The sequence below is a fragment of the Streptomyces sp. SD31 genome (assembly GCF_052068475.1).
GTDB lineage: Bacteria > Actinomycetota > Actinomycetes > Streptomycetales > Streptomycetaceae > Streptomyces.
The window spans coordinates 57672-114886 of sequence record NZ_JBQHCX010000003.1 but is presented as its reverse complement, the minus strand read 5'-3'; the positions used below and the strand labels follow the sequence as shown (position 1 = coordinate 114886).

At 71.2% G+C, this 57215-nt stretch carries 51 protein-coding genes, 1 pseudogene and 1 riboswitch (2 of these 53 cut by a window edge); of the genes and pseudogenes, 39 read left to right on the top strand and 13 right to left on the bottom strand.

What is annotated here, in order from left to right:
• Positions 1–747: the 3' portion of a primosomal protein N' gene (locus ACTMVF_RS07880; RefSeq protein WP_441270225.1), read on the top strand. The gene continues 1410 nt to the left of window position 1, outside the view; only the last 747 of its 2157 coding nucleotides appear in the window; its start codon lies beyond the left edge, outside the window; the stop codon is at positions 745–747.
• Positions 748–946: 199 nt separating this feature from the next.
• Here ACTMVF_RS07880 and ACTMVF_RS07875 read toward each other — a convergent pair whose 3' ends face one another.
• On the bottom strand, positions 947–1489 hold the full coding sequence (locus tag ACTMVF_RS07875; RefSeq protein WP_403337173.1) for a hypothetical protein: 543 nt from the start codon (positions 1487–1489) through the stop codon (positions 947–949).
• A 352-nt stretch (positions 1490–1841) separates the two neighbouring features.
• Between ACTMVF_RS07875 and fmt the strand changes: the two genes are divergently transcribed.
• Entirely contained in the window at positions 1842–2774 is a 933-nt protein-coding gene (fmt, locus tag ACTMVF_RS07870; protein WP_441270224.1) for a methionyl-tRNA formyltransferase, read from the top strand.
• A 124-nt stretch (positions 2775–2898) separates the two neighbouring features.
• Complete coding sequence (locus ACTMVF_RS07865; RefSeq protein WP_441270223.1) at positions 2899–4326, top strand: RsmB/NOP family class I SAM-dependent RNA methyltransferase; 1428 nt, start codon at positions 2899–2901, stop codon at positions 4324–4326.
• A 352-nt stretch (positions 4327–4678) separates the two neighbouring features.
• Here the strand turns inward: ACTMVF_RS07865 and ACTMVF_RS07860 are convergent, their stop codons facing one another.
• Positions 4679–6856, bottom strand: a complete 2178-nt coding sequence (locus ACTMVF_RS07860) for an MMPL family transporter (protein ID WP_441270222.1) — start codon at positions 6854–6856, stop codon at positions 4679–4681.
• A gap of 134 nt (positions 6857–6990) precedes the next feature.
• On the opposite strand from ACTMVF_RS07860, the gene rpe reads away from it, so the two are divergent.
• The 7 genes from rpe to ACTMVF_RS07825 all read left to right on the top strand — a co-directional run bounded on the left by rpe (position 6991) and on the right by ACTMVF_RS07825 (position 13688).
• Positions 6991–7677, top strand: a complete 687-nt coding sequence (rpe, locus tag ACTMVF_RS07855) for a ribulose-phosphate 3-epimerase (protein WP_441270221.1) — start codon at positions 6991–6993, stop codon at positions 7675–7677.
• Between the two features lie 78 nt (positions 7678–7755).
• On the top strand, positions 7756–8799 hold the full coding sequence (locus ACTMVF_RS07850; protein WP_441270220.1) for a sugar-binding transcriptional regulator: 1044 nt from the start codon (positions 7756–7758) through the stop codon (positions 8797–8799).
• 137 nt (positions 8800–8936) lie between these two features.
• Positions 8937–9251 (top strand): barstar family protein, encoded by a 315-nt coding sequence (locus ACTMVF_RS07845; protein WP_441270559.1) that lies wholly within the window; start codon positions 8937–8939, stop codon positions 9249–9251.
• Between the two features lie 131 nt (positions 9252–9382).
• A complete protein-coding gene (locus ACTMVF_RS07840; RefSeq protein WP_441270219.1) occupies positions 9383–10825 on the top strand; it encodes a GuaB1 family IMP dehydrogenase-related protein in 1443 nt (480 codons plus the stop codon).
• Between the two features lie 545 nt (positions 10826–11370).
• Positions 11371–11523: a hypothetical protein gene (locus ACTMVF_RS07835; RefSeq protein WP_441270218.1), complete on the top strand. Its 153-nt coding sequence runs from the start codon at positions 11371–11373 to the stop codon at positions 11521–11523.
• A 232-nt stretch (positions 11524–11755) separates the two neighbouring features.
• Complete coding sequence (locus ACTMVF_RS07830; protein WP_441270217.1) at positions 11756–13225, top strand: amino acid permease; 1470 nt, start codon at positions 11756–11758, stop codon at positions 13223–13225.
• A gap of 10 nt (positions 13226–13235) precedes the next feature.
• The gene (locus tag ACTMVF_RS07825) at positions 13236–13688 is read left to right on the top strand and encodes an Lrp/AsnC family transcriptional regulator (RefSeq protein WP_048581051.1); all 453 of its coding nucleotides are present in this window, start codon (positions 13236–13238) and stop codon (positions 13686–13688) included.
• A gap of 69 nt (positions 13689–13757) precedes the next feature.
• On the opposite strand, the gene ACTMVF_RS07820 is transcribed toward ACTMVF_RS07825, so the two are convergent.
• Positions 13758–14135, bottom strand: coding sequence for a hypothetical protein (locus ACTMVF_RS07820; protein WP_441270216.1), 378 nt, complete (start codon positions 14133–14135; stop codon positions 13758–13760).
• 257 nt (positions 14136–14392) lie between these two features.
• Between ACTMVF_RS07820 and ACTMVF_RS07815 the strand changes: the two genes are divergently transcribed.
• Positions 14393–15589 (top strand): MFS transporter, encoded by a 1197-nt coding sequence (locus ACTMVF_RS07815; RefSeq protein WP_441270215.1) that lies wholly within the window; start codon positions 14393–14395, stop codon positions 15587–15589.
• Here the strand turns inward: ACTMVF_RS07815 and ACTMVF_RS07810 are convergent.
• A complete protein-coding gene (locus ACTMVF_RS07810) occupies positions 15558–16094 on the bottom strand; it encodes a Repetin (protein ID WP_441270214.1) in 537 nt (178 codons plus the stop codon). The genes ACTMVF_RS07815 and ACTMVF_RS07810 overlap by 32 nt on opposite strands.
• A gap of 308 nt (positions 16095–16402) precedes the next feature.
• Here ACTMVF_RS07810 and ACTMVF_RS07805 point away from each other — a divergent pair, with 308 nt between their 5' ends.
• Together ACTMVF_RS07805 and ACTMVF_RS07800 are read left to right on the top strand one after the other, a co-directional pair.
• Positions 16403–17191, top strand: coding sequence for a carbon-nitrogen hydrolase family protein (locus ACTMVF_RS07805; protein ID WP_441270213.1), 789 nt, complete (start codon positions 16403–16405; stop codon positions 17189–17191).
• Positions 17192–17243: 52 nt separating this feature from the next.
• Positions 17244–18944, top strand: coding sequence for a flavin monoamine oxidase family protein (locus tag ACTMVF_RS07800; protein WP_441270212.1), 1701 nt, complete (start codon positions 17244–17246; stop codon positions 18942–18944).
• 12 nt (positions 18945–18956) lie between these two features.
• On the opposite strand, the gene ACTMVF_RS07795 is transcribed toward ACTMVF_RS07800, so the two are convergent.
• Together ACTMVF_RS07795 and ACTMVF_RS07790 are read right to left on the bottom strand one after the other, a co-directional pair.
• A complete protein-coding gene (locus ACTMVF_RS07795) occupies positions 18957–19886 on the bottom strand; it encodes an LLM class F420-dependent oxidoreductase (protein WP_441270211.1) in 930 nt (309 codons plus the stop codon).
• Between the two features lie 98 nt (positions 19887–19984).
• On the bottom strand, positions 19985–20671 hold the full coding sequence (locus ACTMVF_RS07790) for a DUF5995 family protein (protein WP_441270210.1): 687 nt from the start codon (positions 20669–20671) through the stop codon (positions 19985–19987).
• Between the two features lie 174 nt (positions 20672–20845).
• Here ACTMVF_RS07790 and ACTMVF_RS07785 point away from each other — a divergent pair, with 174 nt between their 5' ends.
• A complete protein-coding gene (locus tag ACTMVF_RS07785; protein ID WP_441270558.1) occupies positions 20846–21994 on the top strand; it encodes a glycoside hydrolase family 6 protein in 1149 nt (382 codons plus the stop codon).
• A gap of 11 nt (positions 21995–22005) precedes the next feature.
• On the opposite strand, the gene ACTMVF_RS07780 is transcribed toward ACTMVF_RS07785, so the two are convergent.
• The gene (locus ACTMVF_RS07780; RefSeq protein WP_441270209.1) at positions 22006–23013 is read right to left on the bottom strand and encodes a GlxA family transcriptional regulator; all 1008 of its coding nucleotides are present in this window, start codon (positions 23011–23013) and stop codon (positions 22006–22008) included.
• 170 nt (positions 23014–23183) lie between these two features.
• Here ACTMVF_RS07780 and ACTMVF_RS07775 point away from each other — a divergent pair, with 170 nt between their 5' ends.
• The 5 genes from ACTMVF_RS07775 (at position 23184) to ACTMVF_RS07755 (ending at position 28727) form a co-directional block, all read left to right on the top strand.
• Positions 23184–23762, top strand: a complete 579-nt coding sequence (locus ACTMVF_RS07775; protein ID WP_441270208.1) for a cysteine hydrolase family protein — start codon at positions 23184–23186, stop codon at positions 23760–23762.
• Between the two features lies 1 nt (position 23763).
• Positions 23764–24471 (top strand): isochorismatase family protein, encoded by a 708-nt coding sequence (locus ACTMVF_RS07770; protein ID WP_441270207.1) that lies wholly within the window; start codon positions 23764–23766, stop codon positions 24469–24471.
• A gap of 183 nt (positions 24472–24654) precedes the next feature.
• Positions 24655–25818 (top strand): hypothetical protein, encoded by a 1164-nt coding sequence (locus tag ACTMVF_RS07765; RefSeq protein ID WP_441270206.1) that lies wholly within the window; start codon positions 24655–24657, stop codon positions 25816–25818.
• A gap of 99 nt (positions 25819–25917) precedes the next feature.
• Complete coding sequence (locus ACTMVF_RS07760; protein WP_441270205.1) at positions 25918–27168, top strand: CynX/NimT family MFS transporter; 1251 nt, start codon at positions 25918–25920, stop codon at positions 27166–27168.
• Between the two features lie 305 nt (positions 27169–27473).
• The gene (locus ACTMVF_RS07755; protein WP_441270557.1) at positions 27474–28727 is read left to right on the top strand and encodes an MFS transporter; all 1254 of its coding nucleotides are present in this window, start codon (positions 27474–27476) and stop codon (positions 28725–28727) included.
• A 50-nt stretch (positions 28728–28777) separates the two neighbouring features.
• Here the strand turns inward: ACTMVF_RS07755 and ACTMVF_RS07750 are convergent, their stop codons facing one another.
• A complete protein-coding gene (locus ACTMVF_RS07750) occupies positions 28778–29989 on the bottom strand; it encodes an MFS transporter (protein ID WP_441270204.1) in 1212 nt (403 codons plus the stop codon).
• Positions 29990–30109: 120 nt separating this feature from the next.
• Between ACTMVF_RS07750 and ACTMVF_RS07745 the strand changes: the two genes are divergently transcribed.
• On the top strand, positions 30110–31759 hold the full coding sequence (locus ACTMVF_RS07745; RefSeq protein WP_441270203.1) for an ROK family protein: 1650 nt from the start codon (positions 30110–30112) through the stop codon (positions 31757–31759).
• Positions 31760–32147: 388 nt separating this feature from the next.
• On the opposite strand, the pseudogene ACTMVF_RS07740 reads toward ACTMVF_RS07745, so the two are convergent.
• Positions 32148–32892: pseudogene (locus ACTMVF_RS07740) on the bottom strand (SDR family oxidoreductase).
• A 104-nt stretch (positions 32893–32996) separates the two neighbouring features.
• Positions 32997–33884, bottom strand: a complete 888-nt coding sequence (locus tag ACTMVF_RS07735) for an RNA polymerase sigma-70 factor (protein WP_441270202.1) — start codon at positions 33882–33884, stop codon at positions 32997–32999.
• 311 nt (positions 33885–34195) lie between these two features.
• Positions 34196–34326: riboswitch (FMN riboswitch) on the top strand.
• A 146-nt stretch (positions 34327–34472) separates the two neighbouring features.
• Between ACTMVF_RS07735 and ACTMVF_RS07730 the strand changes: the two genes are divergently transcribed.
• From ACTMVF_RS07730 to ACTMVF_RS07690, 9 genes are all read left to right on the top strand, one after another.
• A complete protein-coding gene (locus ACTMVF_RS07730; protein ID WP_441270201.1) occupies positions 34473–35090 on the top strand; it encodes a riboflavin synthase in 618 nt (205 codons plus the stop codon).
• The gene (locus ACTMVF_RS07725) at positions 35087–35728 is read left to right on the top strand and encodes a nicotinamide mononucleotide transporter family protein (RefSeq protein WP_441270200.1); all 642 of its coding nucleotides are present in this window, start codon (positions 35087–35089) and stop codon (positions 35726–35728) included. Before ACTMVF_RS07730 ends, ACTMVF_RS07725 begins: the two co-directional genes overlap by 4 nt.
• Complete coding sequence (locus ACTMVF_RS07720; protein ID WP_441270199.1) at positions 35725–37014, top strand: bifunctional 3,4-dihydroxy-2-butanone-4-phosphate synthase/GTP cyclohydrolase II; 1290 nt, start codon at positions 35725–35727, stop codon at positions 37012–37014. Before ACTMVF_RS07725 ends, ACTMVF_RS07720 begins: the two co-directional genes overlap by 4 nt.
• Positions 37015–37036: 22 nt before the next feature.
• Complete coding sequence (ribH, locus tag ACTMVF_RS07715; protein WP_403337243.1) at positions 37037–37522, top strand: 6,7-dimethyl-8-ribityllumazine synthase; 486 nt, start codon at positions 37037–37039, stop codon at positions 37520–37522.
• A 33-nt stretch (positions 37523–37555) separates the two neighbouring features.
• Complete coding sequence (locus ACTMVF_RS07710) at positions 37556–37828, top strand: phosphoribosyl-ATP diphosphatase (protein WP_055709012.1); 273 nt, start codon at positions 37556–37558, stop codon at positions 37826–37828.
• 50 nt (positions 37829–37878) lie between these two features.
• Complete coding sequence (hisG, locus tag ACTMVF_RS07705; protein ID WP_441270198.1) at positions 37879–38727, top strand: ATP phosphoribosyltransferase; 849 nt, start codon at positions 37879–37881, stop codon at positions 38725–38727.
• 19 nt (positions 38728–38746) lie between these two features.
• Positions 38747–39205 (top strand): PH domain-containing protein, encoded by a 459-nt coding sequence (locus ACTMVF_RS07700; RefSeq protein WP_441270197.1) that lies wholly within the window; start codon positions 38747–38749, stop codon positions 39203–39205.
• 223 nt (positions 39206–39428) lie between these two features.
• Positions 39429–40754 (top strand): hemolysin family protein, encoded by a 1326-nt coding sequence (locus ACTMVF_RS07695; protein ID WP_441270196.1) that lies wholly within the window; start codon positions 39429–39431, stop codon positions 40752–40754.
• Positions 40751–41839: a hemolysin family protein gene (locus tag ACTMVF_RS07690; protein WP_441270195.1), complete on the top strand. Its 1089-nt coding sequence runs from the start codon at positions 40751–40753 to the stop codon at positions 41837–41839. Before ACTMVF_RS07695 ends, ACTMVF_RS07690 begins: the two co-directional genes overlap by 4 nt.
• 462 nt (positions 41840–42301) lie before the next feature.
• Here the strand turns inward: ACTMVF_RS07690 and ACTMVF_RS07685 are convergent, their stop codons facing one another.
• Positions 42302–44167: an AAA family ATPase gene (locus ACTMVF_RS07685; protein WP_441270194.1), complete on the bottom strand. Its 1866-nt coding sequence runs from the start codon at positions 44165–44167 to the stop codon at positions 42302–42304.
• Between the two features lie 431 nt (positions 44168–44598).
• On the bottom strand, positions 44599–45219 hold the full coding sequence (locus tag ACTMVF_RS07680; protein WP_441270556.1) for a uridine kinase family protein: 621 nt from the start codon (positions 45217–45219) through the stop codon (positions 44599–44601).
• A gap of 242 nt (positions 45220–45461) precedes the next feature.
• Here ACTMVF_RS07680 and ACTMVF_RS07675 point away from each other — a divergent pair, with 242 nt between their 5' ends.
• The 8 genes from ACTMVF_RS07675 to ACTMVF_RS07640 all read left to right on the top strand — a co-directional run bounded on the left by ACTMVF_RS07675 (position 45462) and on the right by ACTMVF_RS07640 (position 54657).
• Positions 45462–46415 (top strand): hypothetical protein, encoded by a 954-nt coding sequence (locus ACTMVF_RS07675; RefSeq protein WP_441270193.1) that lies wholly within the window; start codon positions 45462–45464, stop codon positions 46413–46415.
• A gap of 123 nt (positions 46416–46538) precedes the next feature.
• On the top strand, positions 46539–47993 hold the full coding sequence (locus ACTMVF_RS07670; RefSeq protein ID WP_441270192.1) for an amino acid permease: 1455 nt from the start codon (positions 46539–46541) through the stop codon (positions 47991–47993).
• Positions 47994–48263: 270 nt separating this feature from the next.
• Positions 48264–49634, top strand: coding sequence for a peptidase C39 family protein (locus ACTMVF_RS07665; RefSeq protein WP_441270191.1), 1371 nt, complete (start codon positions 48264–48266; stop codon positions 49632–49634).
• 113 nt (positions 49635–49747) lie between these two features.
• The gene (locus ACTMVF_RS07660) at positions 49748–49888 is read left to right on the top strand and encodes an SCO1431 family membrane protein (protein ID WP_441270190.1); all 141 of its coding nucleotides are present in this window, start codon (positions 49748–49750) and stop codon (positions 49886–49888) included.
• A gap of 147 nt (positions 49889–50035) precedes the next feature.
• Complete coding sequence (locus tag ACTMVF_RS07655; protein WP_441270189.1) at positions 50036–50695, top strand: TetR/AcrR family transcriptional regulator; 660 nt, start codon at positions 50036–50038, stop codon at positions 50693–50695.
• Positions 50696–50905: 210 nt separating this feature from the next.
• On the top strand, positions 50906–52078 hold the full coding sequence (locus tag ACTMVF_RS07650) for an acyl-CoA dehydrogenase family protein (RefSeq protein ID WP_441270188.1): 1173 nt from the start codon (positions 50906–50908) through the stop codon (positions 52076–52078).
• 413 nt (positions 52079–52491) lie between these two features.
• On the top strand, positions 52492–53538 hold the full coding sequence (locus ACTMVF_RS07645) for a hypothetical protein (protein WP_441270555.1): 1047 nt from the start codon (positions 52492–52494) through the stop codon (positions 53536–53538).
• A gap of 12 nt (positions 53539–53550) precedes the next feature.
• Positions 53551–54657, top strand: coding sequence for a phosphotransferase family protein (locus tag ACTMVF_RS07640; RefSeq protein WP_441270187.1), 1107 nt, complete (start codon positions 53551–53553; stop codon positions 54655–54657).
• Positions 54658–54688: 31 nt separating this feature from the next.
• Here ACTMVF_RS07640 and ACTMVF_RS07635 read toward each other — a convergent pair whose 3' ends face one another.
• The gene (locus ACTMVF_RS07635; RefSeq protein ID WP_403337287.1) at positions 54689–55126 is read right to left on the bottom strand and encodes a hypothetical protein; all 438 of its coding nucleotides are present in this window, start codon (positions 55124–55126) and stop codon (positions 54689–54691) included.
• A 268-nt stretch (positions 55127–55394) separates the two neighbouring features.
• Between ACTMVF_RS07635 and ACTMVF_RS07630 the strand changes: the two genes are divergently transcribed.
• On the top strand, positions 55395–55835 hold the full coding sequence (locus ACTMVF_RS07630; RefSeq protein ID WP_024887321.1) for an Lrp/AsnC family transcriptional regulator: 441 nt from the start codon (positions 55395–55397) through the stop codon (positions 55833–55835).
• Positions 55836–55882: 47 nt separating this feature from the next.
• A protein-coding gene (locus ACTMVF_RS07625; protein ID WP_441270186.1) for an amidohydrolase crosses the window boundary here: on the top strand, positions 55883–57215 show its 5' portion. 272 nt of this gene lie beyond the right edge of the window; only the first 1333 of its 1605 coding nucleotides appear in the window; the start codon lies at positions 55883–55885; its stop codon lies off the right edge, out of view.

Sequence of the window (57215 nt, the reverse complement as noted above, 5' to 3'; positions counted from 1 at the left end):
CACTGTCCGGAGTGCGGGGGGTTCCGGTTGCGGGCCCAGGTGGTCGGGGCGCGGCGGACCGCCGAGGAGTTGGGGCGGGCCTTTCCCGCCGTTCCGGTGCGGACCTCCGGGCGTGAGCATGTGCTGGACACCGTGCCGGGCACGCCCTCGCTGGTCGTGAGTACGCCGGGGGCCGAGCCCGTCGCCGAGGGCGGTTACGCGGCGGCGCTGCTGCTGGACGGCTGGGCCATGCTCGGGCGGCCCGATCTGCGGGCGGGGGAGGACGCGCTGCGGCGCTGGATCGGGGCTGCCTCGCTGGTACGGCCGCAGAGCGCCGGGGGGACGGTGGTCGTCGTCGCCGAGCCCACGCTGCGGCCCGTGCAGGCGCTGGTGCGGTGGGATCCCGTGGGACACGCGGTGCGGGAGCTTGCCGAGCGGGCCGAGCTGGGGTTTCCGCCGGTGTCCCGGATGGCTTCCGTGGCCGGGCCGGGGGAGGCGGTCGCCGAGTTCCTCCGTACGGTCGAAATGCCGCCGGAGGCCGAGGTGTTGGGGCCCGTGCCACTGCCCGTCACGGCGGTGGGGCGGCCGCGGCGCGTGGGGGCACCGCCGCCCGGGGAGCACTGGGACCGGGCGTTGATCCGGGTGCCGCCCGGGAGGGGGGCCGCGTTGGCTGCCGCGTTGAAGGCCGCGCAGGCGGCGCGGATGGCGCGGGGAGGGGGGGATGCGGTCGCGGTGCGGGTTCGGATTGATCCGCCTGACATCGGGTGACACTGCCTGGTGCCTGACATCGGGCGACACTGCCTGGTGCCTGGTGCCTGGTGCCTGGTGCCTGGTGCCTGGTGCCTGGTGCCTGGTGGCTCGTGGGCGACCTGGGGTGCGGTCCTCCTGCCCGTGAGGCCGGCTTTCCGGTGGCTCGGCATGCCGCTGCCCTCCCGGTCGCGTTCCAGGAGGGCAGAGTGAGGGAGCGTCAGCCGTTGCGCGGGCCGGGGAACGCCGTGGGTCGGGCCTCGTCGCGGAGGGCGGGGCTGCCGGCCGTCGGCTGTGTCGGCATGGAGCGGGCCGCGGGGACCGTCGGTACCGGGGGGAGGGCGGTGGTGACGTTGACCGTCCGGGATCCCGAAGGCTCGGTCGTCCGCTCGGTCTCCGCCGCCGACTGGGCGGCCGCGCGACGGGCGCCGTAGCGACGGTGGACCGCCTGCTTGGTGACGCCGAGGGCGGAACCCACCGCGTCCCAGGAGAAGCCGAGTGAGCGGTCGAAGTCCACGGCTGCCGTGACCAGGGTTTCGACGCTGTCCCGCAGCTCCTGGGCGAGACGGACCGTCGGGGCGGGGGCGCGTCCGTAGACGACGAAGCCCGTGGAGGGGCCGGAGCGGCGCGGGCGGTAGACGTTGCCCAGTTGGGCGGTGAGCGTGCGCAGTGCGTCCACCTGCCGGCGGACCCGCTCGATGTCCCGCACCAGCAAGTGCAGGCTGGCCCGAGCCTGGGCGTCGTGGGTTGCGTGGTCGGCCATGAACAAGCCTCTCGAACCGGCGTGAAAAGGAGAGGGCCGCGAATTCGGCGCACGCGGCCCGTTGTGGTCAACTCTTTCTTGACCAACGCGGGAGCGCTCCGCGGGTCACGCATTGGGGGCGTGTGGGCATATGCCTACGCCCCCGGGTGGGGTGGTGCGCCTCGGTCTTGGGCCTCGGACAGGTGCCTGCCCTCGCACCAGACGCTTCCAGTTGGCCGAGCGGCTGAACTCTCCCGCGGGGCTCACGAGGGGCGCATTCGTTCGCGGTGCTGCCGACGTGAGCCCCTGTGCTCCGCGCCCATAGACTTGTGTGTTGCCCAACCACCCCCGCCCGAGAGGCCCGTACCCACCCATGAAGCTTGTCTTCGCCGGTACCCCCGAGGTCGCCGTTCCCGCTCTGGACGCTCTGATCGCCTCCGGGCGGCACGAGGTGGCCGCCGTCGTCACGCGGCCCGACGCGCCGGCCGGGCGTGGGCGCAGGCTGGTGGCGAGCCCGGTGGCCGAGCGGGCCGCGGATGCCGGGATCGAGGTGCTCAAGCCCGCCAAGCCGCGCGACCCCGAGTTCCTGGAGCGGCTCAGGGAGATCGCCCCCGACTGCTGTCCCGTCGTCGCCTACGGCGCCCTGCTGCCGCGCGTCGCCCTCGACATCCCGGCCCACGGCTGGGTCAACCTGCACTTCTCGCTGCTGCCCGCCTGGCGTGGGGCCGCTCCCGTGCAGCACGCCATCATGGCGGGCGACGAGATCACCGGGGCCTCCACCTTCCTGATCGAGGAAGGGCTCGACTCCGGGCCCGTCTACGGGACCGTCACCGAGGAGGTCCGGGCCACCGACACCAGCGGCGACCTGCTGACCCGCCTTGCCTTCGCGGGCGCCGGGCTGCTCGCCGCGACCATGGACGGAATCGAGGACGGCACGCTGAAAGCCGTACCGCAGCCGTCGGAGGGGGTCACCCTCGCACCCAAGGTCAACGTCGAGGACGCCCACATCGACTGGAGCGCTCCCTCGCTGCGCGTCGACCGTGTCGTGCGCGGGTGCACCCCTGCCCCCGGTGCCTGGACCGTCTTCCGTGGCGAGCGGCTCAAGCTCATCCAGGTGCAGCCGGTGCCCGGGCGGGACGATCTCGCCCCCGGTGCGCTGTCCGTCGGGAAGAACAATGTGTACGTCGGGACCGGGTCGTACGCCGTCGAGTTGCTGTGGGTGCAGGCTCAGGGCAAGAAGCCGATGCGGGCCGCGGACTGGGCGCGGGGCGTGCGGATCGGGGACGGGGAGAGCCTCGGCGCCTGACCGACGGGATGGTCTCGGCGCCTGACCGACGGGATGGCCTCGGGCGTGACCAGCCGTACGTCGGGCCGGCGGTGCGACGTAGGCTGGTCGTACATCTCATCCAGCAATCCGGAGCACCTTTTTCGTGAGCGACACCTCCCGTCGGCCCCGCAAACCCGGCAAGCCCTACCGACGGCCCAAGAAGGACCCCGTCCGCGTTCTCGCCTTCGAGGCGCTGCGTGCCGTGGACGAGCGGGACGCGTACGCCAACCTCGTGCTGCCGCCGCTGCTGCGGAAGGCGCGGGAGAAGGGCGACTTCGACGGGCGGGACGCCGCGCTCGCCACCGAGCTCGTGTACGGGACGCTGCGCTGGCAGGGGACGTACGACGCCGTCATCTCCGCTTGCGTGGACCGGCCGCTGCGTGAGGTCGACCCGCCGGTGCTCGATGTGCTGAGCCTGGGTGTGCATCAGCTGCTGGGGACGCGGATTCCGCCGCATGCCGCCGTGTCCGCGTCTGTGGAGCTCGCGCGAGTCGTGCTGGGGGACGGGCGGGCCAAGTTCGTCAACGCAGTGCTGAGGAAAGTCACGCAGCACGATCTCGACGAGTGGATCCAGCGGGTCGCACCGCCCTACGACGAGGATCCCGAGGACCACCTCTCCGTCGTGCACTCGCATCCCCGGTGGGTCGTCTCGGCGTTGTGGGACTCGCTCGGTGGTGGACGGGCCGGGATCGAGCGGTTGCTCCAGGCCGACAACGAGCGGCCCGAGGTGACGCTGGTCGCGCGGCCGGGGCGGGCCACGACCGCGGAGCTGCTCGGCGAGGAGGCCGCTGAGCCGGGGCGTTGGTCGCCGTATGCCGTGCGGCTGGCCGAGGGGGGCGAGCCCGGGGCGATCGAGGCCGTGCGGGAAGGGCGTGCGGGGGTGCAGGACGAGGGGAGTCAGCTCGTCGCGCTCGCCCTTGCCAACGCTCCCCTCGACGGGCCCGATGCGCGGTGGCTCGACGGGTGTGCCGGGCCCGGCGGCAAGGCGGCGCTGCTCGGGGCCTTGGCCGCCGAGCGGGGGGCCATGCTGCTCGCCTCCGAGAAGCAGCCGCATCGGGCGGGGCTCGTGGCCAAGGCTCTCGAGGGCAATCCGGGGCCGTATCAGGTCATCGTTGGCGATGGGACGCGGCCGGCCTGGCGGGCGGGGAGCTTCGACCGGGTGTTGATGGATGTTCCCTGCACCGGGCTGGGGGCCCTGCGGCGGCGGCCGGAGGCGCGGTGGCGGCGGCGACCGGAGGACCTGGAGGGGTTTGCGCCTCTGCAGCGGGGCTTGTTGCAGGTCGCTCTTGATTCTGTGCGGGTGGGTGGGGTGGTCGGGTACGCCACTTGTTCGCCGCATCTTGCCGAGACGCGGGCGGTTGTCGATGACGTGTTGAAGCAGCGGGGGGATGGGGAGCTGATCGATGCTCGGGGGCTGTTCTCCGGGGTGCCGGAGTTGGGGGAGGGGCCCGATGTGCAGTTGTGGCCTCATCTGCATGGGACGGATGCGATGTATTTGGCCCTGATTCGGAAAGTGAGCCTGGCGGGCTAGTGGGCCAGGTGGGCTAGTGGGCTAGGTGGGCTGAGGCGGGGTGTACGGCGCGGCGTCGGTTGTTTGTCGGCCGGTGTCGGTGCGGGCCGCGGCTGTTGCTCGCCCCCGCCGTCCCTACCCGTCCCATCCCCAGGGGCTCTGCCCCTGGGCCCCGCTGGGGCTGCCGCCCCAGACCCCGCTTCGGCCCTTAAGGGGCCTTGTCCTCAAACGCCGGACGGGCTGGATGGTGCGGGCGGGCGTTGAGAGGTGCCGTTGGCCGTGTGCGAATGTGCCCTGCCATGTGTGTATGTGCCCTGCCATGTGTGTAAGGGCCCTGAGCCGAATGCCCGGGCCGGACGCGCCGCGTCCCCGGTCAATCGCCCCGCTGAGCTACCCCCTCCTCCGCCTCCGGAACTGCCGCCGTACCCCCGTCCTCCCGCGCCAGCCGATGCGGCCACCACACCTTCGGGCCCACGTCCAGGAACAGGGCTGTCACCAGGACCGAGCGCACGATGAACGTGTCCAGGAGTACCCCGAGTGCGACCGCGAAGCCGATCTCGGCGAAGGCGACCATGGGGAGGGTGCCCAGGGCGGCGAACGTGCCGGCGAGGACCAGGCCGGCCGAGGTGATGACGGCGCCGGTGGCGGCGAGGCCGGCGACCACGCCGGGGCGGGTGCCCTGGTGGGTGGCTTCCTCGCGGATGCGGGTGGTGAGGAAGATGTTGTAGTCGATGCCCAGCGCCACCAGGAAGACGAAGACGAACAGCGGGAAGTCGGTCGACTCGCCCGCGTAGTCGAAGAGGTGGCGGAAGGCCAGGGCGCTGATGCCCAGCGCGGCGGCGAACGACAGGATCACCGTGCCGATCAGCAGGAGTGGGGCGATCAGGGCGCGGAGCAGGGCGCAGAGGATCAGCAGGACCACGAGCAGGACCAGTGGGATGATCAGTATGTTGTCGTGGGTCGTCGCCTTGTCCATGTCCAGCAGGGCCGCCGCACCGCCGCCCACCTGAGCGTCCGCGTCCGGCACCTCGTGGACGGCGTCGCGGACCCGTTCGACGGTCTGTTTCGCGGCCTCGCTGTCGGCGGGGGCCGTCATCGTCGCCTCGAAGAGCACCTTGCCGTCGTACGACGGTTTCGTTGCTGGCGGGAGGCCCAGCGAGTCGGGGACGACGCCCGGTGTCTCGGCTACCGCGCGGCCCACCTGCACGGCCTGTGCCTGGTTGCTGACGATGACCAGCGGGTCGCCGCTGCCGGCCGGGAAGTAGCGTGCGGAGACCTCCTGGCCGGTGATCGAGTCCGGCTTGTCGGTGAACGCGTCCGCGTTGCTCAGCCCCTCGGCGCGCAGCTGGATCAGGCCGAGGGAGCAGATCGCCAGGGCGATGGCCGTGACGGCCCAGACCATGCGCGGGCGGTGGGTGATACGGCGGCCCATGCGGGCCCAGACGCCTCGCTTGTCCGGGTTCTCCGTACCGAGATGTGGGATCACCGGCCAGAAGATCCAGCGGCCGCAGATGACGAGGAGGGCGGGGAAGAGGGTGAGCATGGCCAGCAGGCCTACCGCTACGCCGATCGCCGCTACCGGGCCGAGGCCGCTCGTCGAGTTCATCTCCGCCGCCAGCAGCACCAGCATGCTCAGGACGACGGTCGCGCCGGAGGCGATCACCGCCGGGCCCGCGCGGTGCAGGGCCAGGGCCATCGCCTCGTGGCGGTCCTCGTGGCGGCGCAGTTCCTCGCGGTAGCGGGCCACGAGCAGGAGTGCGTAGTCCGTGCCTGCTCCGAAGACCAGGACCGTGAGGATGCCCGCGCTCTGGCCGTTGACCGTCAGGCCGCCGTGTTCGGCCAGGAAGTAGATGCAGGCCTGCGCTGTGAACAGGGCGACGATCACGGAGATGACGGGGACCAGGAGCAGGGTCGGGCTGCGGTAGGTCAGCAGGAGCATGACGATGACCACCGTCATCGCCGAGAGCAGGAGCGTGGAGTCGATGCCCTCGAAGGCCTCCGCGAAGTCCGCGGACGTGCCGCCCGGGCCCGTGATGTGCACGGCGAGCCCGCCGCCCCCCTCGCCGACGATGTCCCGGATGGAGTCGACAGCGGGTGCGATGCGCTCCCAGCCCTGCTCGTCCATGGTGATCGGGACCTGGAGCTGGGCCGCCTGCGGGTCCGCCTCGCGGTCGAAGACCGGCCCCCGGGTCTCGGCGCCCCGTATGCCGTGATCGGTCAGTTGCTTGAGCGCGGCAGCGTCCTCGGTGATCGCCGCCCGGTCCTGTGCCGTCAGGCCGCCGTCGCGGGCGTAGACGACGACCGCGGGGATCTGCTCCGGCCTGAAGTTCTCGGAGATCTCCAGGACTTGAGTGGACTCCGCCGACCCCGGCAGCCAGGAGGCCGCGTCATTGTCCTGTGCGTCGGTCAGCTTCTGGGCGAACGGCGCCGTCAGGAACAGCGCCGCCAGCCACAGCACGAGCACCAGCCACTTGGTGCGTCGGCCGCAGACCAGATGCGCGACGCCCCGCCGGCCCGACCATGACCGGCGCTGCTCCTGGGGCTCCGTCATGGCCACCCCCGCAGCCGTCTGCGGAGCCGGTCGGCCGCCCGGCATGGCATGCGCGAACCGGACACAACATCCGATGAACGTCTCAGGTCTGTACCGGCGCGAACATTCGTCCTCCGGCATGGCAGTCTTGGGTCATGGCCCCGCAGATCAGCCCCAGCATCCTGTCCGCCGACTTCGCCCGCCTCGCGGACGAGGCGAAGGCGGTCGATGGAGCCGACTGGCTCCACGTCGACGTCATGGACAACCATTTCGTCCCGAACCTCACGCTCGGCGTGCCGGTCGTAGAGTCGCTGGCCCGTGCGACGGACACTCCGCTGGACTGCCATCTGATGATCGAGGCCCCCGATCGGTGGGCGCCCCAGTACGTGGAAGCGGGGGCCTCTTCCGTCACCTTCCACGTCGAGGCCGCCGCGGCACCCGTGCGGCTGGCCCGGGAGATCCGGGCCAAGGGCGCGCGTGCCTCCATGGCGCTCAAGCCGGCGACGCCCATCGAGCCGTACGAGGATCTGCTCCCCGAGCTCGACATGCTGCTGGTCATGACGGTCGAGCCGGGCTTCGGTGGTCAGGCGTTTCTCGACATCATGCTTCCGAAGATTCGCCGCACCCGCGAGTTGATCAGCAAGCACGGTCTTCAGCTGTGGCTCCAGGTGGACGGCGGGGTCTCCGCCTCGACCATCGAGCGGTGCGCCGAGGCGGGCGCCGATGTCTTCGTCGCCGGATCGGCGGTGTACGGGGCCGAGGACCCCGCCGAAGCGGTCCGCGCACTGCGCGCTCAGGCGGAGGCGGTCACGAAGACCGCGGCCTGGGCATGCGACCACTGAACCAAGGGAATGTGAACGGCCGCCATCAGGGCGGATCAAGAGCGCCGGATCTGCAAGGATGAACGGCGAATCCAGAGTGTGAACAGCAGTGAGGAGATCGCCGTGTCGGGTATGTCGGCGGGCCGGTCAGCCATGCGGATGGGACCCGCTGAGCTGGTGCAGGCGGCGGCCATGGCCCGCCGCTTCTACCTCGAGGGCAAGTCCAAGATCCAGATCGCGGAGGAGTTCGGCGTCAGCCGCTTCAAGGTGGCCCGGGTCCTGGAGACCGCTCTCGAACGGGATCTGGTGCGTATCGAGATCCGCGTGCCGGCCGAGCTGGACGCGGAGCGCTCCGACGCGCTGCGCGCCCGCTACGGCCTCAGGCACGCCGTCGTGGTCGAGTCCCCGGCCGAGGCCGAGGAGTCGCCCGACCCGGAGAACCTGGGAGAAGTGGCCGCCGACCTGCTCGGCGAGCTCGTGAACGAGGGGGACGTGCTGGGCCTGGCCTGGGGGCGGTCCACCATCCACATGGCGGCCGCCCTCGACCGGCTGCCGCCCTGCACGGTGGTGCAGCTGACCGGTGTGTACGACGCCGGGACCGCCGAACGCGGTTCGGTCGAGGCGGTGCGCCGTGCCGCCCAGGTCTCGGGCGGCGACGCCCACCCCATCTACGCGCCGATGCTGCTGCCGGACGCGGCCACCGCGGTGGCCCTGCGCCACCAGACCGGGATCGCCCGGGCCTTCGAGTACTTCGACAAGGTCACGGTCGCCTGTGTCTCCATCGGCTCCTGGGAGCCGGGCATCTCGACGGTGCACGACATGCTCAGCGACGAGGAACGGGCGCACTACGCCTCCCTCGGCGTCGCCGCCGAGATGTCCGCGCACCTCTTCGACGCCGAGGGCCGCCGGGTCGGACGGGACCTGGGGGAGCGGTGCATCACGGTCAAGGCCGACCAGCTCCGCCGTATCCCCGAGGTCGTCGCGATCGCGGGCGGACAGCGCAAGGCGGCCGCGATCGACGCGGTGCTGCGGTCGGGACTCGTCACCAGCCTGGTGACGGACACGGCGGCGGCGGACGTGCTGATGACGGCGGGACAGACGCCGAAGCCCGCGCTCAACAGGGCGGACCCGGACGGACACTGACGGGACGTCAGGAAAGTCAGGGGGCGGCCCGTGCGGGGCCGTCCCTTCGTTCATCGGTGACCTTCATCGGTGACCTTCATCGGCGACGTTCATCGGCGATGTACATCGACGATCACTACGACCTTGGCGGTACTGAGATGACGCAGCTCGTGGTCACGCTGGACCTCGACGGGGTCACGGACAAGGCGGGCCTGATGGACCGCTGCGCCCGCGCCCTGGACCTGCCCGACTGGTTCGGCCGCAACTGGGACGCCCTCGCCGACTCCCTCTCCGACCACACCGTCTGGCCCGAGGGCGCCGTCGAGCAGGGGCTGCTGATCGTCGTACGGAACTGGCGGCCCTACGCGACGGCGAGGCCCGACGAGTGGGAGATCGCTCAGGAGGTCTTCTCCGAGGCGGCGGACCGCACGCCGGCACTCTCCGTGACGGTCGCTCTCGGAGGATCCTCCTAAGGCCCCTCTGACCTGCTTGGATGATGCGACCGTGCATCACGTTCCGGTCAGCATGGGACAATGAAGTACGTGCTCTTCCCCCTGGCTGACCTGTCCGGGGGCCACCTCTGATCGACTGGGATGTGCAGCACGTGCGTTTCCTCAATGACATCCAGCCCGCGTACGACCTGACGTACGACGACGTCTTCATGGTCCCGAGCCGCAGCGCGGTCGGCTCGCGGCAGGGCGTGGACCTCAGCTCCCCGGACGGCACGGGCACCACGATCCCGCTGGTCGTCGCCAACATGACCGCCATCGCCGGCCGCCGTATGGCCGAGACCATGGCCCGGCGGGGTGGTCTGGTGGTCATCCCGCAGGACATCCCGATCGACGTCGTCACGGACGTCATCTCCTGGGTCAAGAGCCGCCACCACGTCCTCGACACCCCGATCGTGCTGGCCCCCCACCAGACCGTCGCCGACGCACTGGCCCTGCTGCCCAAGCGCGCGCACAACGCCGGTGTGGTCGTCGACGAGGACTTCAAGCCGATCGGCGTGGTCACCGACTCCGACCTGTCCGGCGTGGACCGCTTCACCCAGCTCGAAGTGGTCATGTCCCGTGACCTGCTGCTCCTCGACGCCGACCAGGACCCGCGCGAGGCCTTCAACACCCTCGACCACCACAACCGGCGCTACGCCCCCGCCGTCGACTCCGACGGCCGCCTCGCCGGCATTCTCACCCGCAAGGGCGCCCTGCGCGCCACGCTGTACTCGCCGGCCGTCGACGCGAACGGCAAGCTGCGCATCGCGGCCGCCGTCGGCATCAACGGCGACGTCGCGGGCAAGGCCAAGCAGCTGCTCGACGCGGGCGTCGACACGCTCGTCATCGACACGGCGCACGGCCACCAGGAGTCGATGATCGCCGCGATCAGGACCGTGCGGGCGCTCGACCCGCAGGTGCCGATCGTCGCGGGCAACATCGTCGCCGCGGAAGGTGTCCGGGACCTCGTCGAGGCCGGTGCCGACATCATCAAGGTCGGTGTCGGTCCGGGCGCGATGTGCACGACGCGCATGATGACCGGCGTCGGTCGGCCGCAGTTCTCGGCCGTGCTGGAGTGCGCCGCCGAGGCGAAGAAGTACGGCAAGCACGTGTGGGCCGACGGCGGTGTCCGGCACCCGCGCGACGTCGCCATGGCGCTCGCGGCCGGGGCGTCCAACGTGATGGTCGGGTCCTGGTTCGCGGGCACCTACGAGTCGCCGGGCGACCTCCACCAGGACGCCAGCGGGCGGCTCTACAAGGAGTCCTTCGGCATGGCGTCCGCGCGGGCCGTCGCCAACCGTACGTCGGAGGAGTCGGCGTACGACCGCGCTCGCAAGGCCCTGTTCGAGGAGGGCATCTCCACCTCCCGCATGTTCCTCGACCCGGACCGCCCGGGTGTGGAGGACCTGATCGACTCGATCATCGCGGGCGTGCGGTCGTCCTGCACGTACGCGGGTGCGGGCTCTCTCGAGGAGTTCGCCGAGAAGGCCGTCGTCGGCATCCAGAGCGCCGCCGGTTACGCGGAGGGCAAGCCGCTGCACGCCAGCTGGAGCTGACGCCGCGGCAACGCCCATGGGGGTTCGCCCCCGCCGCCCCTACCCGTCCCATCCCGGGGCGCTGCCCCGGACCCCCGCTGGGGGCTGCGCCCCCAGACCCCCGCTTCGGCCCTGAACGGGCCTCGTCCTCAAACGCCGGACGGGCTGGAATGCCTGGACCGGCGTTGAGGGGTGAAGCCCCCTTACGGGTGGGTGGGGGCTGGGGATGGCGTGGCCTCGTCCTCGGACGCCGGGTGGGCTGGAATGCCTGGTCCGGCGTTGAGGGGTGAAGCCCCCTTACGGGTGGGTGGGGGCTGGGGATGGCGTGGCTCGTCCTCGGACGCCGGGTGGGCTGGAATGCCGGGAACGGCGCCGAGAGGCCAAGCCCTCTACGGGTGGGTGGGGGCTGCGGATGGCGTGGCCTCGTCCTCGGGCGCCGGGCTGGATTCAGCCCCTCCGGCGTTTGAGGAGCGGGGGTCCAGGGGGCCGAGCCCCCTTCGCGGGGTGGAAGGGGCGGAGCCCCTTCAGGATGGGACGGGTAGGGGCGGCGGGGGCGAGCGGCCTCGGTGCCGGCGACGACAACCCGCGCGGCGGCGCTCGACGCGCGGCCGGGATGCCCGCCCACAGTGACCTGCATCGACCGCTGGGCCCACCTGGACGCCGACGGCGTACGGCGTGAACGGGCCGATGCCCGCGTGTTCCTGGTGAAGGTCCTTTGAGAGCCCCGCGCAACGGTCGAAAGCCACCGCGCAACGAACCCTCACCCAACCCCCAGGAACGCAATGATCTTGCGGGTACGCGCAAGGTTGCTGCATTACGACGGCAACGCCGCTCCTCATAGGCTGTCGCCTCGTACGTGGCGTGGCAGGGACCCCGCTCGGTGGGTTCCTGCTGTCGCAGGGTGCCGCCGGTCCCCGCCGCCCTGAGAGGCAGCGACGAAGGAGTCAGCGCGTGCTCGACCAAGGCGCACCCCCGAACAACCGCACTCAGACAGGCCCCCCGTCCCCGGGTGTCGGCACGCGCCTGATGCGTCGCAAGCCCGTGGAACACCTGGTCGCAGAGGGTGGCCAGGGTGAGGGAGGGTCCCTGCGGCGCTCCCTGGGGCTGTGGCAGCTCACCATGATCAGCATCGGTGCCACCCTCGGCACCGGCATCTTCGTCGTCCTTGGCGACGCCGTCCCGGAGGCCGGCCCCGCGGTCACCCTGGCCTTCGTGATCGCCGGCCTCACGGCGCTGTTCTCGGCCCTGTCGTACGCCGAGCTGGCGGGCAGCATCCCGGTCGCGGGCTCCTCGTACTCGTACGCATACGCAACGATGGGCGAGCTCGTCGCCTGGGTCTGCGGCTGGTGTCTGGTGCTGGAGTACGGCGTGTCGGTGGCCGCCGTCGCCGTCGGCTGGGGCGAGTACCTCAACGAGCTGCTCGACGGGACGATCGGCGTCACCATCCCGGCCGTGCTGTCCTCGGCCCCCGGCGAGGGCGGGATCATCAACCTGCCCGCCCTGATCGTCGTCCTGCTGGCGATGGTGTTCCTCCTCGGCGGCGTCCGCGAGTCCGCCCGCGCCAACACGATCATGGTGGCCGTCAAGATCGCCGCGCTGGTGCTGTTCTGCGCGGTCGGCTTCATGGGCTTCAAGTCCGGCAACTACGCCGACTTCATGCCGCTCGGCATGGCGGGCGTGAGCGCCGCCGGTGCCACGCTCTTCTTCTCCTACATCGGCTTCGACGCCGCCTCCACCGCCGGTGAGGAGGCGAAGGACCCCAAGCGGGACCTGCCGCGGGCGATCATGCTCTCGCTGATCATCGTCACCGCGCTGTACGTCCTGGTCGCGGGTGTCGCCGTCGGCGCCTGGAACTGGAAGAAGTTCGAGGGCTCGGAAGCCTCCCTCGCCGCGATCATGAACGACGTCAGCGGCCAGTCCTTCTGGGGCACGCTGCTCGCCCTCGGCGCGGTCATCTCCATCGCGAGCGTGGTCCTGACCGTGCTCTACGGCCAGACCCGCATCCTCTTCGCGATGTCCCGCGACGGTCTGGTGCCCAAGGCGCTCGGCAAGGTGCACCGGAAGACCGGTGCGCCCCGCCTCAACACCGTCATCGTGTCCCTGTTCTGCGGTGCGCTCGCCGCCCTCATCCCGCTGGGCAAGCTCGTCGACGCCACCAGCATCGGCACGCTGTTCGCGTTCGGGCTGGTCAACATCGCGGTGATCGTCCTGCGTTACCGGCGGCCGGAGCTCGAGCGCACGTTCAGGGTGCCGTTCGGGCCGGTGCTGCCGGTGCTGGGTTTCCTGTTCTGCGCGTACAACATGTTCAGCCTGGACAGCGTGACCTGGGTCGTCTTCGGGTGCTGGATGGCCGCGGGTCTCGTGTTCTACTTCCTGTACGGCTATCGCCGTTCCCGTCTTGCAACACCAGAAGTGAAGTGAACCACCCGCAGTGCTGAACGATCTCGACGAACGCATCGTGCACGCCCTCGCCGAGGACGCCCGCCGCTCCTACGCGGACATCGGGCAGCTCGTCGGCCTCTCCGCGCCCGCCGTGAAGCGGCGCGTGGACCGGCTGCGCGCCACCGGAGCCATCACCGGATTCACCGTACGGGTGGATCCGTCGGCCCTCGGCTGGGAGACCGAAGGGTTCGTCGAGATCTACTGTCGGCACAACACCTCGCCGGACACCATCCGGCGGGGGCTGGAGCGGTACCAGGAAGTCGTGGCCGCCTCCACCGTCACCGGGGACGCCGACGCGGTCGTGCAGGTCTTCGCCTCCGACATGCGGCACTTCGAGCGGGTGCTGGAGCGGATCGCGGGGGAGCCGTTCGTGGAGCGGACCAAGTCGGTGTTGGTGTTGTCGCCGTTGCTGCGGCGGTTTTCTTCGGGGTCACCTACGTAGTGTTTTTCTGCGGGGCGGTGGGGGCTTGTCGCGCCCACGCGGCGGAGCCGCACGTCTATAGCCGCACGTCTATACAGCCCCGCGCCCCTGAAGGGCGCGCTTGCGCACCGTCCTCAGCATGCGCCGTACGGCCACCTTGTGCCCGCGGGTTCCGATCACGAGGAGCCGGTAGAGGCGCCCGGCCGGGCCGGGGAACGTGGCCCTGCTCTCGGCACGCACCCGGGTGTGCCCCGTGGCAGCCTCCTCCAAGCGGAAGACCAAGGCGTACGTCGAGAAGCGATGGCTTCCGGCGAGCGCCAGCTCCTTCCCCGGTACCGCGGTGACCACGTGGAACAAGGGGTGGTCCACGGTCTCGGCGATAGCCCGCCAGACGGCGTCCGGTTCCGCGGCGACGATCGACGTGTGCGCGTCGACGAACGGCAGGTCGTGGATCTCGGTGGCGTCCATGTCCGCAGTCTCGCGTGCCGTTTCGCGCTCCGGCGTCCTCCCGCGGGCCGACGTCCGTCGCCGCTCGGCGGAGGTGTCCGGCGCCCGCCTCCTCCTGGGGAAGGGCACCCGGCACCGCATTCCCGCTGCGTCTGCGCGCCCCGCCCGCCTATCATCGATGCCATGACCTGGCGACATTGATCCACCAGCCGTGCCTCCCGAGGGCCGCCTCGGACGCCGTACCCCCGGTGTCCGAACAGTCCCTGCGGGAAGGCCTCATGACACTCTCACCTGCGCGTGTGCCCGCCACCGGTGTCCGGCGGCTCACGGTCACGCTGTACGGCTACTCGTTCCTCGACGACTTCGTCCTGCTCTACCCGGTGTACGCGCTGCTGTTCGCCGACACCGGCCTGTCGCTCTGGCAGATCTCCTCCCTGTTCGCCCTGTGGTCGGTGACCGCCGTTCTGCTGGAGGTCCCCTCCGGCGCCTGGGCCGACGCCGTCTCGCGGCGGCTGCTGCTGTGGCTCGGCCCGCTGCTCACCGCCGTCGGCTTCGGGCTGTGGGTGCTGGCGCCGTCGTACTGGGCCTTCGCGCTCGGCTTCGTGCTGTGGGGCGCCGGCGGAGCGCTCGGTTCCGGTGCGCTGGAGGCGCTGGTGTACGACGAGCTGGAGCGGCTGGGCGCCGCCGACCGTTATGCGCGGGTCATGGGCCGGGCCCGGGCCGCGCGACTGGTGGCGACGATGGCCTCCGTCGGCCTCGCCGCACCCGTCGTCGCGCTGGGCGGCTACCCGGCCGTCGGCGCGGCGAGCATCGTGGCCTGTCTGCTGACCGCCGCCACGGCGACCCGGTTCCCGGAGCACCGGGTGCCGCCGGAGACCGGGGGCGACAGCTGGGCGACGACCCTGCGGACCGGACTCGCCGAGGTCCGCGGGGACCGTTCCGTGCGCGGTGCGCTGCTGCTGATCCCCGCCGTCGCCGCCGTATGGGGGGCGCTCGACGAGTACACCCCGCTGCTGGTCCGGGACCTCGGCGTCGCCGAGGCGACCGTGCCCTATCTGATCCTGCTGATCTGGGCGGGCGTCACTGCCGGAAGCCTGCTGACCGGGCCGGCCGAACGCCTCGGCACCAGAGGGCTCGCGGCGCTGCTCGCGGGCTCCGCGCTCGCCCTGGCCCTAGGAGCCGCGGCCGGGACAACGGCCGGCATCGCGCTGGTCGGCCTCGCCTTCGGCGGGTTCCAGGTGGCGGAGGTGCTCGCCGACGTCCGCCTCCAACACCGTATCGACGAGTCCCGCCGGGCCACCCTCACCTCGGTGGCGAGCCTCGGCACCGAGCTGGCCACGGTCGCCACGTTCGGCGTGTACGCGCTGCTCGGCACGGGGGCGGCACACAGCACGGTGTTCGCGCTGCTCGCGGTTCCCTACCTGGTGACGGCGCTGGCCCTGGCTAGAAATCGGGCTGCCACGGCACGACCGTGAAGTCGCCGGTGCCCTTCCTGACCTTCTCGAAGGGCGCCGAGCTCACGCACTTGGGCAGGTTCTTCGGGCCGAGGTCCTCGGTCGTCGCCCAGCTGTAGCCGAGCCGGTCGTGGCGGCCGAGGTCGTGCACCGTGATGCCCACCCGCTTGCCCTTCTCGCCCGGCAGGTCCGTGTCGGTGACCACGCCGGAGACGACGGCCACCTTGCCCCCGGTGACGAGGCAGTCGACCTTCGCCTTCGCCCAGGCGCCCTCGCCGTTCCGGTAGTGGCTCCACTCGAAGGTGCCGGTCGCCTTCATCGGGTCGGCCTTGTCCGCGGCGGCGAGACGCGCGTCGAACGAGAACGTGATGTCGTCCCCGGCCGAGCGGTAGAGCTTGGCGGTGCCGGTGAGTGCGGCGGCCTCTCGCGGCTTCTCATGGTCGCCGGAGGCGGCCGCGGAGCCCGCTGCTCCGGCGGTGAGCAGCAGTGCGGAGCCGAGCACGACGATCTTCGTACGGCGCTTCATGGCAGTCCTTTCCGCAGGTGAAGTGGACAGTCCCACTCTCCCGGCGGCGCGCCCGCACCACATCGCGCCGGGGACGGGACCTCGCCTCGGCCGTCCGGCGGGGGAGGCCGGTCGGGCGTGCGCCTCGAGGAGGACCGGGGGTACGACGGAGGTCGCGCAACGAATCGCCGTCGGCGCCCTGGTGCACGCAACAAACCGCTCACCGGCGCGCAACGGCTCCTTCTTGTCCCCCCTGCTCAGCCGCCCGTACCGTCTACATGGCCCCTACACGGCCCTCCTGCCCCCCTTCCGCCCGGTGAGGAACACGCATGCGCACCGCCCTGCTCCAGAGCTCCGGCCGACCCGGCTCGACCGTCGAGAACCTCAAGGTGCTCGACGACGCCGCGGGCCGTGCCGCCGCCGCGGGCGCCGGGCTGCTGGTCGCGCCGGAGATGTTCCTGACCGGGTACGCGATCGGCGACGACATCGCCCGTCTCGCCGAGCCCGCCGACGGCGACTGCGCGGACGCGATCGCCGAGACCGCGACGCGGCACGGCCTGGCGATCGCCTACGGCTACCCCGAGCGGGCGGGCGACGCCGTCTTCAACTCCGCCCAGCTGATCTCCGCCGACGGCACCCGGCTCGCCAACCACCGCAAGACCCACCTCTTCGGCTGCTTCGAGCGCGACCACTTCACGGCGGGGGACCAGCCGGTCGTCCAGGCCGAGATCGACGGCCTCCGCGTCGGCATCCTGATCTGCTACGACGTCGAGTTCCCGGAGAACGTCCGCGCCCACGCCCTCGCCGGCACCGACCTGCTCGTCGTGCCGACCGCGCAGATGCACCCGTTCCAGTTCGTCGCCGAGTCGATGATCCCGGTGCGGGCCTTCGAGAACCAGATGTACGTCGCGTACGTCAACCGGGTCGGCCAGGAAGGGGAGTTCGAGTTCGTCGGCCTCTCCACCCTGGCCGGCCCCGACGGGGTCGCGCGTACCCGCGCCGGGCGCGGTGAGGAGCTCGTGCTCGCCGACGTCGACCCCGTCTTCCTCGCCGCCTCCCGCGAGGCGAACCCGTATCTGAGGGACCGCCGCCCCGGTCTCTACGGCTCCCTGATCTGAGCCTCGCTCCCCTCCCCCCGCAGTCCCTGTTTGTGCAAGGAGTCCGTACCCCATGACGTCCACGGTGCCCAACGCCGTCCAGCACGCCGACGAGCAGCAGCCCCCGATCACCATGTTCGGCCCGGACTTCCCGTACGCGTACGACGACTTCCTCGCCCACCCGGCGGGGCTCGGCCAGATACCCGCGACCGAGCACGGCACCGAGGTCGCGGTCATCGGCGGCGGGCTCTCCGGCATCGTGGCCGCGTACGAGCTGATGAAGATGGGTCTCAAGCCGGTGGTGTACGAGGCCGACCAGATCGGCGGGCGGCTGCGGACCGTGGGCTTCGACGGCCCGAACACCGAGGATCTGACGGCTGAGATGGGCGCGATGCGCTTCCCGCCGTCCTCCACGGCCCTCCAGCACTACATCGACCTCGTGGGCCTGGAGACCCGGCCCTTCCCCAACCCCCTTGCCGAGGCGACCCCTTCGACGGTCGTCGACCTCAAGGGCGAGTCGCACTACGCCGAGACGATCGAGGACCTCCCGCAGGTCTACCGGGACGTCGCAGAGGCCTGGAACAAGTGCCTCGAAGAGGGCGCCGACTTCTCCGACATGAACCGGGCCATGCGCGAGCGTGACGTCCCGCGCATCCGCGAGATCTGGGCGAAGCTCGTCGAGAAGCTCGACAACCAGACCTTCTACGGCTTCCTCTGCGACTCCGAGGCCTTCAAGTCCTTCCGGCACCGCGAGATCTTCGGCCAGGTCGGCTTCGGCACCGGCGGCTGGGACACCGACTTCCCCAACTCCATCCTGGAGATCCTGCGGGTCGTCTACACCGAGGCCGACGACCACCACCGCGGCATCGTCGGTGGCTCCCAGCAGCTGCCGCTGAGGCTCTGGGAGCGCGAGCCGGAGAAGATCGTCCACTGGGCCTACGGCACCTCGCTCGCGAAGCTGCACGAGAACGGCGCGCCCCGCCCGGCCGTGACCCGGCTGCACCGCACCGCGGGCAACGGGATCACCGTGACCGACGCGAACGGCGACATCCGTACCTACCAGGCGGCCGTCTTCACCGCCCAGTCCTGGATGCTGCTGTCGAAGATCGCCTGCGACGACTCGCTCTTCCCGATCGACCACTGGACCGCCATCGAGCGCACCCACTACATGGAGAGCTCCAAGCTCTTCGTGCCGGTCGACCGGCCGTTCTGGCTCGACAAGGACGAGGAGACGGGCCGGGACGTCATGTCGATGACGCTGACCGACCGTATGACGCGCGGCACTTACCTGCTGGACGACGGCCCGGACAAGCCGGCCGTCATCTGCCTGTCGTACACCTGGTGCGACGACAGTCTGAAGTGGCTGCCGCTGTCCGCGAACGAGCGGATGGAGGTCATGCTGAAGTCGCTCGGCGAGATCTACCCGAAGGTCGACATCCGCAAGCACATCATCGGCAACCCGGTGACGGTGTCGTGGGAGAACGAGCCCTACTTCATGGGCGCCTTCAAGGCCAACCTGCCGGGCCACTACCGCTACCAGCGGCGCCTGTTCACGCACTTCATGCAGGACCGGCTGGCCGAGGACAAGCGGGGCATCTTCCTCGCCGGCGACGACATCTCCTGGACGGCCGGCTGGGCCGAGGGCGCGATCCAGACCGCGCTGAACGCGGTCTGGGGCGTCATGCACCACTTCGGGGGCGCCACCGACCCGGTCAACCCCGGTCCGGGTGATGTGTACGACGAGATCGCACCGGTGGAGCTCCCCGAGGACTGATCCGGGCCGCGGTCAGATCCCGGCGGCCCGCACCGCCTCGAACACCTCGGCGGCGACGTCCTTGAGCTCCTGGCCGTCCCGGCAGGTGCACTGGACGTCGATGTAGAACTCCTCGACGCCGGACTCGGCGTGGGCCGCCAGGTCCTCCACGATCTGTCCGACGCTGCCCTGGAAGGGCTGGCGGTCCTCGCCGTCGTACGCCTTGGGCGTGTGCAGCGCGTTGATCCGCGCCGCTGTCCTGAGCGGCCGGGTGCGGCCGCGCTCCGCAGCGAGGTCCCGCACCTGCCGCAGGCCGGCGGCGAGCTGCTCGGCGCCCATGGCAATGGGGAACCAACCGTCGGCGCGGTCGACGAGCCGGGTCATCGCCTTCTTGCTGGTGGCCGCCAGCAGGACGGGGACCGGCCGGGCGGGCTTGGGCCCGACCACGGAAGAGGCGATCTTCGTGAGGCGGCCGTCGTAGGTCACCGGGTCCGGGCCCCACACGGCCTCGCAGACGTCGAGGATCTCGTCCAATACCTGGCCACGCTCCTCGAACGGGGCCGCTCCGGCGGCCGCGTACTCGTCCAGCGACCAGCCCGTGCCCAGGCCCGCCACCAGCCGGCCGCCGCTCGCCGCGTCCAGCGTGGCGAGGGCCTTGGCCAGCCGGAACGGGTGGTGCAGCGGGGCCACCAAGACGCCCGTTCCGAGCTCGACCCCCTCGGTCGCGGTGACCGCCAGGGTCAGCGTCACCAGGGGGTCCGGCACACCGCGGTAGTGCTCGGGCCAGGGGAGTCCCGGGATGCCGTACAGGCCCTGCGTCGCGGGCTCCGGGAACAGGGCGCGCTCGTACACCCACAGGCTGTCGTAGCCGATCTGCTCGGCGGCGCGTGCCACCTCCGGTACATCGCGTCCGATGTCGTACTGCCGCGCTTGCGGGAGATGCAGTCCCAGCCGGATGGCCATGCGTACGCTCCTTTGCGTCATTTCGCCCGAGGCAGTTCAACGGTCAACCTAACGCGGATGCAGGGGCCTTGAAGCGGTACGGCACGCGTGTGGCCGGATCAGTCCGGCAGCGGCGTGAGCAGCATGCGGCCCGCGAACCCCACCGCCCCGTCCAGCCGCTCGGTGAACTCCTCGGCGACGTCCGGCAGTCGGCGCAGCGCCCACAGGGCACGGGCCGCCGACCAGGTGGCGTCCCGGGCCCGCTCCAGGCTCCAGGAGCCGAGCAGATGGGTGAGCGGGTCGGCGATCTGGAACAGGTCGGGACCCGGCATCAGATCTTCGCGGATGCGCTCCTCCAGCGAGACGAGGAGATCACCCACGCGGTCGAACTCGTCCTCCAGCTCGGCGGGTTCGCAGTCGAGGCTACGACAGGCGTCCACCACGGCGAGCGCCAGGTCGTGCCCGATGTGCGCGTTGATGCCCGCGAGCGCGAACTGCAGCGGTCGTACGCCGGGATGGCGGCGCATCTGGAACAGGGGCCGCCAGCAGGCGGGCGGGCGCCCCTCGTCCTGGGCCGCGCGCACCGCCGCGAGATACCGCTCCGCGAACCGCACGTCCAGCGTGATCGCGGCCCGCGCGTCCGTGAACCGGCCGCCGTCGATGTGCCGGTCGACCGCCTCCGTGACGGTGAGGTAGACGCGGTTGAAGACCGCGACTCCGTCGGCTTGGGGCAGGGTCGCGTCGAGGGCGCGCATACGGGAGATGACCGCGTCCACAGGTGTGGTGAATTGTTCGCATTGCGCCATGGGGGCAGAGTCCCAGCTTTAGGCTGGCGGGAGTGTCGGCGGGCCCGGCGCTTCCCCAGAACGGGGGAACGCGCTCGCTGTCGGGGGAGGGGGAGCAGGACCGTGCCAGGCTTACGTGCCCAGCGACTGGCCGCACGCAGGTCCGAGCGCAGGAGGGCGGCCCGGCGCCATGCCATGGTCGTGGCTGCGTCCGTCGTGGTGGCTGTCGGCACCGCGACCGGCATGATCTCCGCGCTCGACGACAGGGGGCGCTCCCACGAGGCCAGGCCGCCCGCGACGACGCGCACGCCGAGCTCTCAGTCCCTGCCGCTCGTGCCCTCGGCCTCCCCGTCGGTCACCAAGTCCCCTTCGCCGACGGCCACTTCACCGACTCCGAAGAAGCAGGCCGGCCCCACGAGTCCCGCGAGCCCTCCTCCCTCGCCGACCAGGACCGAGCGGAAGCAGCAGCCGGCCGTGGTGTCCGCCCGCCTCTACCGCCACCCCGACTCCCAGGTACTCGAGTGGGTCCGTGACAACGCCGGCGACCCGCGCCATGCCGTCATCGAGTCCCGGATCGCCGCCCAGCCGGCCGCGGTGTGGTTCGCCGACTTCACGCCGGAGACCGTCACCGCCCGGGTCCGCGCGGTCACTTCGGGCGGGTCGGCGCTGGGACGGGTGCCGGTGGTCGTGCCGTACGCGATACCGGACCGTGACTGCGGCGGGTACTCCGAGGGCGGGGCGCCCGACCTCGACGCCTACGACGCCTGGATCGACAGGTTCGCCGCGGGGCTGGGCTCCGGCGACGTCATCGTGATCCTGGAGCCCGACTCCGTCGCCCAGTCCGAGTGTCTCTCCGCCGGGGAACGCGCCGACCGCTTCGCCTCGTTGGCCCGCGCGGGCCGCGCCTTCAAGGCCGCGAACCCGAAGGCGCGCGTGTACTACGACGCCGGGCACTCCGGCTGGAACACGCCCGCGAAGCAGGCGGAGCGGCTGAAGCAGGCCGGCGCCGCCTCGGCCGCGTCGTCCGACGGCATCTTCAGCAACGTCTCCAACTTCCACGCCACGGCCGACGAGATCGCCTACGGCCGACAGGTCCTCGACGCCCTCGGCGGACCGGCGAGCCTGGGTGCCGTCATCGACACCAGCCGCAACGGCGCCGGGGCCCCGGCCGACGGCGACTGGTGCGATCCGGCGGGCCGCAAGCTGGGCCGGGCGCCGACGCTCAGCACCGGTGAGGCGCGGATCGACGCCTACCTGTGGGTGAAACTGCCGGGGGAGTCCGACGGGTGCAAGGGGAGGCCGGGGACCTTCACGGCGTCGTACGCCTACGACTTGGCGCGCTGAGACAACGCGCTCTACGTCGTGTGCCGGACCGGAGTGGCGCGCAGCCGGGCCCGGTACTCGCTCGGCGTCGTGGCGAGGCGGCGGCGGAAGGCCCGGATCAGGGTGTCGACGGTGCCGAACCCGCAGCGGGAGGCGATCCGTTCGAGAGTGTCGTCGGTGGTCTCCAGCAGGTTGCCGGCCAGCTCGACCCGGGCCGACTCGATGTAGGCGTGCGGGGTCGTACCGAGTTCGGTCTTGAAGATCCGGGTGAGCTGCCGGTCACTGACATGCGCGTACGCGGCCAGGTCAGGGACGGTCAGGCGCCGGTCGATGTTGTTCAGGATGTGGTGCCGGAGGTCTTCGATGCGGCGGGTCGTGGACACCTGCTCCAACGGCACGCTGAACTGCGACTGACCGCCGGGTCGCTTCAGGTACATCACGAGCTGGCGAGCGACGCGCAGCGCGACCGCCTCGCCGAAGTCCTCCGCGACCAGCGCGAGGGACAGGTCCAGGCAGGCGCTGATCCCCGCGCCGGTCCAGACCTCGCCCGCCTCGCGGATGAAGATGGGATCCGGGTCGACCAGCACCGCCGGATGGTCGGCGGCGAGCCGCTGCGCGGTCGACCAGTGCGTGGTGGCGCGCTTGCCGTCGAGGAGCCCCGCGGCGGCGAGGATGTGCGCACCGACGCACACCGAGGCCACGCGCCGGGCGCGGGCGGCCAACGCCTTCACCCGGGCCACCGTGCCGGGCTCGACGACGGGGTGGATGCGGCGCTTGCCGTCGACCTCGACCGAGCCGGGCACCAGCAGGGTGTCGATCGCCCGTGCGCCGACTTCGTCGAACGTGGTGTCGGGCAGAATCCGCACGCCCGCCGCCGTCGTCACCGGCTCCGGTGTCTCGGCGGCCAGCACGACCTCGTAGCCGACCCGCTCCGTGGTCTCGCGCGGGACGAGAGAGAACACCTCCGGCGGGCCGGTGACGTCGAGGAGGTCGACGCCTTCGAACAGCACGATCACGATCAACCGGTTCACGGTCCCCACCCTGCGGCCCCCGTTTCGCTCACGGACACGGGCGTCGGTTTCTGCAAATAGCGCGTCATTGCCGACATCCCGGTTCGCGTCATAGCGTCGTATGTGTGTTCAACAGTCTGTTGAACAGCGGTCTGTTGAACAACTTACCCATGCCCCCGGCAGAACCCTGGAGAAGACCTGTGGCAAGCAAGACGCTGCGCGAACTCGGTGGCGCCGACACCACCCCCGCGGCCCTCGCCTCCTCGACGCTCATCCTCGTCGACTACCAGAACACCTACACCCGCGGTGCGATGGAACTCGACGGCTGGAAGCCCGCCCTGGAAGCGGCGTCGGACCTGCTGTCCCGGGCCCGCCGGGCCGGAGCCGAGGTCATCCACGTCCAGCACGACGGCGGCGAGGGCTCGCCCTACGACATCCGCGCGGAGATCGGCGCGATCCACCCCGCCGTGGCGCCGATCGAAGGCGAGTCCGTGGTCGTCAAGCAGGCCCCGGACGCCTTCCACGGCACGGAACTCGGCAAGCTCGTGGACGAGGCCGGCAACGAGACCGTGATCGTCGCCGGGTTCATGACCCACATGTGCATCGCGTACACGTCGGCGTCGGCGGCGCTGCGCGGCAACAAGCCGACTGTTCCGGCGGACGCGTGCGCCACGCGGTCGATCGTGGACGTGTCCGCCGACGAGCTGCACCGCAGTGCGCTGGCGGCCATCGCCGACGCGTACGGCGTGGTCGTCGCCTCCGGCAAAGAGCTGGCCTGACATGGCGTCCCGCCGCGGATTCCTGAAGGTCGGCGGTGCGGCCGCCGTCGGAGGCGCCGGGGTGTTCGGCGCCACCCGGCTGGGCGACAGCCCCGCGCAGGCGGCGGACGCGGACACGTCGGGCACGACGACGCTGCGCAGGCTCAACGGCTTGGCCGACAAGCCGGCTTCGCTCGCCTCCGCCACTTTGATCATGGTCGACTACCAGAACACCTACACCCGGGGTGTGATGGAACTGACCCGCTGGCAGGCGGCCCTGGACGCCGCGGCCGAGCTGCTGAGCGCGGCCCGCGAGGCGGGCGGAAAGGTCATCCACATCGTCAATGACGGCGGGGAGAACACCCCGTACGACATCCGCCGGCCGATCGGCCGGATCCACGACAGGGTCAAGCCCGCGAAGGGCGAACAGACCGTGGTCAAGAAGGCCCCCAACGCCTTCGTGAACACCGACCTCGGCAGGCTCGTCGACCGGGCGGGGAACGAGGACCTGGTCATCGCCGGGTTCATGACGCACATGTGCGTGACGTTCACCGCCGAGGGCGCGTTCCTGCGCGGCAACAAGCCCACCGTCGTCGCGGACGCCTGTGCCACCCGGCCGTTGCCGTCGGTCGGGGGCGGGCTGTCCGCCGAGCAGATCCACCAGAGCGCGCTGGCGACGATCGCCGACCTGTACGGCGTCGTCGTTCCCTCCCACAGCGCACTGACGTAACACCCCGAAGTTCTCCCTCTCCGGCGCCCCAACAGCCCCACGCTGTCGGAGAGGGAAGCTCCCTTTTCTTGCATTGCTCCCCGCGTCCCGGCCCTTCGCGGCTCCCGGCGGGTCAGTTCCCCCCACGCCACCGCTCCCCACGGCGGGAACACCTGACGACCAATTCGTTACGGAGAGCAAGTCATGGCAACACGACGGAAATTCATTGGTGGCGCGGGCATAGGCGCCGCGACGTTCCTGGGCTATACGACAGCCCGGCCGAACGCGGCATCCGTCCCCGACGCGGCTCTTGCCGCGGACGCGGTGGACATGGCTGACGCAGCGGGCACCCGGACCGCCGCCCGGGACTCCATCCGCGCGGTGAACGCGGCCATGCGCACCAACTACGCGGCGCTCAAGGCCGACCTGGTCAAGAATCTCGGACCCGTCATCGTCGTGCAGAACGACGCGAAAGGCGGCACGTTCACCCTCATCCACAAGGGCAAGCAGTACGTCGAGCACCCGGTGGCGGAGGAGTTCGAGCTGGCGAAGTCCATCGCCCACGTCCCGCTGGGGATCTACTCCACGCTCGCGGAGTACCTGTCGGACAAGGTCCCCAACGTCTCCAACGCCGACCGGATCGACGCCCACGACCTCGACATGGTGGCGATGAAGGGCCCCGCCACCGACGCCTGGACGACGCCGCTGCAGGCGTTCGCGGACAAGCTGACCACCGCGAAGAACAACCTCGCCGCGGCGAACCTGCCGCAGGAACTGCACGACTCCTGCGCGAAGATCCTCGACGAGGCACTGACGTTCATCGCCGACTCCATCCGCGCCCGCGCCTTCGACATCGCCTCGTTCCAGGTCTTCGCGGGGCGCGTCTACCCGTCGATCCGGGTCAACATGCAGCATGCCGCCGCGGCGCAGATCTCCGGCGTGCAGGGCCTGTGCAAGAAGTGGCGGGCGCAGATCGGTGAGGCCGCCTGGGCCGACCTGTACACGGTGGTGCTGTCGATCTGGACGACGTCGGTGCTGAACCAGGCGGAGATCATCATCAAGCCGATGATGAACCAGCAGAAGGTGGACACCCACCTGATCGACATCCCCACGGCGCAGCTGCCGTCGGACCCGATCGGGGTGGCTCTGGACAACCTGGCGCGGATCGTTCAGGACAACATCGCCGCGGAGCTGGTGTTCGTCTCCGACACCAAGGTCGCCGACGCCCTGAAGGGCAAGGAGGACCTGCTGTCCGACGAGATCCTCAAGGAACTCGGCACGCCTCTCTCTGGCGGGGCCGCCGGTGCGGCGGCGTTCCGTACGGCGGGCAGGGCGAAGTGTCCGGTCAACCACAGCGTGAGTGTCTGACCGGAACGCGTTTCGCGAGCGGTGGCCCTCTCCCGGGACCAGGGAGAGGGCCACCGGGCTCGTTCATGGGGGAACGCACGTGCATGGGGGGAAACACACGTGAAAACCAAGCTGTGGCTCATCGCCGGCCTGATCCTGCTGGCCGCCAATCTGCGCGCGGCGATCACCGGGATGACACCGCTCATCGGGAACGTCCAGGAGGCACTGGCCCTTTCCGACACCCAGGTCAACGTGCTGGCGACATTGCCGGTCCTGTGCCTGGGCGTCTTCGCCTGGCTCGCACCCCGCCTGGCCCGCCGGTTCGGAACGCACGCCGCCGTGTCCGCCGCCCTCGGGGTCCTGGCGCTCGGCGCCGCCGTGCGGGCGGTGCCGTGGCCGGCGGCGCTCTTCGCCGGAACGATGCTGTCCGGCGCCGGTATCGCCATCGGGAACGTCCTGCTGCCCGCCGTCATCAAGGACCACTTCGCCCAGCGGATCGGCCTGTTCACCGGTCTCGCCATGACCCTCATGGCCGTCTCCGGCGCACTCGCCGCCGGAGTCGCGGTGCCGCTGTGCGCCGCGATCGGATGGCAGCCGGCGCTTGCGGTGTGGGCGGTGCCCGCTGTGCCGGCCGCGGCGGTGTGGTGGCTGCTGGCCGCCCCCGGAGCGCGCGGCAGACATCGCGCATCGCCGCCTGTGCCGCCGAGGACGGCAGGCGGATCATTGCTGCGGTGCGCGCTCGCCTGGTGGGTGTCGGCGTTTCTCGGGCTGGTGTCGCTGATGTTCTACGTGCTGGTGGCGTGGCTGCCGCAGATCATGCACGCGAGCGGCTACACACGCGGCCAGGCCGGGCTGATGATGTCGGTGATGCTGGCCATCGGCATTCCGCTGGGGTTCGTCGTCCCCCTTGTCGCCGCCCGCATGCGCAGCCAGAGGATCCTCGTGGTGGCCGTGATCGTGGCGAAACTGATCGCGCTCGCAGGTCTGCTGCTGGCCCCCGCTCTCGGCTGGGTGTGGGTGTGCCTGCTCGGCGCGGCGACCGGCGGCGCCTTCCCCCTGGCCATCACGCTGCTCGGGCTGCGCACGGACGGCCCGCGGGCCGCCGCCGAACTCTCGGGGATGGCGCAGACCGTCGGCTACCTGCTGGCCGGCCTCGGCCCGCTGGCCATGGGGGTGCTCCACAACGCCACCGGCGGCTGGCGGGTGCCGCTCACCGCCCTGATCGCTCTGGTGGTATCGGAGGCGATCGCAGGACTCCTCGCCGCCCGCCCCGGCCACGTACGCCCTGGCAGCCGCGAGGACAACTCGGCGCAGCACACGGCTTCGCGCACTGACGGCCAGCTCGTTTCGTCGGTGACGAAGGTGACGTGATGCCGCCTTTCGCGTCGGACCGCCGACGGCTAGGGTCCGGGCGCGACGAGTCATCCACGACGAGTCATCCACGAGGAGCTGAGACATGGTCGGTCTTCCGAGCGCGCGTTGACGTTGTAGGCCCTGACCGGCCTGTCATCGCGCGCTGCCCTTGATGTTGCGGCACAGCGAGCCTTTCCCTGCCTGATCTGCCGGTGCACCTTGCATGTGCTCGGTGGCGGGCCTCGTTGCCGGCAACCCGAGGGATCCCCGTGGCGTCCGCTTCCTCCGCTGTATCCGGTTCCGATCGGCCTGTTCCGTCAAGCCTGTGGCGGGACCCCGACTTCCGCGGTCTCTGGCTGGGGCAGACGGCCTCCCAACTCGGTGAACACGCAAGTCTCGTGGTTCTGCCGCTTCTCGCCGTCCTGACGCTCGACGCCAGTGCCGGTCAGCTGGGTGTCCTCCGCGCGGTGGGGCAGGCGCCGATCCTGTTGTTCTCGCTCTTCGCCGGCGCGTGGGTGGACAGGTGGCGGACGCGCACGACGATGGTGCTCACGGACGCCGGTCGGGCCCTGGCCCTGGGCGCCGCCGCCATGGCCGGCCTGCTCGGCCTGCTCGGCCTGCCCGGCCTGCTCGCGCTCGCCTTCGCCGTCGGGACCTTGTCCGTGTTCTTCGACGTGGCCTACCAGGCGTCTCTCGTACGACTGGTGCAACGCGACCAACTGGTGCGAGGCAACAGCGCGCTCGAGGGCAGCCGGTCCGCGGCCCAGATCGGCGGCCCCGCCCTCGGCGGTGCGTTGGTGTCCCTGCTGTCGGCGCCGATCGCTGCCGCCTCCAGCGCGCTGTTCTTCGCACTGTCGTTCCTGTCGATCCGGCGGATCCGCCGAGCCGAATCACTCCCGGAGCGCCCGGAACGCCCCCCTCGGGTCTGGCGGCGGATTCATGAGGGCCTGCGTTTCGTCGCCGGCGACACCGCACTTCGGACCGTGTGCCTCGCCTCGGCCGCCTTCCAGTTCTCCTTCGCGGCCATGATGACCGGCTACCTGCTCTTCCTGCCTCGGGAACTGCACCTGTCGGGCACCGTCGTAGGGCTGGCGCTCGCGGCGGCGGGACCGGGTGCGCTGCTGGGCTCACTGCTGGCCGCCCGCCTGCCGGGCCGGTTCGGTCATGGCCCGGTGCTCGTGTGCGCGGCGGCACTCGGCGACGGCGCGTTCCTGTGTGTGCCCGCGCTGCACGGCTCCTCCGCGGTGACGGTTCCCGCGCTCCTTGCGGTCGGCTTCGTGTTCGGGTTCGGCGGCCAGTTGGTGAATGTCACGGTCATGGCCGTCCGGCAGGCCGTCACTCCGGACGGGATGCAGGGCCGGGCAGCCGCGACGATCACGTTTGTCGGCATGGGGATGACCCCGCTCGGTTCTCTGGTCGGCGGATTTCTCGCGGCGGAGTGGGGGCTGCGCACCAGCCTCCTGGTGACGGCCGCAGGCATGATGCTGTCCCCGGTGGTGATGGCCTTGTCCCCGCTCGCACGCCTGGGACGGGAGCTTCCGGCCTCGCACGACGCCCCGGACGGCGGCCCGTCCTGAAGCGGACGGGCCCGCGTATCAGCTCGTTCGCGCTGCCGCGGTCGCGGCCCTCAGGGGCGCGGGTCGGGAACCGCCGCCTCCGGGCGGCTGACCTTCGGGCGGTCGCGGTCGCCGGCGCGCAGGACGCCCGCGAACACGACGAGGCCGCAGGCCAGGACGGTGACCACGCAGAACGACACCATCAGACTGGTCGCCTGGGCCAGACCGCCGATCGCGCCGGGGGCGACGAGACCCGAGGTGTACGTGATCGTCGCGACGCCTGCGATGGCCTGACTGGGGTTGGGACCGCTGCGGCCCGCCGCCGCGAAGCACAGCGGAACGACCACCGCGATGCCCAGGCCCAGCAGCGCGAATCCGGCCATCGCCACCGCCGGATGGTCCGACACGACTATGAGCAGGCCGCCGAGCGTGGCGAGGACGCCGCCGGTCCGGACCGTGCGCACGGCGCCGTAGCGGTCCACCACCTTGTCGCCGGCGATCCGGGCGAGCGCCATCGTGAGCGTGAAGCCGGTGGTGCACGCCGCCGCGAGACCGGCCGAGGCGTCCAGCTGGTCCCGCAGATAGACCGCCGACCAGTCCAGGCTCGCGCCCTCCGCGAAGACCGCGCAGAACCCGACCGCGCCGATCAGCAGCGCCGAGCGGGGCGGCAGCGCGAACCGGGGCGGCGGCTCCTCGTCCTCGGCGGGTTGAAGATCGAGGACCCACTGGCAGGCCAGGACACCGAGGAAGGTGAGGACGGCCGCGGCGAGCGCGTGGTGCAGCCGGGCGTCGGTGCCCAGATGCGCCGCGAGCGTGCCGGCCGCCGAGCCGATCAGGGCGCCCGCGCTCCACATGCCGTGCAGCCCGGACATGATCGACCGGCCGAGGCGGTTCTCGACCTCGACGCCGAGCGCGTTCATCGCCACGTCCGCCATGCCGGCCGTGGCGCCGAAGGTGAACAGGGCCAGGCACAGGGTCAGCAGGTTGGGGGCGAGGGAGGGCAGGGTGAGCGCGAGCGTCCACAGGGCGATCAGTCCGCGCAGGGCGTTCCGGGCGCCGAAGCGGTGGCTGATGCTGCCCGCCAGCGGCATCGCGACGGACGCGCCGAGCGCGGGGAAGGCGAGCGCCAGCCCCAACTGGCCGGCGCTGACCCCGGCGTGGTCCTGGATCCACGGCACCCGTGTCGCGAACGAGCCGGTGACAGCGCCGTGCACGGTGAAGACGGCCGCCACGGCGTACCGGGCGCGCTTCACCTCGCGCTGTTCGTCGACCACTGCGCTCATCCTGCGGCCCCTCCCTGGTTCTCGGCCCACTGTCGGTGCCGGGCCTGCGGTCGCCGCCGTAAACTATCAGGGACCCTGCCTGATAGATAGCGGATAAACCAGCCGTGGGAGGATCCCGGCATGCCCGCATCCCCGAGCACCGCCCGGGCCATCAACGACCGGCTAGCCCTGCGCCTGCTCCAGCAGGAGGGCCCGTTGACGGCAGGGCAGTTGAAACAGCTGACCGGCCTGTCCCGGCCGACCATCGCGGACCTCGTGGAACGCCTCACCGCCGCCGGTCTGATCGCAGTGGTCGGCGAGGCGGGGGAACAGCGACGCGGGCCGAACGCCAAGCTGTACGGCATCGTCGCCGACCGCGCCCATCTGGCGGCGCTGGACGTCCGTACCGAGGGCGTCTCGGTGGTCGTGTCCGACCTGGTCGGGGCCGTGCTCGCGGAGGCCTCGGTGCCGATCGACGGCGACACGGGGACCGGGCCCGCAGTGGAACAGGCCGTGGCGCTGGTGGAGCGGGTCGTGAAGGAGGCGGGGGCGGACCGGCTCCATACGGTGGGCATCGGCGCCCCGGGCCTCATCGACCCGGCGAGCGGTGAGCTGCGCGACTCCACGGGCCTGCCCGAATGGCACCGGCGCCTGGTGGCGGCGCTCCAGGAACGGTTCCCCGAGGCCCGCGTCAACGTCGAGAACGAGACCAACCTCGCCGCCCTCGCGGAACAGCGCGACGGAGCGGCTCGGGGCCGGGACACCTTCGTCCTGCTGTGGCTCGGCCACGGCACCGGCGCGGCCGTGGTCCTCGACGGCGCCCTGCGCCGGGGGGCCTCCGGCGGAACCGGCGAGATCGGGTTCCTGCCGGTGCCGGGCACGTCGGGGCTTCCGTCGGCGGGGGACTGCGCGGGGGGATTCCACTCGCTGGCGGGGGCGGCGGCGGTGGTGGAACTCGCGGGCGCGTACGGGCTGAGCCTTGAGGGCGCCGCTGTGCACGAGCCCTTGGCGGCGGGGGTCGTCAGGGAAGCCGTGGCGCTGGTCGCCGGGGTCGGCGGCGAGGGAGGGGAGCATCGGCGTGCGGGGCGAGGAACCCCGACGCCCGCCTCCGGCGACTCGGAACGCGCCGAGGCGACCAGCCCTTCGGACGTCGCGACCCCTGCCTCGGCCGCCGGCGGCGAGCGGGCAGCGGTGACGCAGGCGCCTGGCAGGGCGGACGGCACAGCAGCCACAGCGGGCTCCCTGGACCAGATGCGAGCCGACCTGCATCCCACCACCGCGCCCCCTGCCGAACCGTCGAACGCCTTCGACACGCCCGCTGCGCTTGCCGAACCGCCCGGCATCGTCGACGCGCCCGGCGCGCCTGCCGAGGCGTCCCACGCCTACGACACGCCTGCCGAGCCGTCCCATGCCTCCGCCCCCGGGGCGTTCGCCGGCCCACGCCACGACGCGGCTCTTGCCGACCATCCTCATGGCCCGGTGTCCGCCGACCAGTCTCACGGCCCGGCGTCCGCCGACCGTTTCCTCGACGCTCTCGCCGACCGCCTCGCCATCGGCGTCGCCTCCGTGGTCGCGATCCTCGACCCCGGTTGCGTGGTCCTCGGCGGAGAGGTCGGGCAGGCCGGCGGGGACGTGCTGGCCCGGCGGGTGGAGGAGCGGATCCGGCGGATGTCGCCGTTGGTGACGGTGGTCCGCCCCAGCGGTCTGGGCGGCGGCGCCGTGCTGCGCGGCGCGCTGCTCACCGCACGGGACGCCGCCCAGGACGACCTGTTCGCACCGCCGGGCCGGTAACCCGCCCGCTCCCACCCGCAAGGGCCCGGCGAGAGTGGGCCCTTGGGGTGGGGGCAGGCCGGCTTGCCGGGAAGGGCCGTTCAGGGTGTGGCCGTGCCCGGGATCGCTGTCAGGGCTTGGCAGCCCCTGGAACCGCCAGTCAGAGCCTGCCCCCCCCTCGGACCGCCGATCAGGCGCCGCCCGCCTGCACCCGCGCCCGGCCGGGCAGTCACCGCTGCCGTTGGAAGCCAGGCCGAGGCCCTGCCCGGGAAGTGCCGTTCAGAGCCTGCCCGCCCCTGGACCGCCCTCAGGCGCCGCTCAATCCCGCCCCGGACCGCCGATCAGGCGCCGCCCACGCCCACCCACCCTGGCCAACCGCCAGTCCACCCAAACCCCTTGGGAGCGCCGGTCAGCGCCCCCGCCCCCCGACCCGCCCCACATACTCCTCGAACGTCCCCTTACCCACCCCCCGCCCCGGCGTCAGATGCCCGCCCGCGCGGAACCCCCGGTACCCCTTCCCCCACAGCGGCACGTTCACCACGGCCCGCTTCCGTCCCGTCGCCTTGAGGTAGGCGCGCGCCAGTGAATCGAGGGTCCGTACCTCGGGACCGCCCATGTCGGCGACCCGCCCCGCCGGGGCCACGAGGGCCAGTTCGGCGAGGCGGTCCGCGACCTCCGCCACCTCCACGGGCTGGTCCTTCACGCCGGCCGGTAGGAGCATGACGGGCGCCTTGGACAGGATCCCGAACAGCCGTACCAGCAGGTCGTGGAACTGCGTCGCCCGCAGCACGGCCGAGCCCCGACTCCTCGACCAGCCTCTCCACGGCGAGCTTGGTCCGGTAGTAGCCGAACGGCACCCGGTCGATGCCGACGATCGAGATGTAGACCAGGTGCCGTACACCCGCCCTGCGCGCCGCCGCGATCAGATGCGCCGCCGCCTCCTCGTCACCACCACCCGGCGAGGACGCGCAGTGGACGATCGTGTCCACGCCCGCCACCGCCGCGTCCAGGCCGGGGCCGCCCTTGCGGAGATCGACGGCGTACGGCTGGGCGTGCCGGCTCAGCACCCGCACCTCGTGCCCGTCCGCGCGCAGTCGCTCGGTGACGAGCCGGCCGAGCGTTCCGGTGCCGCCGGTCACCAGGATCGTGGTCATGCTGTTCAGCTCCTTCGGACGCCGGGCGCTCCTGGGTGGAGTACCCCTCGTCAGCTGGGACCGAATACCTGGTGCGGAATGTGACAGCCGGCCTCGGGGGTGTTCTACGCCCCGGTCAGCTGACGGCCCGCGAACGCCAGCTTGTCCGGGTTCACCACGGCTCGGGCGTGCACGACGAGACCGTCGCCCAGTTCGAGCGCGACCACGCCGAGGAGCGTGTCGCCCGCCCAGGCGGCCACCGCCGGCTCGCCGTTGATCTCGGCCGTCGTGAAGTGCACGCCCTCCATGAACCGCTCGACCAGGCCCACCAGGAAGCGGGACACCTTCTCCCGGCCCTCGACCGGCCGCCGGGCCGCCGAGACCTTGCCACCGCCGTCGCTCGACCAGATCACGTCGGCCGCCAGCAGCTTCTCCAGCCGGGCCAGATCACCGTCCCGGGCCGCGGCCACAAAGGACGCGACGAGCTCCTCCTGTCGCTCGGGGGCCGGCTCGAACCGCGACCGCGCCTCACCCACCCGCTGCACCGCCCGCCGGTACAGCTGACGGCAGTTGGCCTCCGTCAGATCCAGCACCTCGGCGATCTCCCGGTGGCCGTACGCGAACGCCTCCCGGAGGACGTACACGGCCCGCTCGGTCGGTGTGAGCCGCTCCAGCAGCACCAGCATCGCCATGGACACGGCGTCGCGCTGCTCGGCGGATTCCAGCGGTCCGAGTGTGCCGTCCGAGGTGATCACCGGTTCCGGCAGCCAGGGCCCGACGTACTGCTCGCGCCGGGCCCTGGCCGAAGTCAGCCGGGTGAGACAGAGGTTGGTGACGACCTTGGCGAGCCAGGCCGCCGGATGCTCGATCCGCGCACGGTCGGCGCCGCTGAAACGCAGATAGGCGTCCTGGACGGTGTCCTCGGCCTCCTCGGCGGAGCCCAGCATCCGATAGGCCAGGCCGAACAGCCGGGGCCGGTGGGTCTCGAACTCGTCGGCTGTCGCGGTGGTCATGCCGTTCACCCTGCCAGAACCGCCGGAACCACCAGGAACGGGGACTTGGGAGACCCGGCGGCGGGCAAGGGCCGTCGTCACCGCCGCCGGGTCGTCTGCGCGGAGTCTGCGGACGCCGAGGTCTCCCGAACCCCAACGTCGTTCCTGTCCGCGGAAGTTGCGCCGACCCTAGAGAGGACTAGACCAGTGCGTCAATAGGTATGGACCAATCCCGGGTCGAAGAAATCCAGCCATGCAGCCTGTGAGGCACCCCACAGCACTCGCCCGCATGGACACCGATCAGGCGTGGCACACTGGCCCTGTACCAGAAGCAGCGCACTCCGGGGTCGGTGAAAGTCCGAACCGGCGGTTACAGTCCGCGACCCGGTCGCCTCCAGCGGCCGGTTGACCAGGTGAAATTCCTGGACCGACGGTTAAAGTCCGGATGGGAGGCAGTGCGCGGCGGGCGGGCATTCGTGCGCGCCGCCGTATTGGTTCGCCCCCGTGGCGAGCTCTGTTCGGCGTCGCCCTCGGTGTTCCTGCTCGTACATTCTGTCGTCATCGACAGCCCCGGAGTCCGTGCCCGAATGAGGCAGGAGGACCCGGGAAGTGTTCACCGGAATCGTCGAAGAGCTGGGCCACGTCACGGCTGTCGAGAGCCTCGACGACGCCTGTCGCTTCCGACTGCGCGGCCCCGTTGTCACCGAGGGTGCGAAGCACGGCGATTCCATCGCCGTGAACGGCGTCTGCCTCACGGTCGTCGACCACGAGGGCGACGAGTTCACCGCCGACGTCATGGCGGAGACGCTCGACCGCTCCAGCCTGGGTGCCCTCACCGTCGGCTCGCGCGTCAACCTCGAACGCCCCACCGCCGTGGGCGCCCGCCTCGGCGGACACATCGTGCAGGGGCACGTCGACGGCACCGGCCAGGTGCTGGAGCGCAAGCCGTCCGAGCACTGGGAGATCGTGAAGATCTCACTCCCCGCGGACCTGTCCCGGTACGTCGTCGAGAAGGGCTCCATCACCGTCGACGGCATCAGCCTCACCGTCGTCGACGCCGGGCCCGACTACTTCACCGTCAGCCTCATCCCGACCACCCTCGACCTGACCACGCTCGGCCTGAAGCAGCCCGGCGACCCGGTCAACCTCGAGGTCGACGTCATCGCCAAGTACGTCGAGCGGATGCTGGGCGACCGGCTCTCCTCCGAAGGGGCGACGGCCAAGTGAACTCGCTGAATTCCGAGGCCTTCGCCCTGTTCGGCCAGCACATCCTCTGGTCGGACATGATCGGCAACCTCTTCGGCCTGGCCGCCCTCGCCCTCGGCTGGCGGCGCTCCATATGGACCTGGCCCGTACAGTTCCTGGCCGGCCTGATTCTCTTCGGCGCCTTCTTCGGCCACCTCACCGGCAGCGCGGGCAAGCAGGCGGTCGTCATGCTCGTCGCGCTGTACGGCTGGTGGCAGTGGCAGCGCGGCAAGGGCCGGACGGAGGACGGCCACATCACCGTACGGTTCGCCACCTGGCGCGAGCGCGGCGCGATGATCGCAGCGGCCGCCGCCGGCACCGTCGCGGTGGCGCTGCTCTTCAAGGCGTACCCGACCCTGTCCTGGGACCCCTGGCCCGACGCCTACATATTCGTCGGCACCATCGTCGCCATGTACGCCCAGGCGCGCGGCATGGTCGAGTTCTGGTTCGCCTGGCTGCTCGTCGACCTGGTCGGCGTGCCCCTCAACTTCGCCAACGGCTACGCCTTCTCCGGCTTCGTCTACGTCATCTACGGCGCACTCGTCCTGTGGGGCATGCGCGACTGGTGGCTGCGCTCCCGCGAGGACGCGCGGCCCGTCCTGGAAGGAGCGCCGGCATGACCACGGCACCGATCCTGTACAGCACCGACGGCTTCGAGGACCTCACTCTCGACCCGATCGAGCGGGCCATCGCCGACATCGCCGCGGGCCGCCCCGTCGTGGTCGTCGACGACGAGGACCGCGAGAACGAGGGCGACCTCGTCATCGCCGCCGAACACGCGACGCCCGAGATCGTCGCGTTCATGATGAGCGAGTGCCGCGGCCTGATCTGCGCCCCCATGGAGCCCGAGGAACTCGACCGGCTGGGACTGCAGCAGATGGTCGACGACAACACCGAGTCGATGAAGACCGCGTTCACGGTGTCCGTGGACGCCTCCGCCGCGCACGGTGTGACCACGGGTATCTCGGCCTCCGACCGGGCGACCACCCTGCAGCTTCTCGCGAGCGGCAGCGCGGAGCCGTCGGACCTCGTCCGCCCCGGCCACATCTTCCCGCTGCGGGCCAGGTCCGGCGGCGTCCTCGTGCGCAACGGCCACACCGAGGCGGCCGTCGACCTCGCCCGCCTGGCGGGGCTGCGCCCGGCCGGCGCCATCGTCGAGATCGCCGGTGAGGACGGCGAGATGCTGCGGCTGCCCGAGCTGATCCCGTTCGCCCGCAAGCACGGCCTGACGATCATCTCCATCGAGGACCTCATCGCCTACCGCCGCAGCGCCGAGCCCACCGTCCGCCGTGAGGCCGAGACCCGGCTGCCCACCGCTCACGGCACCTTCACGGCGTACGGCTACCGCTCCACCGTCGACGGCGTCGAGCACGTCGCCCTCGTGCACGGCGAGATCGGCGACGGCGCGGACGTCCTGGTCCGCGTCCACTCCGAGTGCCTCACCGGGGACGTGTTCAGCTCCCTGCGCTGCGACTGCGGCCCTCAGCTGGACGCCTCCCTGCAGCGCATCCAGGCCGAGGGCAGGGGAGTGGTGGTCTACCTGCGCGGACACGAGGGGCGCGGCATCGGCCTGCTCTCCAAGCTGCGCGCGTACGAACTCCAGGAGAACGGCCGCGACACCCTCGACGCCAACCTCGAACTCGGCCTGCCCGCCGACGCCCGCGACTACGGCGCCGGCGCGCAGATCCTGGCGGACCTGGGCATCACGAGCGTCCGCCTGATGACCAACAACCCCGACAAGAGCGACGCCCTCGTCCGGCACGGCATCAAGGTCACCGAACGCGAGCCGATGCCCATACAGGCGGGCGAGCACAACCTCCACTACCTGCGCACCAAGCGGGACCGGATGGGACACGACCTGCCCTGGCTGGACACGGCACCCGTGTCCACCTGCAACAACCAGTAGCACTACGAGGAGACACAAGAACGTGAGCGGCAAGGGCGCACCGGAGCTGTCCGTACGCAATGTGGGCGACCTTCGGGTCGCGGTCATCGCGGCGCAGTGGCACGACAAGGTGATGGATGGTCTGGTCAACGGCGCCCTGCGCGCCCTGCACGACCTGGGGATCGACGAGCCGACCCTGCTCCGGGTCCCCGGCAGCTGGGAACTCCCGGTGGTCGCCAAGGTCCTCGCGGGCCGTGGCTACGACGCGATCGTCGCCCTCGGTGTCGTCATCCGAGGCGGCACCCCGCACTTCGAGTACGTGTGCCAGGGCGTGACCCAGGGCCTGACCCAGGTCTCGGTCGAGACCGGCGTCCCCGTCGGCTTCGGCGTGCTGACCTGCGACACCGAGGAACAGGCCCTGGACCGGGCGGGCATCGAGGGCTCCAGCGAGGACAAGGGACACGAGGCGGTGACGGCGGCCGTGGCGACCGCGGCCACGCTGCGTTCAGTATCTGAGCCGTGGCGATAGGTCGGCCGGCACAACAGTAGAGTGGGCGCCACCATGTCCAAGAAGACGTTCGAGGAGCTCTTCACCGAGCTCCAGCAGAAGGCCGCCCACGGCGACCCAGCCACTTCCCGCACCGCCGAACTGGTCGGCAAGGGCGTCCATGCCATCGGCAAGAAGGTCGTCGAGGAGGCCGCCGAGGTCTGGATGGCCGCCGAGTACGAGGGCAAGGACGCGGCCGCCGAGGAGATCTCGCAGCTGCTGTACCACGTCCAGGTGATGATGGTCGCCCGCGGCATCTCCCTGGACGACGTGTACGCCCACCTCTGAGTACCAGCACCCGCACCCCCATATAAGAGCGAACGAAGGAAGCCGACCTCATGCTGCGCATCGCCGTCCCCAACAAGGGTTCACTGTCCGGCCCTGCGGCGGAGATGCTGCATGAGGCCGGCTACCAGCAGCGCCGCGAGTCCAAGGAACTGCGGATCGTCGACCCGGTCAACGACGTCGAGTTCTTCTACCTCCGCCCCCGCGACATCGCGATCTACGTCTCCTCCGGCCAGCTCGACATCGGCATCACCGGCCGTGACCTGCTGATCGACTCCGGCGCCAACGCCGAGGAGATCCTGCCGCTGGGCTTCGCCCGCTCCACCTTCCGCTTCGCCTCCAAGCCGGGCGTGGCGAAGGGCGTCGAGGACCTGTCGGGCAAGACGGTCGCCACCTCCTACGAGGGCATCGTCGCCAAGCACCTCGCCGACAGCGGCATCGACGCCTCCGTCGTCCACCTCGACGGTGCCGTCGAGACCGCCATCGAGCTGGGCGTCGCCGAGATCATCGCGGATGTCGTCGAGACCGGCACCAGCCTGCGCAACGCGGGCCTGGAGGTCTTCGGTGAGCCGATCATGAAGTCCGAGGCCGTCGTCATCCGCCGCACCGGCGCGGACGGCGAGGAGCCCAAGGTGCAGCAGTTCCTGCGCCGCCTGCAGGGCGTCCTGGTCGCGCGGACGTACGTGATGATGGACTACGACTGCCGCGTCGAGCAGCTCGAGAAGGCCGTCGCCCTCACGCCGGGCCTGGAGTCCCCGACCGTCTCCCCCCTCCACAACGAGGGCTGGGTCGCCGTCCGGGCCATGGTTCCGGCCAAGGAGGCCCAGCGCATCATGGACGACCTGTACGACATCGGCGCACGGGCCATCCTGACGACGGCCATCCACGCCTGCCGCCTCTGACCCGAGGGGCCGTACACCGATGTCCTCCGAACTGCCCACCCTGCCCGTCACCTTCCGGCCGGGCCGTACCCGGGCCGTCCTGCTCACGGCCGGCGCCGCGATCTTCGTCGTCATCACGGCGGTCGCGTTGCTGCTGGAGAAGCTCGGCCCGGGCGAACGCCTCAGCTTCATCTTCACCGGCGCGCTCATGTTCGGCGTGCTGGCCATGCTGGCGCGCGTCAAGGTCGTCGCCGAAGAGTCCGGCGTCACCGTGGTGAACATCGCCGGAAGGCGCCGTCTGGAGTGGGCCGAGATCGTCCAGGTGAACCTCCGCCCGGGTGATCCCTGGGTGTTCCTCAACCTCAGCGACGGCACCAGCCTGCCCGCGCTCGGCATCCAGCCGGGCATCGCCAAGCAGCGTGCCATCGCCGACGCGCGCGCTCTGCGGGCGCTCGTCGAGGCCCGTGCCATCAAGGACCCCGAGGAGCATCAGGGCTGAGTCCGAGGGCCATCGGGGCTGACTCCGGGACGTTCACCCTGCCGTAAATCCCCATGTCTTGATTAATCTGTTGGCGGAGGCGTTTTCTGGCGCCTCCGCCCCTGATGTTCCATCCGGACTTCAGAGGCCCCCTGCTACCCGAGGAGTGATTCCCTCCAGCGATGGACGGATCGTCCTGTAGTACCTGCGCCGCCCCCTCCCGACATACCGGGGCGGCGGCATCATGAGCACCCCCTTGCTGCTTCTGGCAGCCGCGTTCCTCCTGATTCTCGCCAACGGCTTCTTCGTGGCCGCCGAATTCGGCCTGGTCACCGTCGAGGCGACGGACGCCGAGAAGGCCGCCGCCGAGGGCGACCGACGGGCCCGCAGGGTCGCCGAGTCGCTGAAGGAGCTGTCCTTCCAGCTCTCCGGCACCCAGCTCGGCATCACCATCACCTCCCTCGTCGTCGGCATGCTCGCCGAACCGGCGCTCGCCGAGCTGCTGGGCGGCCCGTTCACGGCGATCGGCGTCCCCGAGGGCGCGGTGTCCGGCGTGGCCGTGGTCGTCGGCATGCTGCTGGCCTCGGCCGTGCAGATGGTGATCGGCGAGCTCGTGCCCAAGAACTGGGCGGTGTCCCGGCCGATGCAGGTCGCGCGCTTCGTCGCCGGCCCGCAGCACGTGTTCGCGCGGCTGTTCCGCCCAGTGATCGCCGGGCTCAACTCCGTCGCCAACCGACTCGTGCGCGCGCTGGGCATCGAGCCCGCCGAGGAGCTGGCCTCCGCCCGCACCCCCGGCGAACTCGTCTCCCTGGCCCGCCACTCCGCCCAGGCCGGCGCCCTGGAACAGGACACCGCCGACCTCTTCGTACGGACCCTGTCCCTCGGCGAACTCACCGCGCAGCACGTGATGACCCCGCGCGTGAAGGTCAGCGCGCTGCAGTCGTCGGCGACCGCCGAGGACGTGGTGAACCTGACCCGTGCCACGGGCCTGTCTCGCTTCCCGGTCTACCGGGAGAAGATCGACGAGATCGTGGGCATGGCCCATCTGAAGGACGCGCTGGCGATCCGTTCGAGTGAACGCCTGCGTACCCCGGTCGGCCGTATCGCCCGCCCGGCGCTGCTGGTCCCCGAGACCCTGCCGGTCCAGCCCCTCCTCGCCCAGCTGCGCAGCGAGCAGCCCATCGCGGTCGTCGTCGACGAGTACGGCGGTACGGCCGGGGTGGTCACGCTGGAGGACATCGTCGAGGAGATCGTCGGCGAGGTCCGCGACGAGCACGACGGTCAGGACCTGCCGGAACTCGCCGCCGCCCCGCCGGAGGACGGCCGGCCCGCCTGGGACGCCGACGGCAGCTGCCGCGTCGACATCCTCCAGCGCATAGGACTCGATGTGCCCGAGGGGCCGTACGAGACCGTCGCCGGACTCGTCGCCGACCTGCTCGGGCGTATCCCGGCCGTCGGGGACAAGGCGGAACTGCCGGGCTGGCGGCTGTCGGTGCGCCGGGTCGGCCACTACCGCGCCGAGCGCGTCCGGCTGGTCCGGACGGGGTCCGTGGTGGAGGTCGCCCGATGAGCGTGCTCCAACTCCTCTTCGCCGCGCTGCTCGTGCTCGCCAACGGCTTCTTCGTCGGCGCCGAGTTCGCCCTCGTCTCCGTCCGCCGCAGCCAGATCGAACCGCTGGGCACGGCACGGGCCCGCCAGGTCCTGTACGGCCTGGAGCGGCTGCCGCAGATGATGGCGGCGGCCCAGTTCGGCATCACCGTCTGCTCGCTGACCCTAGGCGCGGTCGCCGAACCGACGGTGGCGCATCTGCTGGAGCCGGTGTTCGAGTGGATCCATCTGCCGCACGGCATGATCCACCCGCTCACCTATGTCATCGCGCTCGCCGCCGTGGTCTTCTTCCACCTGGTCATCGGCGAGATGCTGCCGAAGAACCTGGCGATGGCGGCGCCGGAGAAGGTCGCGCTCTGGCTCAGCCCGGGCCTGGTCTACTTCGCCCGCTTCTGCCGGCCGATCACCGTGGCCCTCGGCGCGGTCGCGCAGGCCATCCTGCGGCTGTTCCGCGTCGAGCCGAAGGACGAGGTCGAGGCGGTGTTCACCAGCGAGCAGCTCAACCGCCTCGTCGAGGACTCCGGTCAGGCCGGCCTGCTCGATCCCGAGGAGCAGGAACGTTTGGAGGACGCGCTGGAACTGGGCTCCCGCCCCGTGACGGACGTGCTCCTCAAGCGCGAGTCCCTCGTCACGGTCAGCCCGTCGGTCACCCCCGGCCAGATCGTCGCGCTCACCGCCCGCACCGGGTACTCCCGTTTCCCGGTGGCGGCGGAGAACGGCGCCTTCATGGGCTACCTGCATGTGAAGGACGTACTGGATCTGGAGGAGTCGCAACGCGCGGTGCCCCAGCAGGTGTGGCACCCGATGACGACACTGCGCTCGGAACTGCCCCTGGACGACGCCCTGACGGTGATGCGCCGCGCCGCGACCCACCTCGCCCAGGTGGCCGACGCCTCCGGCAAGGTCCTCGGCCTCGTCGCACTGGAGGACGTACTGGAGCTACTGGTCGGCGAGGTACGCGACCCGGCGCACCGCGAGCTGCCGGAGGTACGGGTCACGGGACCGCGGCTGAGCAGCGGGGAGCCGGAGGAGGCCATGGCCGGCTGAGGGACGCCGCCCCTGAGGAGTGGGGAGCCGGAAGGACATCGGCCGGCTGAGACGCGCTGCCCCTCGACAGTCGTGCCGCAGGGGCGCGCCTGCTCGGCGGTGCTTGCATCCCCTGCTGCCTGGGGGGGCCGTGTGCTGGTGCGGTACCGGTCGGGCGGGCCCTGCATCCGCCCTGCCTGCGGGTGGAGGTGCTGGCGGGTGGAGGTCGGTGGAAACACCTGTGTCGCGCAGCTTGCGGGGATCGTGTGACCGGGGTGACAGCTACCTGACGGCATCCACCCGTGCATGCCCTGCGGGCATCGTGCTGCCGCGGGGTGACCGGAGGCGGCCACGCATGCGCGCAGCCGGTGGGCAGCCGTGCCGCTGGGGCGGCTCCCGACCCGAAGCGGGCGGCACCCCGCAAGCGCGGGCGAGCGCCCTCACCGCGGCAGCAACCACGGCACCGGGCACAGCCCACGTCCGTCACATGGCCGACGGATCCTGCGGCCCCCGCCCCGACAGCACTTCCCCGTACGCCTGCATCAGATCCGGCAACCGGAGCGTCGACAGGTCGTCCCTCGTCAACGCCCCCGGATAGGTCGTCAACCGCAGATCCCGGTACGCACAGCTCTTCTCGTACAGCGTCCGCAGGAACCGCCCGTTGCCCAACTCGTCGATCCACCCCTGGTCGACCACATGCCCGGCGATGGACCGCAGCTCGTCCAGTGCCTCCTCGTCCCACACGTCCCCGTTCTCCGCGGCGAGCACCTCGCCGATCGAGGTGAGTTCGAGGGGGCGGTAGGAGGGGAAGTCGACCCGGGTCGTGAAGCGCGACGACAGTCCCGGATTGGCGGCCAGCAGTCGGTCCATGCCCTCCGGATAGCCGGCCAGGATCACCACCAGGTGATCCCGGTTGTCCTCCGCCCGCTTCAGCAGCACCTGGAGGGCCTCGTCGCCGTAGGCGTCGCCCTTGCCGTAGCCGGAGTTCGACAGGGAGTACGCCTCGTCCACGAACAGGACACCGCCGAGCGCGGAGTCGATGAGTTCGTTGGCCTTCACGGCCGTCTGGCCCAGGTATTCGCCGACCAGATCGGCTCGCTGGGCCTCCACGAGATGGTCGCCGCCGAGGAGCCCGAGGGCGTAGAAGACACGGCCCAGGATGCGGGCGACCGTGGTCTTGCCGGTGCCGGAGGGGCCGGAGAAGACGAAGTGCCGTTTGGGCGGCTGCACCGGCAGGCCCTGCCCGGTGCGCAGCCGGGCCATGTTCAACTGGGCGGACAGCGCCTTGACCTGGCGTTTGACGGGCTCCAGCCCCACCATGCGCTCGAGCTCGGCGAGCGCCTCGTCGAGTAACCCGGGGTCGGTGGGCCCGGCGGGGATCGGCGGCTGCGGTACGGCCGTCTTCTCGCGCACCGCCGGATCCGCCACCGACGGCAGCGGAACGGCCGGCGGCAGGTCGGGGTCGGGCAGTCTCAGGTCCCGTCCCTCGATGCCGAAGAGCGGGTCGAGCCCGTCGGGCCCTTCGGCCACGTCCTGTCCGACCCCGGTGAGAGTGATCGCCGCGAGGTCGGCGGTGTCGTCGTAGCCGTCGCCCTCGGCGATCGCCGCGAGCCGGGCCGAGGTGTCCATGAAGGCGGGGTCGACACGGTGCACGGCACGGTAGAGCGGGAGGGCGGCCGCGGACCGGCCGGTGCCCTCATGCGCCCGGGCCAGCCAGTACCGCAGCTCCTTGCGCTGCGGCTGCTCGCTGCGGCAGCGCATCAGCGCGGCCGACAACAGCGGCTCGGCCTGCCCGTACGTCTCCAGCCGTACCCGCGCCATACCGCCGAACAGGCCGGCCTCGATGCCGAGCATCGGGTCGTCGAGCAGCGGGTCGGTGTGCCGGACGAGCTGCTCCCAGTCCTTGACCAGGTAGGCGCGGCAGGCATGCAGGAAGCGGACCTGGTGGTCGGTGTCCACGGGCGGGAGCCCGGCGAGCGCGCGATCCAGCTCCGGGACGTGCCGGCCGTCCAGCCAGTGCGAGGCGTGGGCCAGCAGCAGATCGCGCGGGCTCTCCAGGACCGGCTGCACCCACCAGCCCAGCCAGTACCAGGAGTTGAGCGTCCGCCGGTGCCGGGCGCGCTGTTCCCCGAAGCGCTCCCGGTGCCGGAACATCCGCAGCAGCGCGGTCGTCGTGTCGACGCGCAGCGCGTGCAGCCCCAGCCAGCCGTCGGCCATCCCGGGATCGATCCGCACCGCGGTACGGAACTCCTCCTCCGCCTGCGGATACGCCCCCATCGTGTAGGCATCCACGCCTCGCAGCCAAGCGAGGTCGGCCGGGGCCTCGGGGCCCTGCGTGCCGAAGTCCATCACGTCCCCCCACAAACCGTGCCCCCGTCGGTTGGCCGACAGGTCGCGCGTCGACCGCCTTGATCGAACGGCCGTCCCGCGGACCGGAGTTGCAACGGTGCGCAGAGCAGCCGTCCGTAGGGCGCACCGAGGGCATCGTACCTGCGAGGGTGTGGCCCGCCCCAGGGTGCCGCACGGGCCGTTCGGCGAGGTGGGAGCAGATCGGGCCCCCCGCGCTCGGTGACCGAGGGTGAGCGAATCGCGCCTCTCGGCGCCCGCGAAAAGGGGGTGAGGACAGAACGAAGCCCCCGATCACGGGGGAACAACCGGGGGCTTCGCGTGTGTGGGCGGCTTCGAATGGCCGCACATTGAGAACGTAAGTCCTGTACGGGCCCCGGGTCAAGCCGAGTTGAAGCACTCCGAGAAGTTCTCCCGCAAGGCTCTTCACAAGTTCAGCACATTGCCGATGGCCCGTCACCGTGCGTGATGATCTGGTCCGGTCCAACGGTCCCGGCAGGCCCAGGAACCACCTCATATCCCTTGTCGCACTGCCGAACCAGAAGCTCGGCGAACGGCCGGGACGGGTCATCGGCGAAGTGCTTGCGCTCCGCCCCGACCCACCCGTCCCAGAACTCCCGCTGCTCCTCCCCGTCCCGCGAGCGCCCCCGGGTCCACGACTCCTCGTGCGCCAGCTCCATCCACAGCAGCCGGGCGAGATGCGGGCGCAGTGCGCGGCGGCCGGCGCCGACGCCCTCGATGACGATCACCGGGGCGGGCGGCAGGGCGACGGGCGCTCCGAAGCGCCGGGCCCGCCAGTCGTAGGGGGTGTAGTGGGCGGTCTCGCCGTGGGCGAGCGGTTCGATCACCTGGGTCAGCAGGCGCTCGGTCCACTCGAACAGCTCGTCGTGGCTGGCGATGTCGTCGAGGTGCAGCACCGGGGCGTCGCCGAGCGCGCGGGCCAACTGCCCGGCGAACGTGGACTTTCCGGAGCCGGCGTGCCCGTCCACGCCGACGAGGCGGACCGGGCCGCAGGACGGGGGGAGGCGACGGAGCCGCCTGGCGAGGTCGTGAATCGTTTTTCCTGAAGTGTGGCGAGGGTGGGCATATTTCGTTGGAACATTCTAGTAGCGGGTGAAAGCGGGTGGTGGGGCGGGATGAGAAAAGGTGTCGCTTTGAACTAGCTGCCGGAGCTCCGCAATGCCACCGAAAAACTGCGGCCGCCACAGCGAAATGTGCGTTCCGGTCGAGTCCCCTGCTGAGTAAGGTGCCTGGTGCGCAACTGTGAGGTGCCGTAACGGGGGATGGGCTGGGGCAGATGGCCGCGGGGTTATTCGAAGGGCAGTATGTGTGGCATCCGGCGGCCGACGACCGCTTGCTCGCGAGCGTATGCGTCGATGTCCGCGCCGGCCGCTATCTGAGCGCCCGCGACGCGCTCGCCGAAACCCACGGCGACTTCGCCCTGCGCGCCCACCGCTCTCTCGTCCTCGCCTCCGAGGCCGCCGACTCCGACCTCGTCGAGCGCTGGCTGGCCGAGGAGCCCGGCCCCGAGGCGGCGTTGCTGTGGGCGCGGGTGGCCGTGCTGCGGGCGCTGCGCGCGGCCGACGCGCGTGACTCGCGGGCCGAGGCGCTGGAGCGGATAGCGCTGGCCGCGTGCGAGCGGGCCGCGACGGCGGACCCCGCCGACCCCACCCCCTGGGTGGCCAAACTGGCGATGGCCCGGCTGCACCGACTGCGCGACCAGGCGCCGCGCGGGCTGCTCACCGCGCCGCCCGGGCCCTGGCGTCTGTTCGCGCACATCCTCTCCCTCGACCCCTGGCACCGCGAGGCCCACCACCGCTTCCTGGCCTGCTTCTTCACCCGGCACGGCGGCTCCGGGACCGCCGCCTGGGACGTCGCCGCCTTCCTCGGTCAGCGCGCGCCCGACGACTCGCCGCTGCGCCTGCTCCCGCTGGTCGCCCTGGTGGCGAGCTACGACCCGACCCAACTGCTCGCCGACCGCGTCTGGGAGCAGCCGCAGTGGCGCTCGACCGCCCTGGCGATCCACCGGGACTGGCTGCCCACGGTGGCCGAATACCGATTCACCCCGGTCCTCGATCTGGCCTACCTCGCACACGCCCTGGTCATGGCCCGGCGCGAGGAGGAGGCACGCCCCGTCTTCGCGGCGATGGGGCCGTACGCCTCCCGGATGCCCTGGTCCGTCTTCGGCGACCCGGCCGAGCAGCTCTCCCGGGCGCGCCGCGCCTGTGGACTGCCCGTGCCGGGCGCCTGACGTACCGCAACCCCCCACCAAGAGAAAGGTCCGACCGTGTCAGAAGGGATATCGGCTCCGCGTGCCAAAGCGCGCGGGGGCGCGGTTCCGATCGCGCTCGACGACGACGCGACTCTGCATGCGATGGGTTATCCGAGGAAACTCACGCGACGCTTTCAGGCATTCGACAATTTCGCCATCTCATTCACCATCATCAACATCATCTCGGGCATCTTCTCGGGCTTCGGATTCGGTCTGAACGCGGGCGGCCCGAGCGTTCTCGTCTTCGGCTGGATCGGCGTCTCCGTCATGGTGCTCTTCGTGGGAGCATCGATGGCGGAAGTCGCCTCGGCCTATCCGACGAGCGGCGCGCTGTATTTCTCCGCCGGAAAGCTCGCCAAACGGCACAAGGGCGCGTGGTCCTGGTACACGGGCTGGCTGAACTTCGTGGGCCAGGTCGGCGGCACGGCCGCCACCGGGTACGCCGCCGCCACCTTCCTCCAGGCCTTCATGGCCCTGCAGTGGGCCTCGTACGAGCCGACGCCGCACCGGACGGTGCTGATCACGGCCCTGATCATCGTGCTCCAGGGGCTCGCCAACACCTACACCGTGCACCTGGTGGCCGTACTGAACCGGATCTCCGTGTGGTGGCTGCTGAGCGGACTCGTGGTTATCGTGAGCGCCCTGATCGTCATGCCCGAACATCATCAGTCGGCCTCGTTCGTCACGCATTTCGCGAACAACACCGGTTTCACGAGCGGGCTTTACGGCGGGATGCTCGGTCTGCTGGTCACCAGCTGGACCTTCACCGGCTTCGACGGCAGCTTCCACATGTCCGAGGAAACGGTCCGGGCGACGGTCAACGCACCGAAGGGGATCACGCGGGCGATCGGATACTCGGCGATCGCGGGACTGCTGCTGATGCTCGCATTGGTCTACAGCATTCATGACTACGACCGTGTGGCGAGCGCCGACGCGCCTCCCGTGCAGATCCTGATCGACGGGCTCGGTCTGGGGACCGCCAAGGTGGTGCTGTTGATCGTCATCGGCGCCATGCTCTTCTGCGGGCTCGCCAACCTCACCAGCAACACCCGGCAGATCTTCGCCTTCTCCCGGGACGGCGCGATGCCCGGCTCCCGCTGGTGGCACTCGGTCTCGCCGCGCACCCGCACACCCGTCAAGGCGGTGTGGCTGGCGGTGGCCTGCTCGCTGGCGCTCGTGCTGCCCGGCTGGTGGTCGCACACGGCGTTCACCGCCATCGTCAGCGTCAACGTCGTCGGACTCTTCCTCGCGTACGCGGTGCCAATCCTGCTCCGGCTGCGACTGGGCGACGAGTTCCAGCCAGGGCCCTGGCACCTCGGCCGGTGGGGACGGCCGGTCGGGGTCGTCGCGGTGACCTGGATCCTGTTCAGCAGCGTCCTGTTCATGCTGCCGCAGGCCTCGCCGATCACCGCCCACTCCTTCAACTACGCGCCGATCGCCCTGGGCGTGGTGCTGGCCGTGGCCACGGTGTGGTGGTTCGCCGCCGCCCGCCGCCGCTTCCACGGCCCGGTCAGTTACGGCCGTCCCGACGAGGTCGCGGCCATGGACCTGGTCTGACGGCCCGTCACTGATAGAGGCCGGCTCTCGGCGTACGTCCTCGCGGCGGCGTGCGCCGAGACCGCTGCTCGCTCATCCGGCCTCGCCCGTACGGTGGTTGGGCATCTGTGGCGGGCAGGCGGTCGCCCCGGCTCATGCCAGTGGTCGACACCAATATTTATAGACTCGCCAGGGGCCGCAGTGCTGGCAGACGCTGCCGCCTGCGGTCATAGTTGGCGGACAGCCGTGCACTGGACCCGCCCCACTCGGACACCTGGGGGTCTTCCGCCCATGAGCAGAGCCGAACAGCCGTCCCGCAGAACCGTTCTGGCCGCCGCGGTCGCCGCAGCCGTCGCCGGCGGTGGCAGTTCAGGTCCGGCGGCCGCCGCCGGCACCACCGCCGATGGCGTGGAACCCGCGCAGGCCCCGGCCCGCACCGTCGACAACCGCGCCTGGACCACGTACACCGACTGGCGCGGCGGCGCCGCCGAGGGCACGCGCGCCGTCGCCGGCGCCCGCCCCGGCATCGTGATCGCCACCCCCGCCGGCACCACCGACTACACGGACCCGCACACCGGCAGGAGCGCCCGCTGGGAGTACGCGACCTGGACCTCCCCCGTCCACCGGCTCTCGGTCCCCTCGACCGAGGCGATCGCCTCCTGGAACGCGCACACCCCCGCGGGCACCTGGCTCCAGATCGAGCTGACGGGGACGTACTCCGACGGCACCACCACCCCTTGGTACGTGCTGGGCCGCTGGGCCGCCGGTGACCAGGACATCCGGCGGACCTCGGTCGACGACCAGAGCGACGGCAAGAGCAGCGTCTGGACGGACACGCTCGCCATCGACGACCCGGCCACCGGGCTGCGCCTCACCTCGTACCGGCTGCGGCTGACCCTCTACCGCAAGCCCGGCACGAAGCTCACCCCCACCGTCTGGCGGGTCGGCGCGATGGGCTCCGACGTCCCCGACCGCTTCACCGTCCCGGCCTCCGCCCCCGGCCTCGCCCACGAGCTGGCCGTCCCGCGCTACTCGCAGGAGATCCACGTGGGCCAGTACCCGGAGTACGACAACGGCGGCGAGGCCTGGTGCAGCCCCACCTCCTCGCAGATGATCATCGAGTACTGGGGCGGGCGCCTCACCCCGGAGCAGCTGGCCTGGGTCGACCCGGCGTACGCCGACCCGCAGGTCTGCCACGCGGCCCGCTACACCTTCGACTACCAGTACGACGGCTGCGGGAACTGGCCGTTCAACGCCGCCTACGCGGCCACCTTCAAGGGCCTCCAGGGCGTGGTCACCCGGCTCGGCTCGCTCACCGACCTGGCGACGCTGATCGCGGCCGGCATCCCGGCCATAACGTCCCAGTCCTTCCTGGCGGGGGAGCTGACCGGGGCGGGGTACGGCACCGCCGGGCATCTGATGACCGTCATCGGCTTCACCGCCGACGGCGACGTGATCGCCAACGACCCGAACTCACCGAGCAACGAGGCGGTGCGGCGCGTCTACAAGCGACGCGAGTGGGAGAACATCTGGCTGCGGACCAAGCGGTACGACGCCAGCGGCAAGGTGGTCTCCGGCACGGGTGGCGTCTGTTACCTCTACTTCCCGGCGACTGCGACGCCGCGCCAGCGCGCCGCGCTCGCCGCGGTGGGCGTGCGCTGAGCGGACGCCCGCACGGACGCACGGACGCACGGACGGGCCCCGGGAAACCGGGGCCTTTGTGCTGTGAGCAACCTCTCTGCCGCAAAAGCCGTTCCGGATGGCAAGGTGGGCATATGACCGCGCACTCAGTCACCGCGACCCGCGTCCGTACCGGCGGCCCCAAGGAAGACGGCCCGAAGGTCGTCGAGCACGTCATGGGCTGGATCCTCGTGGTGGCCGTCGCGATGCTCGTCACTCAGCTCGGTCTGCTGTGACCTGACACACACCGGTCGCTTTGACCGGCATATGCCGACCCCGTTGTGCAGCGGCTCCACCAAAGTCGATCAGACTCGAACGACCAGCTGGTGTACGTCTGCCATACTGCCGATGTCCCGCCGCCCGTCGGAAATCCAGGGTCTAAATTGAATATTAGTCAACAGCGTGACGCGGCCCGTCCCCGGGCCCGCGGCACCGAGCGCTCGGTGGCACGCCGTGCCGAACTCATCACCATCGGGCGGAAGTTGTTCGCCGACACGTCGTACGACGCGCTCTCCATGGACGACATCGCCCGGCAGGCCCGTGTCGCCAAGGGGCTCATCTACTACTACTTCCAGTCCAAGCGCGGGTACTACCTGGCGATCATCCAGGACTCCGTCGCCGATCTGGTCACCTTCGCCGCGAGCGGGCTCGAGCTACAGCCGGTGGACCGAGTCCACCGCACCATCGACAGCTACCTGCGCTACGCCGAGCACAACCAGTCCGCCTACCGCGCCATCGTCAGCGGCGGCGTCGGCTTCGACACCGAGGTGCACGCCATCCGGGACGGTGTGCGCGAGGCGATCGTGGCGACCCTCGCCGAGGGCGCCTACGGCCGCACCGACATCGCCCCGCTCGCCCGTATGGGCCTGCTCGCCTGGGTGTGCGGCGTCGAGGGTGCCACCCTGGACTGGATAGACCGTCCCGAGCTGAACCGCGACACCATGCGCGAGCTGCTGGTGAGGACGCTGGGCGGCGCCATGCGCGCCATCGAGGAGATGGACCCCTCCTACCCGGCCCCGCGGCCCGCGCGCCGGGAGGACTGACGCGGCGCGGGGGTGAAAAGTTTCCTGGAGTAAGCGGTCGTTAACTAGTGACTCGATGTCCTCGATCGGGCATACTCACCGCAGAGCCGCTGGTCAGCAGCTTCCGCGACCCGGAGGCGGAGCACCGGCCGGCATCCGAGACACCCGGCGGAGCCGCCCCACCCAAGGCGTGCGACCGCCGACTTTCCCGAAAGGGAGGAGAGCGTCGCCATGCCCGACCGCGCCCCGCAGCCGGTGGACCGTCAACTGCCCACGGACGAGGCCCGGGATCTGATCTCGCTCGTCCGCGACATCGCGCAGCGCGAGATCGCCCCGAAGGCGGCCGAGGAGGAGGACGCCGGACGCTTCCCGCGCGAGGTCTTCACCCTGCTCTCCGAATCCGGGCTGCTCGGCCTGCCGTACGACTCCGAGTACGGCGGTGGTGACCAGCCGTACGAGGTCTACCTCCAGGTCCTCGAAGAGCTCGCCGCGGCCCGCCTCACCGTCGGCCTCGGCGTCAGCGTGCACTCCCTGGCCTGCTACTCCCTCGCCACCTACGGCACCAAGCAGCAGCAGGTCGAGCACCTGCCCGCGATGCTCGGCGGCGGGCTGCTCGGCGCGTACTGCCTGTCCGAGCCGTCGTCGGGCTCGGACGCGGCATCGCTGCGGACCAAGGCGGTACGGGACGGTGACGGCTGGGTGATCACCGGCAGCAAGGCCTGGATCACCCATGGCGGCATCGCCGACTTCTACACGGTCATGGCGCGTACCGGCGAGGAGGGGCCGCGCGGTATCACCGCGTTCCTGGTCCCCGGTGACGCGGCGGGGCTGAGCGCGGCGGCGCCCGAGAAGAAGATGGGCATGAAGGGCTCGCCCACGGCCCAGGTCCACTTCGACGGCGTCCGGGTCGGCGACGAGCGGCGTATCGGCGACGAGGGCCAGGGGTTCGCGATCGCCCTGTCCGCGCTCGACTCCGGCCGGCTCGGTATCGCGGCCTGCGCGATCGGCGTGGCGCAGGCCGCGCTGGACGAGGCGGTGGCCTACGCGACCGAGCGGCGGCAGTTCGGCAAGCCCATCGTCGACTTCCAGGGCCTGCGCTTCATGCTCGCCGACATGGCGACCCAGATCGAGGCGGGCCGTGCGCTGTATCTGGCGGCGGCGCGGCTGCGCGACGCGGGCCGGCCGTTCGCCAAGCAGGCGGCCATGGCCAAGCTGCACTGCACCGACACGGCGATGAAGGTCACCACCGACGCCGTCCAGATCCTCGGCGGGTACGGCTACACCGCGGACTTCCCGGCCGAGCGTTTCATGCGCGAGGCCAAGGTCCTGCAGATCGTCGAGGGCACGAACCAGATTCAGCGGATGGTCATCGCCCGTCACCTAGCAGGTCCCGAGGGACGCTGAACTGACCGTGCTTGACCTGCGGCGCCGCGAGCCGGATCCACTCCGGGTCGTGGCGCCCGGGCAGAGTGCGGCCACGGTCGGCCCAGGTGCGCATCAGCTCGCGGTAGATGGGCGGATCCGACTGCTGCGGCGGCGCCGGCGGAAGCGTCCCTGCGGGCCGTGGAACGAAGATGCGGCGCTGAGGCCCGGTCGCCGAATACGTGGGGGGCATACCAGGGCAACGCGGAGCTGGGGGGACAAGTCACCGCCAGCCGGAATCGGGCGTGAGTTCACGGACGTCCGGCTCCCTCTCTGGTCACGTCACGCCGCCTGACGTACCGTCAGGCCACCCGCCTCCAGGGAGGTTTGCCGTGGCCGACGACGACCGCCCGGTACCGCTCGACGAGTACCCGGTGCACCAGGTACCCCTATCCATGAAGTACGTCGCGACGAGCGACCGCAACGCCTACGACCGCTGCATCTTCCACGTCCTCGACCATCAGGGGCGTGCCCTGCTGATCCTCGGCCTCGGGGTGTACCCGAACGTCGGCGTGATGGACGCGTACGCGACGCTGCGGGTCGGGGACACCTTGCACGCGGTACGGGCGTCGGACGCGCTCGGCGAGGACCGGATGCGGCTGGCCGTGGGGCCGTTGCGCATCGAGGTCGGGGAGCCGCTGCGGCGGCTGCGTCTGACGTGCGACGACGAGGAGTTGTCGTACGACATCACCTGGACCGCCGACTTCCCCGCCCTCTGGGAACCCCACCACCTGCAGCGACGCGGTGACCGGCTCAGCCTCGAAGGGCGTCGGTTCGTGCAGGCGGGTGGGGTGGCGGGTGTCGTGCGCGCGGGCGGTGCGGAGTTCCGCGTCGACCCTGCCGAGTGGACCGGTACCCGCGACCGCAGCTGGGGTGTGCGGCCCATACCGGGCGAGGAGGGCGGGCGGTTCGCCGAGGAGCATCCGACCGAGGGCTTCCACTGGATCTGGTGCCCGGTGCGCTTCGAGGACCGGTTCCTGATGGTGATCGTCCAGGAGGACGCGGACGGATACCGCTCGCTCAGTGAGGCGACGATGGTCCGCCCCGGCCACCGCGACCGCCAACTCGGCCGGCCCCGGGCCGAGATCGCGTACCGCTCCGGCACCCGCCACCCCGACCGCGCCCTCATCCACCTCGACGACGTACGCAAGCCGCAGGAGCTGGAGGTCGAGGTCCTCACCTCGTCCCCCCTCGCCATCGGCGCCGGCTATCCGCCCGCCGACGACTGGCAGCACGGCACCTGGCGGGGGCGGGGCTGGACCGACCGCCGTACCTACGACCTCTCCGACCCCGCCGCCCACCCCCTCGCCGCATACGGCGTCACCGACCACGCAGCGCGCTTCCGGCTGGACGGCCGGGTCGGTCACGGCATCTTCGAGCACGGCTCGTTCGGGCGGCACGACCCGAGCGGGTTCACGGACTTCAAGTCGGTTGCACCGTAGGGGGTTTGTGACATGGCAGCCACGGCACCCCGCCCTCGCACGACCACCCGCGACCCCAAGGAGATCATCCGCCGCCTCACGGCCTGGCTCGGCACCCGGCTGCCGGGCGCCGAGGCGGTCGGCGTCACCGTCCCCGAGTCGAACGGCATGTCCAGCGAGACCCTGCTCTTCGACATCGAGCACCCCGAACCGCCGGTACGGTCCTGCGCGTTGCGGCTCGCGGCGGATCCGGCGGCGTACACGGTGTTCCCGGTGTACGACATGGTCCGCCAGTACCGCACGATGCGGCTGGTCGCCGACCGGTCCGACCTCCCGGTGCCGAAGGCGCTGTGGCTGGAGGAGGACCCCGGCCCGCTGGGAGCGCCCTTCTTCGTCATGGAGCGAGTCGCGGGGCGCGTCCCGCCGGACGTCATGCCGTACACCTACGCGGGCAACTGGCTGCACGCTGCGAGCGACGAGGAACGCGAGCACCTCGAAGCGGCGACGATCGGGCTGCTGGCCCGGCTCCACGACCAAGTACCGGCGGAAGAAGCGCAGTTCCTCGCCCTCCCGGGTGAAGGCGACGCACTGCGTCGTCATGTCGTGGCGCAACGCGCGTACTACGAATGGGTGGTTGACGGGCTCGCCCGTTCACCGCTCATCGAGGGCGCGTTCGCCCGCCTGGAGGAGCTCTGGCCCCGCGATCCGGGCGCGCCAGTGCTCAACTGGGGCGACGCGCGCATCGGGAACGTCATCTACGACGGCTTCGAACCCGCGGCCGTCCTCGACTGGGAGATGGCGGCACTCGCCCCGCGCGAGGTCGACCTCGGCTGGACCGTCTATCTGCACCGCTTCTTCCAGGACCTGACGGGCGCCTTCGGGCAGCGCGGGCTGCCGGGGTTCCTGCGCCGGGACCGGGTCGAGGCCCGTTATGCCGACCTCACCGGCCACACCCCGCGTGACATGGACTTCTACACGCTGTACGCCGCACTGAGGCACGCCGTCGTCATGCTGCGCATCGCCTACCGCCAGGCCCACTTCGGTGAAGTCGCCGTACCGGCGGATCCGGACACGCTGATCCTGCACCACGACAGCCTGCGAGCCATGGTGCAGGGCAGCTACTGGGATCGAGCGACGTGACGGTGGCGGTGTGCGCTCAGATGGTGTTCGCTCAGGCGGCGTGGCGCCGCATGACCGGGACCCTGATGGGGCGCGAGCCCGGGCCGCCGACGTGCGAGAAGGGCTGGGTCCGCCAGTCCAGCCCCTGAGGAAGCGTCAACAGGAGGGCGGTGTCCTGCTCCTGGGGTTCCGTCGACTCGTCCGCCGAGCGGGCCTCGGCGGCCGCGCGACCCGTGCCGGCACAGACCGTGAGGCCGAACGGGTTCCACGGCGAGGCGCACAGCGCGTGCTCCGGCAGGACCTCCTCGTCCGCCAGCAGGGCGATGGGCTGCGCGCAGTCCGGGCAGATCACCCGGTACATCTCGAAGGTGTCGTACGCGTCGAGTTCTTCCTCGTCGAAGGCGTCGGGTTCGACGCCCTCCGGAGCGGGCTCGACGACCGGCTGGAGCCGCTTGGGTGCGGTACGACCAGGGCGCTTAAGACTCTGCATGGATTTTCTCCCCCTCGGGCTGGGCCGTGAAGGCGCTGCGGCCTCGACCACAGCAAGCACTTCCCGTCCGGTCTCGGCGGTAATCACGAGAACATCACGGAGCCTGTTCGAGGCCTGTGGCGTTCGTCACATGCCGCTCGCAGGTGCCCGGCGCGGCCGGTTTGTCCCTCAGTCGGCCCACAGGCGGCTCTCCGTCACATCACAAACCGGGCATGACCTGGACTGCTCAGGTATCCGAGGAGATCAACCGCACTGTAGGTTCTGCGTCATGGAGGAGCTGGACCGGCAAATCGTGCAGCTGCTCGTCAAGGACGGGCGGATGAGTTACACCGACCTGGGCAAGGCCACGGGTCTGTCCACATCGGCCGTGCACCAGCGGGTGCGCCGGCTGGAGCAGCGTGGCGTCATCCGCGGTTACGCCGCGGTCGTCGACCCCGAGGCCGTGGGGCTGCCCATGACCGCGTTCATCTCGGTGAAACCGTTCGACCCGAGCGCCCCCGACGACATCGCGGACCGCCTGGCCGGTGTCCCCGAGATCGAGGCCTGCCACAGTGTCGCGGGCGACGAGAACTACATCCTCAAGGTGCGGGTGTCCACACCGCACGAACTGGAGGAGCTGTTGGCCCGGCTGCGCTCGCTGGCGGGGGTCTCGACCCGGACGACGGTGGTGCTGTCGACGCCGTACGAGGCACGGCCACCGCGGATCTGACCGACCTGCGTGCCGGGGGGCTCACGCCAGGCGCGAGACTGTTCCCCATGAGTGAGTCCACCACCCAGCCGAAGACCGTCCTGCTCCGCCGCGGAGAGGTGCACAGCCCCGCCGACCCCTTCGCCACCGCGATGGTCGTGGAGCGCGGCCAGGTGGCCTGGGTCGGGTCCGAGGGGGCCGCCGACGCCTTCGCGGACGGTGTGGACGAGGTCGTCGACCTGGACGGTGCCCTGGTCACGCCGGCATTCACCGACGCGCATGTGCACACCACCGCCACGGGCCTCGCCCTGACCGGCCTCGACCTGTCCGACGCCCCTTCCCTTCAGGCGGCCCTCGCTCTCGTACGGGACTTCGCCGCCGCCCGCCCGCACGACCGCGTCCTGCTCGGCCACGGCTGGGACGCCTCCCGCTGGCCCGGCGGCCGCCCCCCGACGCGCGCCGAACTCGACGAGGCCACCGGGGGGCGCCCGCTCTACCTCTCCCGCATCGACGTCCACTCGGCGGTCGTCACCACGGCCCTGCTGGACATGACGCCAGGAGCCCTCGACGCGGGGGACGCCCCGCTCGTCGCCGACGCCCACCACGCCGTACGCGCCACCGCATTGGGCGCGATCACGCCCGCCCAGCGCACCGAGGCCCAGCGTGCCGCCCTGGCCCACGCCGCCTCCCTCGGCCTCGGGACCGTCCACGAGTGCGGCGGCCCCGACATCTCCTCCGAGGACGACTTCACCGGCCTGCTGAGGCTCGCCGCCGAGGAGGCCGGGCCCCGGGTCGTCGGCTACTGGGCGGAACAGGATGTGGACAAGGCGCGGGAGCTGGGCGCCATCGGCGCGGCCGGTGACCTCTTCATCGACGGCGCCCTCGGCTCGCACACCGCCTGCCTGCACCAGCCGTACGCCGACGCCGCCCACACCGGCACCTCCTACCTGGACGCCGCCGCCGTCGCCGCCCACGTCGCCGCCTGCACCGAGGCCGGCCTCCAGGCGGGCTTCCACGCGATCGGCGACGCCGCCGTGACCGCCGTCGTGGAGGGCGTGCGTGCCGCCGCCGAGAAGCTCGGCCTCGCCCGCATCCGCGCCGCCCGCCACCGCGTCGAGCACGCCGAGATGCTCACCCCCGAGACGATCGCGGCCTTCGCCGAGCTGGGCCTGACCGCCTCCGTCCAGCCCGCCTTCGACGCGCTGTGGGGCGGCGAGGACGGCATGTACGTCCAGCGCCTGGGTGCCGAGCGCGCTCGCTCCCTCAACCCCTTCGCGGCCCTGCTGCGCGTCGGCGTCCCGCTCGCCTTCGGCTCCGACAGCCCCGTCACGCCCCTCGACCCCTGGGGCACGGTCCGTGCCGCGGCCTTCCACCGCACGCCGGAGCACCGCGTCTCCGCGC

Excerpts from the sequence above, each read along its gene's own strand:
- ACTMVF_RS07875 (WP_403337173.1), bottom strand. The coding sequence starts at position 1,489 with ATGGCCGACCACGCAACCCACGACGCCCAGGCTCGGGCCAGCCTGCAC.
- ACTMVF_RS07845 (WP_441270559.1), top strand. The coding sequence starts at position 8,937 with ATGACGCAGCTCGTGGTCACGCTGGACCTCGACGGGGTCACGGACAAG.
- ACTMVF_RS07770 (WP_441270207.1), top strand. The coding sequence starts at position 23,764 with ATGGCGTCCCGCCGCGGATTCCTGAAGGTCGGCGGTGCGGCCGCCGTC.
- ACTMVF_RS07765 (WP_441270206.1), top strand. The coding sequence starts at position 24,655 with ATGGCAACACGACGGAAATTCATTGGTGGCGCGGGCATAGGCGCCGCG.
- ACTMVF_RS07685 (WP_441270194.1), bottom strand. The coding sequence starts at position 44,167 with ATGGACTTCGGCACGCAGGGCCCCGAGGCCCCGGCCGACCTCGCTTGG.
- ACTMVF_RS07805 (WP_441270213.1), top strand. The coding sequence starts at position 16,403 with ATGCGCACCGCCCTGCTCCAGAGCTCCGGCCGACCCGGCTCGACCGTC.
- ACTMVF_RS07630 (WP_024887321.1), top strand. The coding sequence starts at position 55,395 with ATGGAGGAGCTGGACCGGCAAATCGTGCAGCTGCTCGTCAAGGACGGG.
- ACTMVF_RS07640 (WP_441270187.1), top strand. The coding sequence starts at position 53,551 with ATGGCAGCCACGGCACCCCGCCCTCGCACGACCACCCGCGACCCCAAG.
- ACTMVF_RS07700 (WP_441270197.1), top strand. The coding sequence starts at position 38,747 with ATGTCCTCCGAACTGCCCACCCTGCCCGTCACCTTCCGGCCGGGCCGT.
- ACTMVF_RS07785 (WP_441270558.1), top strand. The coding sequence starts at position 20,846 with ATGGTCGTGGCTGCGTCCGTCGTGGTGGCTGTCGGCACCGCGACCGGC.
- ACTMVF_RS07675 (WP_441270193.1), top strand. The coding sequence starts at position 45,462 with ATGGCCGCGGGGTTATTCGAAGGGCAGTATGTGTGGCATCCGGCGGCC.
- ACTMVF_RS07695 (WP_441270196.1), top strand. The coding sequence starts at position 39,429 with ATGAGCACCCCCTTGCTGCTTCTGGCAGCCGCGTTCCTCCTGATTCTC.
- ACTMVF_RS07795 (WP_441270211.1), bottom strand. The coding sequence starts at position 19,886 with ATGGCCATCCGGCTGGGACTGCATCTCCCGCAAGCGCGGCAGTACGAC.
- ACTMVF_RS07735 (WP_441270202.1), bottom strand. The coding sequence starts at position 33,884 with ATGACCACCGCGACAGCCGACGAGTTCGAGACCCACCGGCCCCGGCTG.
- ACTMVF_RS07635 (WP_403337287.1), bottom strand. The coding sequence starts at position 55,126 with ATGCAGAGTCTTAAGCGCCCTGGTCGTACCGCACCCAAGCGGCTCCAG.
- ACTMVF_RS07810 (WP_441270214.1), bottom strand. The coding sequence starts at position 16,094 with ATGAAGCGCCGTACGAAGATCGTCGTGCTCGGCTCCGCACTGCTGCTC.
- ACTMVF_RS07815 (WP_441270215.1), top strand. The coding sequence starts at position 14,393 with ATGACACTCTCACCTGCGCGTGTGCCCGCCACCGGTGTCCGGCGGCTC.
- ACTMVF_RS07665 (WP_441270191.1), top strand. The coding sequence starts at position 48,264 with ATGAGCAGAGCCGAACAGCCGTCCCGCAGAACCGTTCTGGCCGCCGCG.
- ACTMVF_RS07860 (WP_441270222.1), bottom strand. The coding sequence starts at position 6,856 with ATGACGGAGCCCCAGGAGCAGCGCCGGTCATGGTCGGGCCGGCGGGGC.
- fmt (WP_441270224.1), top strand. The coding sequence starts at position 1,842 with ATGAAGCTTGTCTTCGCCGGTACCCCCGAGGTCGCCGTTCCCGCTCTG.
- ACTMVF_RS07670 (WP_441270192.1), top strand. The coding sequence starts at position 46,539 with ATGGGTTATCCGAGGAAACTCACGCGACGCTTTCAGGCATTCGACAAT.
- ACTMVF_RS07750 (WP_441270204.1), bottom strand. The coding sequence starts at position 29,989 with ATGAGCGCAGTGGTCGACGAACAGCGCGAGGTGAAGCGCGCCCGGTAC.
- ACTMVF_RS07720 (WP_441270199.1), top strand. The coding sequence starts at position 35,725 with ATGACCACGGCACCGATCCTGTACAGCACCGACGGCTTCGAGGACCTC.
- ACTMVF_RS07710 (WP_055709012.1), top strand. The coding sequence starts at position 37,556 with ATGTCCAAGAAGACGTTCGAGGAGCTCTTCACCGAGCTCCAGCAGAAG.
- hisG (WP_441270198.1), top strand. The coding sequence starts at position 37,879 with ATGCTGCGCATCGCCGTCCCCAACAAGGGTTCACTGTCCGGCCCTGCG.
- ACTMVF_RS07745 (WP_441270203.1), top strand. The coding sequence starts at position 30,110 with ATGCCCGCATCCCCGAGCACCGCCCGGGCCATCAACGACCGGCTAGCC.
- ACTMVF_RS07820 (WP_441270216.1), bottom strand. The coding sequence starts at position 14,135 with ATGGACGCCACCGAGATCCACGACCTGCCGTTCGTCGACGCGCACACG.
- ACTMVF_RS07690 (WP_441270195.1), top strand. The coding sequence starts at position 40,751 with ATGAGCGTGCTCCAACTCCTCTTCGCCGCGCTGCTCGTGCTCGCCAAC.
- ACTMVF_RS07800 (WP_441270212.1), top strand. The coding sequence starts at position 17,244 with ATGACGTCCACGGTGCCCAACGCCGTCCAGCACGCCGACGAGCAGCAG.
- ACTMVF_RS07790 (WP_441270210.1), bottom strand. The coding sequence starts at position 20,671 with ATGGCGCAATGCGAACAATTCACCACACCTGTGGACGCGGTCATCTCC.
- ACTMVF_RS07645 (WP_441270555.1), top strand. The coding sequence starts at position 52,492 with ATGAAGTACGTCGCGACGAGCGACCGCAACGCCTACGACCGCTGCATC.
- ACTMVF_RS07660 (WP_441270190.1), top strand. The coding sequence starts at position 49,748 with ATGACCGCGCACTCAGTCACCGCGACCCGCGTCCGTACCGGCGGCCCC.
- rpe (WP_441270221.1), top strand. The coding sequence starts at position 6,991 with ATGGCCCCGCAGATCAGCCCCAGCATCCTGTCCGCCGACTTCGCCCGC.
- ACTMVF_RS07650 (WP_441270188.1), top strand. The coding sequence starts at position 50,906 with ATGCCCGACCGCGCCCCGCAGCCGGTGGACCGTCAACTGCCCACGGAC.